Below are 57211 nucleotides of genomic sequence, written 5' to 3'. Positions count from 1 at the left end.
GGTCACCCACGAGGGCTACGAATGGCTCTACGTCCTCGCCGGTCGGCTACGCCTCATCCTCGGGGCGCAAGACTTCACGCTGCGGCCCGGCGAAGTGGCCGAGTTCGACACCACCGAGCCACACTGGTTCGGCCCCGCGGACACGAGCGCCGTGGAGATCCTGCACCTGTTCGGTCCACGAGGAGACCAAGCCATCGTCCGCGCCAGACCGTCCACCACCGATTCCGCCCCGCCGACCGCCCCAGACCCACCGTCAACAACGTCATGACCGGCAACAACTAGGGCGACCGGGCGGCGTCTCAACGAGATCATCGAAAGCGTCTCCTGCGGCTACGCCTGTGACATCTCGTGCGCGAGCTTCGCGTGTCGGCGACGCGGGAATCGTAGGGTTTCGGCCGTCGTCGAGACCGAGTCGCTGAGGAGCGCCCTTGCCCGCCCCAGCGGCTGCAAGACGCCCTTGCGGACATCTACCACTTCGTCCTACCCGCCGGATCACTCAGCATCACGTGCCACGCCTCAGGAGGCGGACGTTGATATCGAACTTCCACAACCGTCACCGGGCGCGTGCTCGCGTATCGGCGCACTGCGCATGTGACCAGTGATTGCGGTGAGAAGCATGCCCGCCGACCGCCCTGATGGCGCGGGCTTCATAGAACGTTTGCCCCACGGGGAATGGCAGGTGGGGGTGGGAGTGTGCGGCGGTGGGAAGACTCGAGACCGGCCGGCGCCCGCGGGTGTCGGTCTTTCGGGGAGCCGGGCGTTGCCCCCATCCCGGGCATCCGGCCCCCTGCCATCGTCGTAGACCCCCTCTTCTCGGGGGTGCTTCGCCTTTGGGCTCATCAACCCCCGGAAGGGGGGCGCGCCCACCATGAACATCACCACCGCAATCGACGGCACCTCCGCACGCATCACACTGCGTGGGGACATCGACTTCGACACCCTGCCCCCGCTGCGCGCCGCCGCCGACGCGCTGCCGGCACACGTGACCGACCTGCTGTGGGACCTGCACCACACGCCTTTCATGGATGTCGTCGGCCTCCTCCTCCTCTTCGACCACACCCCTGTTGACGGCCCGGCCCGCCGGACGACCGTGACAGGCCTGCGCCAGCAGCCGCTGCGACTGCTGCTCCTGGCCGCCGGCCTCAGCCCCGACACCTTCGACCTTGCCCGCCTGCTGCCCGATACACCGCCCACCGACTTCCAACAGGCGGTACCAGAGCGGCCCTGATGAGGACGCCGGACGCCATCACGGCAGTCCCCTTGGGAAACGACACAGCACCGTACTGGTCGCTGCGATCAACGAGTGGCTATGACCTGTGACGTCAGGTCAGGCTACGGCGTGCTACAGCGAGAAACTCCGCCTTGAACGGCTCCAGGCGCTCGGCCAGGCTCCCCTCGTCACGCTCCTGCCAGACCGCTTGATTAAGGGCGCGGGCGTAGGCAGTCACCGGTGAGTGAAGGCCAGGGGCACACAGCAACTCGATGCTCTTCTCGGCTATTCGAAGACCGTCCATCGCCGGCCTGGCCGTCACATACCAGTCATCACCGACTTCCCATTGCGGCGGCCGAGCATGCGCCACGCCCTCAGCCTCCAGCGCGCACCGGATGAACTCCAGCACGGTCCTGATCTGCTCGGCACGTCGCTCATCTGCCCGCGCCGTAGCCCGCCTTTGTTCTTCAGCCCGGTCAGCCGCCCGCTGGGTCGTGCGCTGGGTCAGATACGTCAACGCACCACCTACAGCCACACCGACCATGGAAATCACTGGGGTCAACAGGTCTCCTGCCACGGCCGAGTTCTACCAGCACCTGCCCACCGACCGCTGCCGACCTTGCGAGACGGGCTTGTATGCCCAGATGCTGAACCGCTCCAAGACCCACTTCCGATACACGCCCAGAGGGATGGCCGTCCAGCCGCATCCTCCTCGAGCCTGTCCACTCTTGGCTGTCGGCGAGCATAGGCGGCTGTCTGATCGGTCCATGCCATAGGCGTGGTGTTGTTGCGTCTTGGGCCTGGTGAGGGGCGGTAATGCTCCGGTGGGCGGGGCTGGCATCGCCGGCCTGGAGGGAGGAGGCTGGGGGAGCGAAAAGCCGCACATGCCTGGGAGTGGCCGGCATGACGATCCTCCTGGGCGGGGCTGAATTCCCGCAGCTGCGCCCGTTTGAGTCGGCGGACGAGGCGGGGGGTGCTGGAGTTGCTCGCGGCGGACCGGCGGCCGGGCCAGCCGGCGTGTTCTACGCGGATGCTTGCCGACGCCGTGGCTGGCCGCTCGGCTACTGACCGCGCCGGGCGGGCCGCGTTGGAGGGGCCGGTCGTCACCACGGTGCTGTGTGGGCCCGGCGGCGGTATCGCGGGCGTCGTCTGCTGCGCCGGGCGCCCCAGCGACGGCCCGCCGTTGTTGCTGTGGTTGCACTGTCGTGAGGACTTCTCCACTGCGCAGGCTTTGATCGCCCAGGCGCTTCAGTGCTGTGCTGCCGGGCCGCTGCATGCCTGCACGCTGGCGTGTGCTCTGACCCGGGGCCTGGTCGGTCTGCCGGAGCGCCACCGTTGGGTCACCGGGGAAGCTCTTCGAGCCGCGGGTTTCACGAGCTGTGGCCGGTGCCGCTACCTGCGTGCCGAGCTGCCCGTCGCAGGCCTGCCCCACCTCGCCGGCGTCCAGATGAACGACACCGCCGCACCGCCGGGCAAGCACCTGGAGGTCCGTCGCCGCGGCCGCGTCCTGGCCCAGGCCTCCCTGGAGAGTCCCATCGGCGACGGGGTCGGCTTGATCCGTAGCGTCACCGTCGCCCTGCACGCCCGCGGCCAGGGCCTGGGTCTGGGCCTGCTCGGCAACGCGCTGGACGTTCTCACCGCCCTGGGCGCCCGCGAGGCGATCGTCTACCTGGACGGACTCCCCGCCGACCCGGAACGGGACCCGGTCGCCGCCCTGCGCACGTACGCGGCTTCCGACTTCACCGAGGTCGATCAGCTGTTCACGTTCACCAGGACGCTGGCACCGCGTTAGCGGGCGTGGGCAAGATCCACCCACTGGCGCTCCTCCTGACCGCGGGCCAGGCCGCCGACAGCCCGCAGTTCATCCCCGTGCTGAAAAAGATCCGGGTCCGCAGGCCTGTCGGCCGCCCCCGCACGCGACCGGACGCCGTCGCCGGGGACAAGGCTCACTCGTCCCGCGGCAACCGCGCCCACCTGCGCGGCTGCGCCCGCGTGGCCGTGACAGCGATGGCTGCGCATCACCCGCCGGGCAGCGACTGCGCGCCGCCCACCGTCACCGGGTCCCGGCTGCGGAGTCGTCGACGTGATTGCGCAGAGGCTGCGCAACGCTGTGACCTGCTGTGGTCGGGGCTGCGGTCGGGGCAGCGCGGCTCATGGTTGGGCTCGTGGTCGGGGTGGTGCGCATCGCCGTACGGGCGGTGTAGCGGTGCGTAACCGCTGTGCGGTGGTTGGTGCGCAGCGATTGCGCAGGGTGTCTACGGCTACCGGTTCTGGCTCCAGGGGACGCGCCGGTCGGGGTTGTGGACGGGCCGCCATACGGGTGCGGAGGGGCCGTCGCGGAGCAGGTTGACCAGGGGCACGGCCAGGACGGGGACGTGGCGCAGGAAGCTGGACGGGCGAGGGCGGCGAGCTGGTCGGCCCGGTCGGTCGCTCGGGTCGCTGCCGCAGCCGGCCCGCCGTCGAGGGCGGCGGTGATGCGGTCGGCGAGGTCGTCGTGGTTTGCGGTCCATGGGGCGCCGGTCTCTGTCCTCTGACACGCGTTCTTGACCGAACTGGAAGCGTCAGTTCCTGGAGTGCGGCCGGCCCAGGCCGGCCGCCGGGAAGCCCAGTTCGCGCAGTGCGGATCAGTGCCGTTCGAAAGCCAGATCTCGCGGCCGCATGTGCTCGCGTGGCCCCGCCGCCCGCAGGACCACGTCCAGCACTCGCGCCGGGTCGGCCGCGTAGGCATGTGAGAACCATGCCATGTTGGCCTCCACCACGGCCCAGCGGTGGCCTGGGCGGTACGGGTCTAGCAGTTGCCCGACGTCCACGACGACGGCACTCGGCAGCGTGTGCGCGGCTGCGGTGGCCAGCCGGTCGGCGAACTCCGTGATCTGTGCGGCGGTGGCCCTGTCCGCGCGGTCCGTACCGAGCGGGCGGGGGTCGAGCCGGCCGAACACTGCGTACCGGCTCGCCGTGGCGATCCGGCCGTCCAGCAGGAACAGCCGGTACTCGGCCGCGAAGGTCACCACGTCGGACAGCAGCACCGGCGTTGCGGGGTCCAGGGCGGAGGACAGTTGGGAGCCGTCGCTGTAGACATCGGCCGGGAAGGACTTGTCACGGGGCGGCTTTACGAAGGTCGGCTGGTCGATCGCCCATGCGTCCGCGATGGTCCCCGCCCGTACCTGGCGGCCGGTGAACTCTTCCGGCAGTTCGGCGAGCCAGCCATCTGCCGGCTCCAGCAACGCGAACCCGAGCTGGCCTGCCAGCCGCGCACCCGCGACCGGTCCGCCGTACCAGTACGCAGGGCCTGCCAGGCCGGGCTCCTCCGCCGCCCTGACCGACATCCCCCGGCCCGCCGCCTCGACGGCCAACAGTTCCATCGTCGACGTCCGCCGCCCAGGCATGACCAGCACCGCGAATCCCTCCCGCACTCCGCAAAACCGCCACGCTAGCCCCACCGTGCCCACCACCGCAGCCGAGAATCCCCCGCCGCAGGCCCCCAGACGGGCCAGGGAACGAGAGCCACAGCTCGAGATCAAGTGACAGAAGCCGACCTTGGTCAAGATCACCTGGCAAAAGGTCAAGATCGCCTGTCACACGACAGCCCCGGCCGAAGACGCCGACGCGGAGGACGATGGAGTGATGGGCGAGCATGACCACTACCAGGACGACGTCGCCGAACCGGCGTAACCGCCGCGCCCTGCACGGCATGGGTGGAGGTCACCAATGATGCCCGCCGGGACGTGGATCTGGAGGGGTGGACGCTGTCGGACGAGGACGGCGGGCTTCGTTCACTTCTAGTGACAGCGTTTGTTGGCGAGTTTGGACAGCGGTTGGGCGGCCATCGAGCCCGTGTTGTTCACGAGTTTTGACGGCGTGGAGGGTGTCGTGTGTCTGTGGCCAGAGTATCCGTGCGTTGTCTGACGCAGCTGAGGCGTAGACGGCGAAACCGGGCCATGGAGCTTTCTGGCTCTGGAGTTCGACTCCCTGGCAGGGCAAGATCGGGCACATGTCCAGCCGAGATGAGATCGTTCTGCCGCCAAGCATTCGGTTATCAGGAGACGGGATACTGCTGCGAGAGTGGGCTGAGTCCGACCTGTCCGCGTTGGTTGAGCTTTATGATGATCCCGAGATCGACCGCTGGACTCCGGTGCCCTCTCCGTTTGACTCCAGGGCGGCGCGTGAGTACCTGACCAAGGCTCGCGAAGGCCGCGAGGAAGGGCGCAAGAAGGCGCAATTGGTGATCACTACCGACGGTGAGCAGCCGCGCGGTGAGGTCCTCTTCTTTCGCAGCGAGATCGACGCGCGGGACGTCGAGCTCGCTTATGGCGTCGGCAGCCAACATCGGCGGCAGGGCCTGGCCTCACGAGCTGTCAAGTTGATGGTTGGCTACGCCTGTCGCCAGCTGGACGCAAGGCGCGTGCTGCTGCGCATCGAAACGGGGAACTCCCCGAGCGTGGCTGTCGCTCGCGCAACTGGCTTTCAGCTCACCGACGACGATCCCATCACGCGCGAGGCTAAGGGCCGTCAGGTGACATTGCTTACCTGGTGTTATCAGAACGGCGGAGCAGATTCCCTCTCGACTTGAGCGGCTGGGGCGCCTCGTCTTCAGCCCGCCTCGGCTTGTTCAGCACGTGCCCGGGTGCTGGCAAGTCGGTGGTCACCGCCGCTGGCGCGGCGACGTCGGAGCAACTGGTCATAGGGCGTCACCGAGGGCAGCGGCCTGGTGTCCGGCGGCAGGTGGTGCAGCTTCCACTCGTGCAGGAACGTCGCCGTCGCCGTCGCCTGCCCGGACGGTGCGGACGGCGACGCTGACGTCGGCTGTTCGTCCTCGCTCTGGGCGGCCTTGCGGGCCTCCAAAGCGACCGCATCCGCGGTCAGGGGCCCCGGCCCGCAGAGCGATCGCGAGGCCGGCGACTACGTGCTCGTGCGCGATGTGCCGGCCCAGCAGCAGTACCTCGATCAGGGCACGGGTGCCCTCCGTATCGCCATGAGCTTTGACGGCTGCGGCTCAGCCCCAGCACCTGGGCGACGGCGGCCTTCAAGTTGTCGTAGCGGACCTTGCTGCGAGGGACACCGCCCAGCGTCCGCAGCGCGTGCACGTGACCTTCGAAGAAGGCTTCCTGGCCGCAAGAGGCAAAGACGCGGTGCACGGCCTTGCCCGAGTACGACAGCCGGAAGGAGAACAGGTAACAGGTGACCAGTTCGCCGGCGAGCCGCACGCTCACGTCGCCGAAGTCGACCTCGGCCTCTATGCCGGGTGGGTGGGTCTGCGGGACGAACGCCTCGATGGGGGCCTTGCCCGACTCCACCAGGATCTGTGGCTTCCGGTCCGCGACGTAGCGGCGGACCATCGGGTAGGACACAGCGGCGCCGTGCTCTTCGACCAGGCGGTGGAAGAGCCTAGTGACCGTGTGCCGCTGCTTGCGCGGTGCGTCAAGGTCCACCCGCAGGATCCCGTCGATCACCTCCTTGTACGGATACAAGGCCGAATGCCGCGGCGGTAGCTTCTTCCTGGGCTCCGGCCAGACCGAGTCCACCGCCTTGCGGACCGTCCGCCACGACACGTTGTACTTGCGCTCGATCTCCCTCATCGCCATGCCGTCGCGGTGGTCGCGCCGGATCGCGGCGTACAGCTCGACCTTCGACATCTGCGGCATGACCAGGGCCTTTCACCAGGAGCATCTCGATGCTGCCGTGGCAAGAACCCCACTGACTTCAAAACTCGGGCTCTGGCCCAACTTCTGTGAACCCACGTCACCCCGGTTCCTGTCCAGTTCGGGGTAAGTCGTTGACCTGCCGGTTTACCGGGACCAGCGCCCTCGGACGGCGAGTAGCGATTCAACTTCACAGAAGTTGGGCCAGAGCCAAAACTCGTGAACATCACCCGACCGTGGATCTGGGTGCCTCCCAAACCCGTGCACAACTGACGACGCAACTCGTGAACAAAGCCAGACCGCCTTGCCCGGCACCGTGCACCAGGACCAGCGCCGGCCGATCAACCTCGTCAGCCTCCAGAACATGCGTCCCCATGATCACAAGATCGCAGCCCCATAGGCGCCAGACCAGCCCCGGCCGCAGCCCGGCGAACATATCCGGGGTCAGAGCACTAGATTCAGGTGTCCAGCACCTATGGGGAGGAGGGCAAGGTCATGAAGGTCTTCGGTAAGGCTCGTCTTCGGTGGAACCCGGGCTTCTGGTGCGGATCTTCGATAGTCGCGGGCACGGTGCTCGTACCTACCTGGTTGTGGGGAGCGTTATCCGGTGGCCTTGACGTGGCGGAGACTTGCACTCTCGGGAAGGGACAACGCTTTGACGAGAGCTACCGGCAGGGGATTGGTCCGCAGCCCTCGGGGCCGTTCCCTTTGCATAACATGTGCAACGCCTCGTATGACCTAGTTCCAAGCTGGGTGAATCCGATGCTTGCCTGCCTGGCTGTCATCGTCACAGGGTCTCTGATCGCAACCGTCGTGACGGGCGTCGTTCAGCTCAGGCATGTGATCTCCGAGCGCCGAAGCGGCGAGAGGCCAACTGTCTAGTAGTGCTTGGTCAGGTGGATATCGGCTCTGGCATGTCGCGCTGACAGGTGGGGCAGGCGCCGGTCCAGACCGCGAGGAGTAACTGCAGTTCGCGGGCGACCTTGTAGAGGCTCAGGCCGGCGCCGTCCCTTTTGGGGACCGGGTGATGCGCTGGAGGGTGCAGAAGGCGTGTGCGACGGAGACCAGGGTGACGTGGTGGTGCCAGCCTCTCCAGGTGCGGCCTTCGAAGTGGGCAAGTCCCAGGGTCTGCTTCATCTCGCGGTAGTCGTGCTCGATGCGCCAGCGCAGTTTCGCGGTGCGCACGAGGGTGGCCAGCGGGGTGTCGGCGGGCAGGCTGGAGAGCCAGAACTGGACGGGTTCGGGCTGGTTGGCGGGCCATTCGGCCAGCAGCCAGGGCACCGGCAGTTCCGGGCCGTCGGCTGCTTTGCGGATCTCGCGTCCGGCGGGACGGATCCGCAGGGCCACGAACCGCGAGTACATGCGCTTCACCCCGCTGCGGCCGCTGCCGGGCCGGGATCCTTCCCGCCATTGCACCGGCCGGGCGGCCTGCTTACCGGCCTCGATGACCAGCTTCTTCACCGTCTGGGCCGCCTCGGGGTAGGTGGGCTGGGGCCTGGGGCCGCGGCCGCCGTAGGGCGGGGTGTGCGGCCGTGCCGTTTCCGGGTGGGCGGTGGTCGTGGTGGAGATGCCGACGGCGTAGGTGAGCCCGCGTTCTTCCAGGCCGAGGCGGAAGGCTGCGGTATCGCCGTAGCCGCCGTCGGCGACGACGAGCGGGACGTCGATGCCCCACGACCTGGTCTCGTCGATCATGTCCAGGGCCAGCTGCCACTTCTCGACATGGCCGACGTCGGCGGGGATGCCGCACGTGGTGTGGCGGGCCACCTTGCCCGGATCGATCGGCCTTGGGCGAGGCGGGATCCCAGCTCTCGGGCAGGAACAGACGGCAGTCGACAGCAGCCGACGCATCGTCGGAGGCCAGGTGCAGGGACACCCCGGCCTGGCAGTTGGTGACCTTGCCCGCGGTGCCGGTGTACTGCCTGGCCACGCACGCCGAGGCGTCCCCGTCCTTGAGGAAGCCGGTGTCATCCACGATCAGCCCGGTCGGTTTGATCACGTGCTGTATCCGCCAGGCGAGGCGGGCGCGGACATGCGCCGCGTCCCACGGGCTGGTGGTGATGAAGTTCGCCAGGGCCTGCCGGTTGCCGTCCTCACCCAGGCGGGCGGCCATCGGTTCCACCGGCTTGCGCCGCCCGTCCAGCAGCAGGCCCCGCAGATAGACCGTTCCCCACCGGCGTTGATCCGCCCGCGCGAACGGCTCGAACATCTCCGCCGCGAAGTCCTCCAGATCACACCGGACCGCGGCCAGCTCCCCACCCATCACAACAGGTCAACGGAACAAGCGATCAAACGGACACGCCACCGGCGAGTGGACCTGACCAGGCACTACTAGTGCTGCATTCCTCAAAGGAGGTACACATATCGGCGTCGTAGAGAGCGGGTTGGTGGTGCGGTTCGACCCCAGATCCAGGGACAGGCACGGGAGTTGAGCTGGTCGGTTGCGAGGGTCGTGGCCTGGGCGATGTCGTCGGGGGTGGCGAATGACCGCCCGGCGAGGGCGGCCTTGCGGAAGATGCCACCTGCACCACCTTCTCGGTGCCCCCCTATGTTTTAGAACCAGCCGACAGCAGCACCGTTGCCGGCAAGCGGACCCTGCACAAATGCATGGAATGGGGCCCCGAGAGCGCGGACACCGACCTGCTGGACACGGGTACACGGCCACCTTGCCCGCGACGAGCAAGGCTCGGTCCACTCGGTGAACCGCCGAAAGGCCGTCCCGCCCGACAGGCCGAAGCGCGCGACGCCCGGGGCCCGCCCCGACAGGGCAGGTGATGGAGGGTGCCGGCAGACATGAGCGATGTCGTGGACACGCGCGCCCCCCGTAGAAAGGTCCCAGTCGATGAACGCCGGAACTGTGAGCCGCGAGAGCACGGGATCGATCTGACGGGCCGCCTGGGCATCGCCTCATGCCGGGTACAGGGGCCGCCGCTCCCTGGTGAACCGGCGCAGGGCCCCGGGCAGCGGCTCCACGCCGATGCCGGGGGTGTCCGGGACCGGGAGATGGCCGCCGTCGAGGACGAACGGCTCGGTGATGTCCTCGGCGAAGTAGCGGGAGGAGGCGGAGGTGTCGCCGGGGAGGGTGAATCCGGGCAGGGCGGCCAGAGCGAGGTTGGGGGCGCGGCCGATGCCCGTCTCCAGCATGCCGCCGCACCACACCGGCACCCCGTGCGCCTGCGCCACGTCGTGGACGCGGCGGGCCTCCAGGTAGCCGCCGACCCTGGCCGGCTTAACGTTGACCACCCGGCAGGCGTCCATGGCGATCGCGGCGGCGGTGTCCCGTGCGTGGTGCAGGGACTCGTCCAGACAGACCGGGGTGCGCAGCCGCTTTTGCAGCTGGGCGTGGCCGTGCAGGTTGTTCTCCTCCAGCGGCTCCTCGATCAGCAGCAGCCCGTACTCGTCGAGCCGCCGCAGATGCTCCACGTCCGCGAGGGTGTAGGCCGTGTTCGCGTCGACCTGCAGGGGCAGCGCGGCGTCGAAGCGCTCGCGGACCGCGCGGACGGGCTCGACGTCCCAGCCCGGCTCGATCTTCAGCTTGATGCGGACGTAGCCCTCGGCGAGGTAGCGCTCGACGTCGTCCAGCAGCTCGGCAACGGAGTTCTTGATGCCGACGGAGACCCCGGCGGGCACTCGGTCCCGTACGGCGCCCAAGTAGGTGGCGAGCGGCATGCCGTAGGCCCGCAGCTCGGCGTCGAGTACCGCCGTCTCCAGGGCCGCCTTCGCCAGCTCGTGCCCCTTGACCTTCGCCAGCGCCGGGGCCAGTGCGGCCGTGGTGAGGTGCGGCAGGGCGGCCGCCCGGGGGAGCAGGAAGTCGCGCAGCACGATCTCGGCTCCGGCGACGAACTCCGAGCAGTACAGCGGCTCCGGGTCGGCGGCGAACTCCGACCAGCCCTCCGCCTCGTCGGTGACGACGTGCAGCAGGAAGGTGTCCTTCGTGGTCATCGTGCCGAAGGAGGTGCGGAAGGGGGTCACGAGCGGGATCGCGACGTGCACGATGTCGACGCGTTCGAGCTTCACGCCGCTGCCTCCTCGTGCGAGAGCGTGTACCAGCCGTCGCGGGACATCCCGGTGGCCCGGAACCCCTCCTGGAAGGCATCGAGGAACACCTCGCGCACGGCGTACCGCCAGCGCAGCGCCAGGGCGGGCTCCGCGGCGCGCAGCTTGACGACGTCGTCGGGGACGCGGCACCACAGGTGCCGGCCGTCCGGGTCCCGGCGGGCGAGCGGGCCGCCGTCCGGAGCCATGCGGACGACGGGCCCGTGGCTGTCGACGCCGGACGGCTCGCTCGGCGCGGTCAGATCCCAGGTCACCGTCAGCCGGTCGCTCTCGTCACCGTCGTTCACGCCGTCAGCCATGGGGCCGTAGAAGTCGACCAGGTATTCCGTGCCGACGGCACCCAGCTTGACCAGGTTGAAGCGGGCGTTGCGACCGACCAGCGGGTCGAACGTCCAGCGCATGGTGCGGGCGCCGAGCCCGGCCGCCCAGTCCCGCTGGGCCTGCTTCACCTGCCGTCCGAGCCCCCGGTCGGCAGCGGCGACCAGCGAGTACGTGCTGCGCTCGGGACCGGGCACGGCCACGGACGCCCCGGCGAGGCGCGGGCCGTCGTAGGCCGCGTGCACGGCACCCCCGGCATGCACCAGGCTGTGCAGGACCTCGGGCGGATAGGGCGGGGCGGTGCGGGGGGTCTGCCAGACGTCGCTGAAGTAGTCGGACACGGCCGCGAACCCCGTGACGTTGTGGACGGTACGGATGGTGACTCCTGCTGTCATGGCACGAGTGTCGCCAGGCGACGCACCCGCAGTGTTGTGGGAGCGGCCAACGGATGCGTACTGTCGTTTCACCATCAGCCAATCACCTCCCCAAGGACCCGCCATGGACGCCTGCACCCTCGGCGATCTTCTGGACGTCGTCGGCGGCCCCACCCTGCGCCTGCACACCGCCCGGGCCGGTTGCGGAGCGCCGGTCACCGAGGTCCTGCTCTACGACGGTCACACCCCGCTCCCTCGGCTGCCCGGAGCGCTGCTGTTGGCGGTCGGAACACGGGCGGCGGACGCGGGCCCGTTGCTGCGGGCGGCCGCGCAGGCGGAGCTGACCGGCGTGGTGGTGCGGGGGGCCGACGGCCCGGTCGCGGAGGCCGAGGACCACGGCGTGGCGCTGCTGTCGGTCGCCGAGGACGCCGCCTGGCACCATGTCCACCTGCTGCTGGCCTCCGCCATCGCCGCCCGGCCCGCCGCGGCCACCGCCGATCTGGGGCTCGGCGACCTGTTCGCGCTGGCCGACGCCATCGCCACGGCCACCGGCGGCGCCACCGCCATCGAGGACCCACGCCAGCGGATCCTCGCCTACTCGACCGTCTCCGGGCAGCCGGTGGACGAGGACCGCCGGCAGGGCATCCTCGGCCGCCAGGTGCCGGCCAGCGCGGACAACACCGAACAGTACCGGCGCCTGTTCGCCGCCGACCGGCCGCTGCGGCTGCCCGCGCTGACCGGCTCGGACCTGCCCCGGCTGGCGATGCCGGTACGGGCCGGCGGGGAGACGCTGGGCTCGGTGTGGGTGGTCGACGGCGGCTCGCTCGCGCCGGACGCGGAGGACACCCTTGCCCAGGGCGCCACCACGGCCGCGCTGCTCCTGCTGCGGGCGCGTGCCGCCCGGGAGCTGGCCCGGCACCGGGGTAGCGACCTGCTGCGCCGCCTGCTGGACGGCACGGCACCGGACCCGGCGACGGCCGCCGCCCGCCTGGGCGTCGGCGGGCCGGCCCGGGCGGCCGCGTTCGTCCTGGACTCCGCCGCGAGTGTCCCGGACGCCGAGCGCACCGCGCTGCGCCTGCTGGACGTCGTGCGCCTGCAGTGCGAGGCCCGCTACGGACGGCACGCGTGCGTGCTGCTCGACGGGGTGGTGTACGCCGTACTGCCCGGTCTTGGCGAACGGCACAGGAAGCTGGCCGAGGACATCGTGGCTCGGGCCGGGCAGGCGTTGCGCGTGCCGGTGCGGGCGGCGCTGGGCGAGGTCGTGCCGGGCGCGGCCGGGCTGCCCGGCTCGCGGGCGGACGCCGACCTGGTGCTGCGGGTGCTGGACGCCCGGCTGCCGGTGGCCACCGTGGACGAGGTCCGGCCCCGGGTCACGCTGCTGCGTCTGGCCGAAGTGATGCGCGAACACCGGGAGTTGAACGCGGGGGCGTGGCGGCGGGTGCTGGCGTACGACACCGAGCACGGCACGGAGTACGCCCGCACGCTGGTCTGCTGGTTCGACGCCGGTTGTGACATGGCGGGCGCGGCGCGACTCCTCGCCGTGCACCCCAACACCTGCCGCTACCGCCTCCGGCAGCTGCAGCAGCACGCCGGGGTCGACCTGGACGACCCCGACGAACGACTGCTGCTGTGGCTTCAGTTGAGGGCGCTCGCGGGGCTCAGCTCAGCCACGCCCTGAGCCTGCTCTCGCACCGCTCGAGATGTTCGACGGGGACGTGCTCCCCGGCCGTGTGGGCGAGCGACGGGTCCCCGGGGCCGTAGTTGAGTGCGGGCACGCCGAGCGCGGCGAAGCGGGCCACGTCCGTCCAGCCGAGCTTGGCCCTCGGCTCGGCGCCCAGCGCGCGGGCCAGCCCGCCGATCCGGTCCAGGTGGGGCGGGGCCCCGGGAACGACCTCGGTGACGCGGACCTCGTACTCCGGGAACAGTCCGCGCACGTACGCCTCCGCCTCCTCGACCGAACGGCTCGGTGCGAAGCGGCAGTTGACGGTGACGACGCACTCGTCGGGCACGACGTTCCCGGCGACCCCGGCCCGCACGGCGACCGCGCTCAGCCCCTCCCGGTACTCCAGCCCGTCGATCACCACCCGCTCGGGCGTGTGGTCGTCCAACCGCTGCAGCACCCGGGCTGCCTTGTGCGCGGCGTTCACCCCCTGCCAGGCGCGGGCGGTGTGCGCGCGGGCGCCCTCGACCACGATGTCGGCGGTCAGGGTGCCCTGGCAGCCGGCCTCGACGCCGGCGTCGGACGGTTCCATGAGGATCGCGAGGCCGGCGTCGGCGAGCAGGGCCGGGCGCTCGGCGCCGATGCGGGCGAGCCCGTTCCTGTCGCCCTCGACCTCCTCGCACTCGTAGAAGACGTACGTGACGTCGCGGACCGGCTCCAGGATCCCGGCGGCCAGCCGCAACGCCACGGCGACCCCGCCCTTCATGTCGCAGGCGCCGAGCCCGTGCACGCTGCCGTCGGCGAGCCGGGACGGCAGGTTTCCGGCGGCCGGGACGGTGTCCAAATGCCCGGCGATCAGTGCCCGTTCGGGGCGGCCGAGACCGGTGCGGGCGACGACGGAGTTGCCGACCCGCCCCACAGTGAGGTGGGGCAGCGCCCGCAGGGCCGCCTCCACGGCGTCCGCCAGTTCCGCCTCCCGGCCGCTCTCGGACGGCAGGTCGATCAGGGCGCGGGTGAGGGTGACCACGCCGGCGGTGAGGTCCAGGGAGTGGGTCATGCGAGGTCCTGCTGCCGGTCAAGCCTGGAGTGCCGGATGCCGTAGAGGCCGTAGAGCACGAGCCCGGCCGCCATCCACGCCCCGAACGCCGCCCAGGTGTCGGTGCCGAGGCTGCCCAGCATGTAGACGCAGAAGCCGACCCCGAGGAGCGGGGTGAACGGGGAGAACGGCACCCGGAAGGAGCGCGGGGCATCGGGGCTGCGCCGACGCAGCAGCACGACGGCCAGATTGACCAGCATGAACGCGAAGAGTGTGCCGATGCTGGTGGCATCGGCGAGGCTGCCGAGCGGGACGAGGGCGGCGAGGACGGCGATGAACGAGGAGACGATCACGGTGTTGGCGCGGGGCACACCGGTGCGCGGGTGGACGCGGGAGAACAGCGGGGGCACGAGGCCGTCCCGGGACATGGCGAACAGGATACGGATCTGCCCGTACTGCACGGTCAGCACCACGCTGGTGGTGGCGACCACGGCCCCGATGGACAGCAGGATCGGCCACAGGTTCCCACCGCCGACGGACCGCACCAGCACTTCGCTCAGCGTCGCCTCCGTCCCCGCGAACTGCTTCCAGGGCATCGCGCCGAGCGCGGCGACTGCGACGAGCACGTACAGGGCTGTGACGAGGACGAGGGACAGGATGATGGCGCGGGGCAGGTCCCGCTGCGGGTTTCGGGCCTCCTCGCCGGCCGTGGAGGCCGCGTCGAAGCCGATGTAGGAGAAGAAGAGGGAGGCCGCTCCGGAACTCATCCCGGCGGCGCCGAGAGGAAAGAGGGGATGGAAGTTCCCGGCCCGGAAGGCGGTGAACGCGACCGCGCAGAACAGCACGAGCGCGGCGATCTTGACGGCGACCATGACGGTGTTGGCGACGGCACTCTCCCTCGCGCCGCGCAGCAGCACCACCATCGCGAGGACGACGATGAGGGCGGCCGGAATGTTGAGCACGCCGCCCGTGCCGGGCGGGGCGCTCAGCGAGTCGGGAAGGGTCACGCCGAACACGAGACTCAGCAACTCGTTGACGTACTGCCCCCAGCCCACGGCGACGGCGGCCACCGACACCCCGTACTCCAGGATCAGACACCACCCGCACACCCAGGCGACCAGCTCCCCGAGGGTGGCGTAGGCGTAGCTGTAGGACGATCCGGAGCCGGGGATCATGCCTGCCAGCTCGGCGTACGACAGCGCCGAGAACAGGGCGGTGACTCCGGCGAGGACGAAGGAGACGACGATGGCGGGCCCCGCCTCGGGCACGGCCTGCCCGAGCACCACGAAGATGCCGGTGCCGAGGGTCGCCCCCACGCTGAGCAGGGTCAGCTGGGCGACGCCCATGGTCCGCTTCAGGGGGCTCGCCGCCGCTTCTCCGACCAGCGTCCCCATGGCCTGCCGCCGGGTGAGCCGGCCGGTACGTGTTCTCTCCTGTCCGGCCGATGGCCGGGTCCCCACACTTCCCATCACACCGCTCCTCCGCCTCCGGGTTTTGTCTGGCCCTTGATGATGCGGAGGGGCGAAGACCCACGGTTGTACGGATCGGCCAAAGGTGCGGCGAGCACATTGGGCAGAGGGCCAAAACAGCCCATCCGTCGGGCCCGGCAGCCGGCGCTGGCAAACGGCAGCGGTGCAAGGGCCGGTGCCGAAGACGGGGAGAGGTGCCCGGAGTGGGTCTTGGGCCCACTGGGCCAGGCGGTCTCTGTCCACCCAGCCGATGTGGTGACGCCGGCCCCACTCCTTGGCGTCGCGGGTGACAGGGCCGTTGGTGATCACGACGGCGGCGTGTGCGCCGTGGGCGGGCCCTGCTGTTCCCTTGAGCTGGTACATCACCTGAGAGCCGACGCGGGTGTGTTTGGCCTGGACGACCAGGCGTCCGATGACGTCCGCGCCCTGGTCGCCTGCACGGCCGACCTGCCGGGCCGTCCACCCGTCCCTGATGAGCAGATCACGCAGCGCGTACTCGAACTCCCGGTCACCCAGCGCGTCCAGGTCCGCCAAGGTCAGCCGCAGCCGGGCCAGGCGCTGGGCCTGCTCCCGCCGGCGGCGGCCCGCCTGCACCGCACGCCACAGCCCCCAGACCGCGAACATGGCCGCCGCCGCGGCGAGCAGCGGCCACCACCGCACTACCGCCTGACCGGCCGCTACCGCCGCTCGCGCCACCACCCATCCCACAGCCGCCGCCACCGTGCAGGCAGCCAGCTGCTCGGCCCGGCCGCGTGGGCAGCGCACCCGGAACGTGGTGCGGCCCATCAATGCCCCGCGGGGGCCGGCGTCGCTAGGGTGGCCGACGGCCCGGGCGCGGGTGTGCTGCCGGAAGCCGACGCGCCGAAGCCGAAGACCTGCCCCCATAACCAGACCACGGCGATCAGCCCGGCGATCAGTCAGCCGCTGAGTTTCTTGCCCTGCGGGCGCGGGTTGCGCCGCAGGTGCCGCCGAACGAAGTGGTACTCCTCAGGTGCCTTGTCCACCGCTTCCTCCTCCGGGTCATCGCGGGCCGTCAACCTCAGCTCTCTGACGAGGAATTGCTGTAGCAGCAGGCACCGACAAACCACCTAAAATGATCAATGCCCGGCACGGCGCCACCATCCAAATCCGCCAGCCGTCCGTCACCCGCCCCAGGAGCGATCGCCGATGCCGGTCACACCGGGCGGCCACCCTGCCCACCAGAGGAACACTTCCACGCCGGCCACAGACGCCGCTCGCAGCCAGCCCGCCGGCAAGCCCCGCCCCTCGCCACAGGCTCCTGTTCCCCGGCCGCCTCTCTGCAGCCCGTCAGTAACCCCAACTACCCCAGTTACACCGCTCGATTGACAGACCCATCACGGCCGCGAGGCTGCCCGGCACGATGCCCTGGCTGCTCGCAGAAGGAGAAGACGAACGAGCGGCGTCGGGAGCGGGAGCGCGGTGAGCCGTCCGTCCGCTGCATTCGGCAGGTTGATCGGTCAGCGGGGGCCGAGGGCCATGACGGCTGATCACCCAGGTCTGGCTCGATTGTCGCAAAATGGGGTCAGATCACGGCATGTGACTCTAGTCTGCGTATATGGGTGTTCCCGCGCGGCTGCGCATCACCGCCGACGAGGTGGCGTTCGAGCATGTCGGCGTGATGTCGCGGCACCGCCCAGGCGGGGAACGGGCCGAGATCGACGCGGAGTTGCGGGCGGTGGCGAAGGCGCGGCGCAGGGCAGGCGTCGGCACAGTAGCGACTGACGAGCCGGTCGAGCGATATGTGGCAGCCCTCGACCGGCTCGGCAATCGGCTGGGAGAGTACTTCCTCGCCGGGGACGTCGGCGCCGCTCTCGGTGTGGCGTTGCGAGCGGGGGAAGTGCTGCGACTCGCGGTCGAGGTCGAGGACCCCGTCCTTGCCGACCTGCCGTGGGAGATGACGGTACTGCCAGGGGAGTCGGAGCCGTTCGCGCTCGACCGGCGGGTGCAGGTGTTCCGCGCGTTGTCGGCCCGGTCCCAGATGGCGACGGTGCCGACTGCTGGGCCGTTACGGATCCTCGCCGTCGTCGCCAGCCCTGAGCTCGGCGGCGTGACGCGGTTGGACTACGAGGCCGAGGTCGACCGGCTGCTGTCTGCGACCGATCCCGCGGTGCACGGTGGTCAGGGAGCAGAGTTCGAGAAAGAGGAGTGGGGTTCCCTCGCTGCGATCGAAGCGAGGTTGCGTAGTGGAACGTTCCATGTTCTGCACGTGACGGCTCACGCCGCACCCGGGTTGCTGGTACTGGAGGACGACGAGGGTTACCCCGACTACGTGTCCACCGCCCGCTTCGCCGCATCCTTGCTGTCCTCCGGACACGTACCACCCCTCGTCGTACTTTCGGCGTGCTCTACAGGGTTGGGCATGAAGGCTGGTAGCGAGGACTCAGATGAGTTCCGGGGGATGGCCAGGGAACTGATCCGGCACGGGGTACCGACCGTCCTGGCTATGACCGCTTCGGTAAATGACCTCTATGCGACCCAACTCGCGGGCATGTTCTACCAGTTACTTGCCGCAGACCCCGCCGTCGATCCGCTGACGGCATTCACCCAGGCCCGCCAGGACCTGGAACAGGCGAGAGCGCAGGCCGAGCGGACGGCACCGGGCTGGGCACAGGTGGAGTGGTGGGTGCCGACGCTGTTCGCCGGTGCAGATCCCGGCCCCCTGTACATGCCCGCCGAGCGGCCGGTCACCCAGCGAACGGCCCGTATTCCCTTCGTCGGTCGACGCGCCAACCTCCGTACGTTGAAGCGAGTCCTCGAGTCACAGGAGCCGCACGTAATGCTGCACGGCCTCGGCGGCAGCGGGGTGCGCAGCTTGGCCAATGCGCTCGCCGAACGGATGTCTGGAGCGCCGCAGATTGTCCGTGTCCGCTGCGACAGAGGCGTCGGCGGTGTCCTTGACTGCATCGCAGGTGCGTTGGGTCTGGCTCCGTGGCTAGGCGTCGGCTCTTGGTTCCGTTACCTCGACGCAATTCGGCCGGTGCTGCAAAACGGCCCGGTACTGCTGCTCGCCAATGTGCCCGACGCCGCGCTCCTGCCACCGAGGACACCCGGTGAAGCCGACTGGCTACTCGCCGACGAGCAACTCTCCTGGTTCTTCACCGCCTGGACCCAGCTCACGCCGACGACGCCGCTGGTTCTCACCGCCCGGCGGCGGTTCGCGCTTCCTGGTACCCCGCGAATACACCGGCATCAAGTCGGACCTCTGCACCCTGTCGAGGCGCGCTTGCTCGCCCGACGGTTGGCGACCCTGGATGCTGACGCGCAGAGCCGAATCCTGCGGGCGGTCGGCGGACATCCGGGCATTTACCAGCGGGTCGCAATGCGGGCCAGTCAGGGGCCGCTGGTTGGGAATGGCACGGTGGATCGACTTATTGAGTCTGCCATCGACGAGGCAGCTGATGTGGCTGGTCTGCCCGATCTCCTCATGGACGCTGACTGGCGGCTGCTGCTCGATGTAGCGGTGTTCAGAAAGCCGGTCGGAGCCGATGCGTTCGAGGCACCGGACTCCGGTGTGCCTCTCGGCACCGCGCTGGACCGCCTCTGTGCAGCGGGCCTGGTCGCCCGGGCGGACGACCGCTACCTCGTCGACCGCTGGTTGGCTGGTCTTCTGCTGTGGATGTGGCCGGCTGATGTGGCCGACGCGCACCTGCGTGCCGCGGCCTATTGGCGAGGTGACGATGCGCCTGGAAGCCCGACCGCCGCGCTGCTGCAGGTGCGCCACCACCTGAAGGAGGCGGGCGAACTGCGTGAGGCCCTGCTGGTCAACGACCAGATATGCCGGGCGATGGCGGACCTTGGCTGGTGGTCGGATGCGCACTTCTTCTACAAGGAGGCGCGCGGCTGGGTCCGCACGGGGTCCGCGGACGCGGCCCGCATTGAGCGGGGCATTGGTGACCTTTGGGTCCTCGCGGGCGATGACACGGAGGCACAGCGGTATTTTGACGTGGCCCTGACCGCGTTCCGCCGGGTCGGCGATGAGGCCGAGATCGTCGGGACTTTGCGTCGGCTCGGCGTCCTCGCCATCCGTAACGGTGAGAAGAGTGAAGGTCAGAAACTGCTCACACAGGCACGGGACCGCGGCGAAGCGCTCGGCGCGACACACGGCATAGCTGAACTCTACCGGTACTTCGGTCTTGCCGACCTTCAGCAGGCGAACTACACAGGGGCCGAGACACAACTCCGCCGAGCGCTTGCGTGCTATGAAGCAGAAAAGGACCACCGGTCCTCCTGCTTGGTGTATATCGACATCGGGGACCTCTACCGTGCGCGCAAACTGCAGTACGAGGCCAACGCCGCTTATGGGAAAGCCCTGTCAATCGCGAGCACCCATCCGTCGGCTGCGTTCGCAGCTGCCAGCATTTTTCAGCGCTTCCTGCCGGCCCACCGCCTGGGCGCTCGGGGACCAGTACCGCATCCGACGGCACCCAGGCGCCGGACGTGGACTGAGGCAGCCCATTCCGTCCTCGATGGCTAGAAGACATCGACACCCGTCATCGGTCAGGGACCCCTACACAGACCCGCGCGAGGCTCTTGCGAATGATCACGTCACAGGCTCTGACAGCGTTCGCGGCCTGGCGTTCTTCGCCGAGGGCCGCCAACGGCGGAACCCCGCTCCACGGGGGAGGAGCGGGGTTCCGCCGCGCCCCGCGAAGCCGATCGCGGGGTACCGTTCTGGTGTCGAAGCAGAACAGGAGCCAGTATGCACGCTCTGCCCGAAGACCACATCGGCGTGCGCATGGCGCGGCTGCGCCGTGAACGCCATCTCACTCAAAGGGCCGTCACGGACCTGACGGGAATCCCGTACAGCACGTACACGAAGACAGAGCAGGGTGTCATCGCTGCCACCCCCCACGTGATCGCAGCTTTCGCCCGCGGCCTGCGAATCGAGGTCGCCACGGTGGTGGGCCAGCCTTATGCCGACGATTTGAGGGCCGACGAACTCGACGTTCTGATAAGGCCTATCAGGGAGTCCCTGGACGTCTATGACCTCGGGGTCGACCCGGATGTCCGACCGCGGCGACTGGAGGAACTACGCGACGACGCCGAGGCCCTCTTGGTGGCCGTTCGCGCGGGCGAGATCAAGAAGGCCGCCAGCAACGTCGCTGGTCTGATCACGGAGGGCACTACTGCGGCCCACTCGTTGAAGAGCACGGAGGGGTGGCTGACGCTCGCGTCGTTCTACCGCACGGCTTACGACGTGGCTACCAAGCTTGGGTTCTCAGACCTCGCCCAGCTCGCACTCGCCCGCATGGACTGGGCGGCGCAGCGAGGATCCGATGCTGTCCTCGGCGGCATGAATCAGTACCTGCGCGCGCTCTCTTACCTGCGGGAAGGTAAGTTCGAGATCGGCCAGCGCCTCGTCGCAAGGGGACTGTCCACGCTCGGGCAGGCAGATGAATCCCATGAACGCAAAGTCGTCACCGGACAGCTCCACCTCGGCGGCGCTGTGATGGCCGGCCGCGCACACGACCAGGACAAGGCACTGTCCCACCTGCAAGAGGCCGAGCGGATCGCCGGGATGACCGGGGAAGCAGTCAAGGTCCATTACCTCACCTTTGGCCCCACTAACGTTCAGGTTCACCGCGTCTCTGTTCTCGCCGAACTCGACCAGTACGGCGAAGCGGTCGAGGCCACCACTGACCTCACCATCCCTCAGAATTGGCCCAGGTCCAGGACGAGCCACCACTACGCCGAGGTCGCTCGCGCGCAGATGTGGACCAATGATCTGGAAGGCTCCTTCAAGAGCCTTCTTCAGGCGCGGAAGGCGGCCCCGCAGCAAGCTAAGTACCACCCCACCGTGCGGGAGACGTATGCCGGACTTGAGGCGGCCCACCGCCGACTGCCGGAGAGCTTCCTGTCGTATGGATCGTGGCTGAGCAGCGGAACCGGGCAGGTTGCCTAACCGCCAGTTACACAACGTCAGGCTTTGGCCCCAACTATCAGTAACTCGTGATAGTTGGGGCCTAGTTATGGGCCCACTATGTCGTCACTGGCCTTTTCGACATGGAGCCGACCATGACGACCCCCCTCGCGGACCAGGAGCGCACCCGTCGATGCGCCCCCGGCGCCGCCGATGAACCAAGAGGCTGCGGACGCGCAGGATTAGCCCTCGAGATGTCCATCGAGCGCCACCCTGACCCGGACAACGGCGGCCTGTCCGAGGTAGACAGTGCATGGCCGCGGCGGCTTCGCCGCATCGTCCGCGCTGGCCTCACCCACTGGGGCCGCCCCGACTTTGCAGAGACAGCGGAGCTGCTGCTCACCGAGTTGGCGACCAACGCCCTCCGCCACGCCAGCGGCGTTGACGTCGGCGTCCGCGTCTACCTCCAGGGCGACCACCTCGTGATCGAGGTGAACGACGGCTCCCCCCATCGCCCCGTCCGCCGCTGCGCCGGCCCCGCCGAGGAGAGCGGCCGCGGCCTCCTCCTAGTCCAATCCCTGGCCGACGCCTGGGGCGTCAGCGACGACGGCACAACGACCTGGTGCACCCTCTCCCCGACCGAAGGACCCCCCGACATGGAACCCGCCGCGGTGACCGCTCCGGTCCTGAGCCAGATCCCCGTGCATCTCCCAGCCGATCCCAGCGCCCCGGGGTTAGCCCGCGTCCAGGCTCGCACACTGCTCACCGTGCTGAACTGGCCTGGCAATCACCACCTTGCGATCGACGTCCTGCACGTCCTCACCGACAACGCCGTACAGCATGCCCTCACCCCCGGGAAGGCCGGACAGCACCTCGGCGCTTGCCTCAGCATCACTGAGGCCCACGAGCTACTCATCGACGTCACGGACCCGAACCCCACGTTCCCCGACTTCGACAAGGCCATCGCCGGCGAACTTGGACGCGGCCTGCGGGAGATCACACGCCAGGGCGTGACCCTCACCTGCTTCGCCAGCCCTAAGGGCAAAGGCAAGACCGTGCGTGCCACCATGTATCCGGGACAGGTGGACCTGTGAGCGCCGCGACCGTGCCGACCGGCGCCGACGTGATGCAACATATGATCGAGTCCGCCGGCCCGGCCCACGCGCCGGCCGCCGACATGGCAGATCTCGCCGCGATGATCCGCACCCTCATGGCGGTCGAAGCCAGCCGTGACACCCGGATGCGCCTCGGGGGAAACCTCTTCGATGTCGTTGTCACCAGCGCAGGTCTTCAAGCACGTTCAGCCGTGGCCCTCATGGACCAGGTCCAGGGCGGCTGCGGGCCCATCATCGAAGACCCCGACAACGGATGGTTCTACTGGCTGGTCCCGCCCGGATCCTGCCTCCAGTGGGAGCCGCACGCCCACGCCGTGTGCCTGGGAGCTCCGCACACGATGACTCTGCCGTCCCTGAACCGCAGAGTTCCGCCCGGCCCGTACTGGTTGCGGCCGTCGGCAAGCGACCGGCTCGTCCCCACGAGGCCTCTCCGCGACGTGCTAACGCAGTTCCGGCCCGAGCCGACTCCGCATGCCAGGTTCGCGGCCCGGCTCCGCATCACCGCTTGAGACTGCTCGTCGACGGGAACACCTCCAGGCGTCGACGCGCACGGCCAGATTCCTGCAGTCGGGGCGGATCCCGTCCCGACTGTGTGGAGGACCTCCGCCTGATTGGTGGCCCGGGTCGACAAAGGTCCCAGGCCACCGGACAGGGCAAGACTCCCGGCGCGGGGCGGACTATCCCAAGCATTCCCCACGGCTCGGACACCACCCCGCGCCGGGAGCAAGACACGCCGGTCGGCCACAAGCCTGAAGGACAGGCGGCCGGCGTCGGGCGGGCCCGCGAAGCCTCCCCGGCTCCACCTCTGCAGCGGGCCCGCCCAACCACCTTGCAACTGCGACTCAGAGGAGCATTTGGATGTTCGTCCACTCCGACCGTCTGCCCACGAGCACGGCGGTCCCGCAGGGCACCACGACCCCGGTCCCGTGGGGCATCAGCCGCATGGCGCCGTACCCGACGATGGCCCCTGGCTACGCCCGGGTCGAGCTGAACGCGGACACCCAGACGGCCGTGTTCTTCGACAGCTCCGGCCAGGTGATGGAGATGCCCGGCCACGGCACCAGCACCGGCACCCGCCCGTCGACGGGCACCAGCCCCGACGGCAACGGCAGCACCCAGGACAGCGACACCGGGAGCGACAGCGACCAGTGAGTGATCCGCGTCCGGTGTTGGTCGTCACCAGCCTGTACGACCCCACCGCCGATGTGGTGATCAGCGAGCTGCACGACCGGGGCATTCCGGTCGTGCGGTTCGACTCGGGGGACTTCCCCGCATCACTGTCGGTGGAGGCAGAAATCACTCAGGATGGCATCCAGGGGCGCCTCAGCACCCCGTCCCGCACTGCCGACCTGGCCAACGTGCGCGCGCTCTACTACCGCCGCCCGACCGGCTTCGCCTTCCCCCATCTCGACGAGCAGGACGCACGGTTCGCCATCACCCAGGTCCGCTACGGCCTTGGAGGCGTGATCGCGTCCCTTCCCGACTGCCGGTATGTGAACCACCCGCACTACATCGGTGACGCCGAATTCAAGCCCTCCGGGCTCGCCGCTGCGGCGCATGCGGGCCTTCGGGTACCGGCCACACTCATCACGTCCAGCCCCGACGCCGCCAAGGCCTTCATCAAGCGCAATGGCCCCGTGATCTACAAGCCCCTCCACAACCCCGTGTATCAGGTCGACGACGTTTCCTCCGTCGTCAAGATCGCCGAGGTGGCCACCGAGGACATCGACGACCGCGTCGCCGGCACCGCCCACTTATTCCAGAAGCTCGTGCCGAAGACGGCAGACATCCGCGTAACCCTCATCGGACCCAGCACGTTCTGCGTCCGCATCGACTCCGACCTCCTGGACTGGCGGACCGACTACAGCCGCCTGCACTACACCCCCGTGCCAGCGCCGGCGGAGATCGAGCTGGCCCTCCACGCATACATGGACCACTTCGGGCTCCTCTTCGGCGCTTTCGACTTCGCGCTCGATACCGAAGGGCGATGGTGGTTCCTGGAATGCAACCCGTCCGGTCAGTGGTACTGGCTGGAGCCAGAGACCGGTCTGCCGATGTGCGCAGCCCTGGCCGACCTACTGGAAAGGAAGCCGTGAGCGACCACGAACAGCACCTCCGGCAGCTCATCGACAGCATGACGGCCAGCGGCTCCCTGCGCACAGAACCGTGGAAGCATGCCGCCGCGGCCGTGCCCCGGCACGAGTTCCTCCGCAGCGGATTCTTCCGCGTGGTTCCCGGCTCATCACCCACCGCCTGGGCCCCCGTCCTCGAGGACGGGGACGGCTGGCTGTCCGCCTGCTACGCCGACGAATCCCTTGTGACGCAGATCGCCGGAACGATCAAGCCGACAGACATCCGCGGCGAGATCATGCGGGAGCCGACCAGTTCGAGCACACTCCCCTCGCTCGTGCTGCGTATGCTCGAGGACCTGCAGGTGAAGCCGGACATGAAGGTGCTGGAGATCGGCACCGGCACCGGCTACTCGACCGCAGTGCTCTGCGCACGCATGAGCGGCGGGAACGTCACGTCCATCGAATACGACCAGGACGTGGCCCAGCACGCGCGGGAAGCCCTCGGCCGGATCGGCACGTTGCCTACCCTCCTGACGGGGGACGGCCTCCTCGGCGATGACGAAGGCGCACCGTACGACCGGATCATTGCCACCTGCGCAGTACGCACGGTGCCCGCGGCCTGGATCGAACAGACCCGGCCCGGAGGGCAGATCCTGACCACCATCGGCGGCTGGCTCAACGCCTCCGAGCTGGTTCGTTTGACCGTCCACGAGGACGGCACGGCGTTCGGGCCGGTGCTGGGCGGGCACGTCAGTTTCATGCTCGCCCGCCCACATCTGCCGCCCCCGCTCGGCCTGCTTCCCGACATCAGCGCGGGCAAAGAGCGCGAGGCCATCGTCGGCGCCGATGCCCTGACGGACTGGACGACCCGGTTCGTCGCACAGTTCGCCGTGCCGACCGCGCAGCACCTGAAACTGCAACAAGGCCAGCAGGACGAGGACGTCCTGGTCGACGTCGAGACCGGCTCATGGGCCGTGTTGCAGCAGGAGGACAGCCGCTGGATTGTCCGGCAGGGCGGTCCTGAACCTCTCTGGGATGCCGTTGAGGAGCACCTCGGCCGCTGGCATGCCGCTGGGACACCGGCGGTGGAGGAGGCAACCGTGCGCGTCACTGCTCAGGCCCAGACCCTTCACTGGTAGGCCCCACGCCCGGCCCCGCTCGTCCGCCCCCCCGCGGCGGATGGACGGGGCCTTCCGCTGCACGTGATCTATGTGGGGCGTAACACCTGGGGCAGGCGCAGGTGTGCTGGTCCGCGCCCGGCTCGACGGTGGGGCACCGGCGGACGTCCTTCCGTCCCGGCGTAGCGGGAACCGCTGAAGGCGTGCGTACCGTGTCCGGCACTCTGCGGGATCTTCGGCCACTCGCAGCGTGACGTGCTGACTGTCTCGATCCCGACTGCACCCGGCCCGGCCGTTCGGCTGAGCGGGGAGCCGTACACCCTGCTCGCAATCGTTGACGCGAGTGCGCAGTGGCTGCACAACGCTGTGACCTGCCGTGGTTGGGTCTGTGGTCGAGGTGGCGGGGCTCATGGTCGGTCTGAGTGGTCGGGTGGTGCGCATCGCCCTACGGTCGGTTTGGTGGTACGCAATCGCTGCGCGGTGGTTGGGGCGCAGCGATTGCGCACTACGGGTGCTGGGTCTGGCTCCAGGGGACACGCCGGTCGGGGTCGTGGACCGGGCGCCACACGGGTGCGGAGGGGCCGCCCTGGAGCAGGTCGACCAGGGGCACTGCCAGGACGGGGACGCGGCGCAGGAAGCCGGACAGTGCCGGTTCCGAGGCGGCTGCGTGCAGGGCGCGGATGCGTGTGGGCCTACCAACGGCCTTACACCTCAGATGCCCAACGACAGGCCGCGTTCCCCGACTGGCTGGACTGGTACAACTACCACCGACCCCACACCGGCATCAGCGGCCAAACCCCAGCCAGCCGCGTCACCAACCTGTCCGGTCAGCACACCTAGCGCCTTGTGGTTGGAGTAGTGGATGGGGCCGGCCGTACAGGGCACCTGCAGATGCCGGCGCCTCTCCGGCTGCTGCCCCCTTGCTGGGCGCACCGGTGGGGCACGGTGGCCCGTCGGTGTGCCGGTGCTGGGGATGGCCATGGACGTTTCACTGCAGGATGTCGGCGGTGCGGGCGTCGTTCAGCCAGTCAGGGAATTCGTGCAGTAGCTGTTCGAAGAGTTGGTGGTCGGGGATGGCTTGCGGGGTGCGGCCGGCGTGGAAGAAGCCTGCGTTGTCGACGATGCGGCGGGCCGGGACGGCGAGGGTGTCCAGCTTGCACAGGGATGCGAATTCGTTGTCGTCGGGGTCGCCGAAGCCGATGAACTGCCAGAACAGGGGAAGGCGAGCGGCCTTGCACAGGTAGCGTTCGGCAGCTGATCTGCTGGTGGGGCCGCCATCGGTCTGGAAGATGACCAGGGCGGGGCAGCGGCTGCCGGATTCCATGTAGTGGTCGATGACCTCGTCCATGGCCCAGTGGTAGTTGGTGCGCCCCATGTGACCAAGGTTTTCGTGCAGTTTGTTGATCCGGCCGCGGTGTTTGCCGAGCGTCAGGTCTGTGGATCCGTCGACGTCGGTGAAGAAGAACACCACCGGAACGGTGCCGTCGTCATCGAGGTGAGCGGACAGCGCCAGAACCTGCTCGGCCAGGTGCTGCATGGTGCCGTCGCGGTAGTAGGGCCGCATCGATCCGGAGCGGTCCAGTACGAGATACACCGCAGCCTGCACGTCTTCCAGCCCGTGCCTGCGCACGCTGGTACCCGCCGTCTTGTACAGATTGACCAGATCAGGTGCCCTTTCCTGCATGGCGCCGGGCTGCGCGAGCGTCCCCTTGCGGAACTCAGACCGAGTGCGGGCCTGTGCAAGAGGACGGTCCCGCGTCGGACAAGGACGGCGTTGCTGCCGCCTATGTCCAGGCGTCATCCCGCTGCCGCGCGCTCCTTGGATGGTGCTCGGCGTGCGGTCGGAGCATCCAGGTGGACCACGACGGTGGTGTAGAAGCGGTGCACGGCGTCGTCGACGCTCCGGATGAAGCCTGACTCGGCGTTGCCGCGTCCGCTTCCCATGCTCTTGAGCAGGGACAGGCGGAAACCGGTGATCTTGGTGCCGTTGTCCTTGGGGAGCAGGTCCGCCGGTTCGGGGCGGAGCCGCTCCAGCGTCCCGCGTGGTCCTCCGGTTTCGCTGTCGACGAGAGTTTCGACATGCAGGTCCGCCGGGGCCTCGGCCAGGCGCCGGACGAGCCGCTTGGCCCAGCTCAGGGGGTAGCCCTGCTCGGGGGCTGGAATTTCGATGGAGGTGCGCAGTTTGCCGGTGCGCAGGTCGGCGCTGACGGCCAGGACGCCGGGGGTGCCGTCGATGCGCAGCTCCGCCTGAAGCCGCCCGTCGAGGCAGAGCTGGTCTGCGAGGCGGTTCCGGCGTTCCTTGGGATCCGTTCCGCGCTTGGCGCGCTGAACGGGCAGTACCTTCTGCCCGAGTTCACCGCCCAACCTGAGGCAGACCTGGCGGATGAGCCGCTCCCAGCTCTCCACCACCTCCAGGGCTCGTGCATCGCCCTGGCAGAGAGTTTCGTCGTCGATCCCGTTACGCACGGGGACCCAGGCCGGGCCCATGTTCTGAAAGCCGTGGCAGCCGGAGTTCTCGTGCTGCAGGTAGTGCAGCAGTTCCTGCAGAAGCCAGGCGTGTGCCGCGTTACCCACCCCCTCGTGCCTGATCAGCATCTGCGCCTGGTAAGCGACTTCGGCCCAGGACAGGTGCCAGAGGGCCACCTTGTGCTTGCGCCGCTTGTCGATCTTGACGTCGACGAGCGGAGTGCCCTCCAGCGCAACATCGTTCGTCAGCGTGATCACGGCCTCGTAACCGCGACGCGCGGCAATGTCCATGTACGCCTGCACCTGCTCGGCTTTGAGCGCATTGCCGTTGGTCTTCGTCTCGACCAGCGCGGTCCACAACTTGCCGGCCCGCTCCACGCGGATCACCCCGTCCGGACGCCGCGGACTGTCACCATGCGGCAGAGAGACCTCCGTGAACGTCTCCATGCGACCCGCCGGAGCCCCGAACCCGGCGGTGAGCCTCCTGCTGAACTCCGGAACCTGCGCCATCACCGCAAGCAGCACCGAGGTGGCACGCATCTCACGGTCCCGGTCGCTCTTGAGTACCGAGACCGGGAAAAGCCTGGCCTGCTTCCAGGCATCGTTCTCCGCCAGCGTCTTCTTGACCGTCTTGGGAAGAGTGACCTTCTTCTTCGCGGTGCGAGGGCGAACGGCCGGTTCCTTCGGCTCCGCGATCTCACCCTCAGGCCGACGAGGAGCAGGAATGGCCTCCAGCGTCGCCTGCCGGGCCGGCTCCTCGATCGGCGCCGGACCCGGCGCATCCGTCTGCGCGTCGCCTTCTGCGCCGTCGAGTGTCTCTTCTGCCTCCGAGGGCGCGTCGTCCTCGACATCGACCCCGAAGTCCGCCGCCAGCCCGGCAAGACCGGTTTCGTAGCCCTGCCCGACGGCACGGAACTTCCATTCTTCCCCCCGCCTGTACAGCTCACCGAAGATGACCGCCGCCACGCAGTCGGCATCATCGACGGCGAACCGCAGGAGGCTCTCACCGGCTGCATCGGCCAGCGTGATCCTCACATCCTCCAGCTCACCGAAACGGGCTCCGTCGTACCTACTGGCAGCGATGACGATCCGGTCGATCTCCGACGGTACCGCGGTGAGATCGAAGCTGATCCGGTCCTCACTACCGTCCGCCGTCGGCACCTTGCCCAGCAGCTGCACGCTTCCATCGGCGGCTACCGGATGGTTGTAGAAGTAGAAGTCGCTGTCGCTGCGCACCTTGCCGCTCGCGTCCAGCAGCAGGACCGACACATCCGCGTCGCCCTCCCCGCTAGGGCTGACCCAGCCCAGACTGACGATCACTGAACCGACGCTGTCGCTCAGATCCGACAAGGCCACATTTGAACCCTTGATCATTTCCTGCACAAAGCCCCCCAGGGCACACCTTGGGTATGCGGAGAATCCCGCCCCAACTGTCCGTTGCGCAACACAGAGTGACGAGTCACGCGGAGAAAACTGTAATACGCACAAAGCTCAATGGTGGAGGTTCCGTGCGGCCGGGTGTGCAGCAAAGGGCTCGGCACTGAGTCCCGTCTGGTTCCCGAGCACGTCAGCGGATGAGGCCGGCGAGCAGGCGGTGGGTGTGCGGGGGTCGGGGCGTGGGTGCCGCCGGTGAGCAGGACGCGGTAGATGTCGGAGGCAGGTGAGCTGACCAGGGCGGTGTCGTGGCTTTGATCGGGATGGGCTGTTCAGTGGCCGTTGCCGAGGGGGTGATGGACATCCGGTATTGCGCCAGTTCGGCCAGTGTCAGCCGGTCTGCGCCGCCGGTGTCCACGTTCCGCATCGCCACTGCTGCCCTTCGAGGATTGTGCGGCGTCGATCTTGTCCGGCCGCTGCGCGTACCGTCCAGGCCAGCAGTCGGCCCCGACCAGAGCCCCGACCGTGAAGGGCCGACCAGCGTGACGATGCGATAACCCCGCCCCCGACCACGCCCGCAACCCCACCGGCATCCCCTCCGACAACCCGGCTGACAACTGTCCGCCCTCACCGGGCGCCTGACGATGTATCCGCAGGTCACCACGGCTTTCAGCCGTGGTCGGGTAGGCCGACATCCATACCTTTCCTGTCGTGGGGCTGAATTGGTCATTCGTAGGATCGGTGGCCCCAGGGCTCCTGGGTATGGCTGCCTGACATGTGCCGTGGTTGTGGCTCAGGGGGATTGGCCGCCCGGGGGCCCGCGACGACTCGGCTGCTGATTGGGATGCGCGAAACGAATCGCTCGTATGGACGTGACAGCGAGGTCGTCTGCTGGGACAGCACAGAACAGCGATGAAGGAGGGGCCGGTGCCGGAATTGTGGGTGGGGACGGATGCGGGCAAGGCTGAGCACCACTGCACGGTGATCGACGCCGATGGCACGAAGGCGCTTTCGCGCCGGGTGCCGAACAACGAGGACGAACTGTTGCAACTCCTCGGTGATGTGCTGGATTTGGACGACGGCGGTCTCGTTACCTGGGCGGTAGACCTGAACGCCGGCGGCGCCGCGTTGTGGATCGCGCTGCTGGTCAATCACGGGCAGCGGCTGTTCTACATCCCGGGCCGGACGGTGCATCACGCCTCCGGCGCTTACAAGGGTGACGGCAAGAGCGACGCCAAGGACGCCTTCGTCATCGCTGACCAGGCCCGCATGCGCCGTGATCTCAAGCCGCTTCAGGAGACCAGCGAGATCGCGGTCGATCTGAAGATTCTTACCTCCCGCCGCATGGATCTGTCCGCTGACCGGACCCGGGCGATCAACCGGCTTCGCGCGCAGATTCTCGAGTACTTCCCGGCCCTGGAGAGGGCTTTCGACTACAGCGCCTGCAAGGCGGCGCTCATCCTGCTGAGTGGGTATCAGACCCCGGCTGCCCTGCGCCGGACCGGCCGGGCCCGGTTGACGACCTGGCTCAAGAACCACGGCGTTCGCACCCTGAACATCGCCAAGAGCACCGCAGACGCCGCGGTTTCTGCCGCGGAGGCCCAGTTCACCAGCGTCCCCGGGGAGAAAACCGCTGCCAGGATGGCCCACACCCTGGCCAGGGAAGTGATGGCTCTTGATGAAGAGATTTCCGAGCTCAACGCTTTCATCGAGGGCCGGTTCCGCGAGCATCCCGATGCTGAAGTGATCACCAGCATGCCGGGCATCGGTGACATGCTCGGTGCCGAGTTCATCGCCGCGACCGGGGGCGATATGGCTGCCTTCGGCAGCCCGGACCGGCTCGCCGGCGTCGCCGGACTTGCTCCGGTCCCCCGGGACTCGGGCAAGGTCAGCGGCAACCTGCGCAGGCCCAGACGCTACAGTCGCCGACTCCTGCGAGTGTTTTACCTCTCCGCTCAGGTCGCATCTGTCCGCTGCCCCCGGTCCAAGGCCTTCTACCAGCGCAAACGCGCCGAGGGGAAGTCCCACAAGCAAGCCGTCCTCGCACTGGCCCGACGCCGGCTGAACGTGCTCTGGGCTCTGATCCGCGACCACCGAACCTTTGAAGCCAACGCGTCCCGCCTCGCTGCCGCAGTGGCATGACTCCGTCACAAGGCGTCACCACCCCGGCTTGACACCATCATTGGGAATCCCCCTCTGCACCCCCACAACGGCCCCCACCCAGGAAGAAAGAGGAAAAGGGGAGGGCGAGCGTGGTGTCGTGTGGTGGAGCGGCCGGGGGATCGGGCGGCCCTCAGGGGTGTTGCGCGTCGGCGGGGCCTCCGCGCTCAGCGCGTGACGAGTCGGCGCGCCATGGGAACCTGGCGTCGGCCGCTTCGGCCCTGCGGCGACGGTCGGCCACTGGACGCCCACCCAAGCTGGACGACGCCCAGGTCGAGACGGTCCGGGCCGCGTTGGAGCAGGGGGCCCAGGCTCATGGTTTCGAGGCTGACCTGTGGACCCTGGAACGAGTCGGTGCGGTTGTCACCCGGACAACGGGGGTGACGTTGTCGAGGGCGTCGGTGTGGCGGTTGCTTACCGACCGGCTTGGATGGAGTTTGCAACGGCCCGAGCGGCGGGCGGCCGAGCGGGACGAGTCGGAGATCGCCCGTTGGGTCGCGCATGAGTGGCCGCGCATCAAAAAGGGGCCGTGAACACACGTGCCTGGATCGTCTTCCTCGACGAATCAGGCGTGTCCCTGCTTCCTCAGATCCGCCGCACCTACGCGCCCCGAGGGCGGACTCCTCTCCTGCGGCACCGCCTGAACTGGAAGCGCGCGTCGATGGTCGGGGCTTTGGGTTATCACTCCACCGACCCCGATCGCGGGGCCCGCTTGTGCTTCCACCTCAAGCCCGGCAGTTACGACACCGCCGGGCTCATCGAGGTCCTGCAACAGGTGAAAGTGTTCTACCGCGGCGAGCGAGTGGTCTTGGTCTGGGACGGACTGTCCGCCCACTGGAGCCGGGCGATGCGGGCCTGGGTCGCCGAACAGGACTGGCTCACTCTGGAGCGATTACCTGCCTACGCTCCCGAGCTGAACCCGGTGGAACTACTGTGGTCCTCCCTCAAGAAGCGTGAACTCGCCAACCTTGCCGGCGATCACCTCGCCGATGTCGCCGACGCCACTGGGCAAGGCATCCACCGCATCAACACCAACCCCCAACTCCCATGGTCATTCCTCGCCCATACCGGCCTGACCATCCACCCACCACACCCACCGAACTTACGAAAAGATCAGTAACGGTAGTTCGTTAAATCCGGCGGTAGAGGTCAATGCCGTGTCCGTTGGTGACCGCGTCGATCAGGGCCTGGAGCTCGGGGGGTGGGTCCGTGTCCGTCCAGGCTCGCCACCATCGGGTGAGGGTGACGGCGGGGGTGAGCCAGGAGCGGATGGCCCGTAAGGCCTTGGGCCAGCAGGGCTGTTGGGGCTGGTGGGGTAGGGCTGGGCCCCCTCTCTGGCTCCTCGTGGGGGCAGGGGTCCGGCGCGGTGGCATCGATGGGTCCGGGTGGGGCGAACCATTGGTCCCAGCAGAACGAGAAGGCGCAGTTGACCAGGGTCTGGTGGCGGCGGATGGCGCGGTCGGAGCGGACTTGGAAGTCGGCCCAGCCGAGTTCGTCCTTGATCTGTTTGTAGCTCTGCTCGATCCACGGCCGCAGTCCGTAGAGGCGGACGATCTCGGCGAGGTCGGCCGGCGAGTGCGGGCTGGTGGTGGCGTGGGGTGCGTCGGGGTGGGGCAGGTTGGTGGCCAGGTACCAGGTGGCCTTCTCCGGCAGGCCGGCCGGGTCGGTTGTGGCCACGACCAGCCGGCAGGATGAGTCAGGTCCGTAGCCGCCCAGGCGGGCATCGGCGGCCCACCAGGTCTCGGTGTGCCCATCGCGGAAGTGACGCTTCACGGGTGTCCAGTCGCCGGGACGCCTGGCATCCTTCCAGGCCAGGGCATGGGCGGCTTCGATGGGTGTGTGCGGCTGGTCGGCCCGAGCCCAGGTGCCGCGGTGCGGCTTGAGCGCGACCACGTAGGCCAGGTCGGCCTCGCGCAGTGCGAGATACCAGTCGTCGCTCACGGAGTAGGCGCAGTCGGCGACCACCGCCCGGCAGCCGAAGCCCGCCTCCTTCCCGCGGGCCGCGAGGGCAGCAGCCAGCTGCGGTTTCGTACGGAAGGACGGATCCGAGCGACCACGGGCGAAGTGGTGGGCAGGGGTGTAGGGAGTCGCGTGCAGCGGGTAGTACACGCGGCCGTCGGTCCACACCGTGGTCACCGTGACGATGCCGTTGTCCGTCTTGCCCAACCGGCCCAGCCACTGCCGGCCCACGTGCGCGGTCGCCGTGCCGTCCTTGCGGTCCCCGGAATCGTCGATCACGATCACCCCGCCGTCGTGCGGAGCCGTCGCCGACTGCTCGCGCAGCAGCTCAAGCCGCCGGTGGTTGACCAGCTCGGCCTCCCAGGGCGACTCGGACAGGAAGAACTGCAGCCGCTGCACCCCCGGCATCCCCGCACCCGCCACCGGTTCGGCCCCTGCCAGGCAGGTGATGGTCTTGTTCCGCTCCCGCGGCGCCAGCAGCCCGGTCAGGTACTCGCGAAAACCCCGACGCTGGGCGAGACTGAAGAAAAGGTCGTCGAACCGTGCCGCATACTCCTCCAACGGCCCCGGCGCAGGCGGACACGGACGGCGAGCGGTCATCTTCAGCCTCCAGCAAGGCAGTTGACTCCTACCACCGGCCTACGACCAACCCGACCTGCCGTCAACCCACACCACCACCGGATTTAACGAACTACCGGTAAGTGGTCGGCTCCGGAAGTCCTTCGGGGGTTGACTCGAGCACTCGTCTTGTGGAGTCCAGGTAGCGGAGCGGACGTGCCATCTCGTTGCGCATGACGCCAGCGTGGCCCATCTGTACCCAGCTGGGAGATCCGGATGCGGAACCGGTCTGTGGCAGCGGATGCGCCCAGTTTCCGTCCACGGTTTCCGGGCTGGTTGGCCACCGCGGGTCAGCTGCGCACCGCAGCCAGGCACTCGTCATATAGGTCCATGATTTCGCCCTTGCCGCCGTTGGCGACCCACGTCATCGACGCGGCATCCAGGCATGCGAACGCCGTCGCGATCACCGCGCGGGCCCTCGCACCCTTGTTGCCGGTAGCTGCGTCCATACGGGTCTCGATGAGCGGCAGCAGGTTCTCCTGGAACCGCAGTCGCTTTTCGAGCCAACCGGCACGCAGCGAGGCGGTGTTGTGCAGGAGGCGGAACCGTTCCAGGGCGTGTTCTCGGCTGTCGTGCAAGGCCAGTACGGCAGCAACCCCTGCGCGCAGGGCCTCCCAGATACCGGCATCGGCGGGCTGTGCGCTGATCGCGTCCATCAGGACCTGCCCGAACCGGTCCTGGGCGCCGCCGAGAAGGTCCTCCTTGGTGCCGAAGTAGCGGAAGAGGGTGCGCTGGGAGACGCCGGCCTCCCGGGCGATCTGGGCGATGGTCGTCTCGTCGTAGCCCTGCTCGGTGAACAGGCGCAGCGCCGTCTCGAGGATCTCCTGGGAAGCCAGCTGCCGTGTCCGGTCCCACAGCGTGGTCGGTGCGGCCGTCGCTGACTTGGCTTCCTGCTTCATGTCACCAGACTAGCCCAGCACTGCCAGTCCGACAGTCACATGGCGCTTGGCAGTCGCTGTCAGATTGTCATACACTGCCAGGGCGGTGCAGCAGCACCGCCCACTGCCCCACGGACAGAGCCGCCCCCCCCGCCCAGAGGTACGCAAAGGAGCGCATCATGCCTGCACCCACAGCTTTGATCACCGGTGGAACCAGCGGCATCGGCAAGGCGACCGCCGAACTACTCCACTCCCGCGGCTACCGCGTCATGGTCACTGGCCTCGGCAATGTCGCCGACGCCGGACTTCCCGAAGACGTCACGGCCGTCCGGGCCGACGTACGGTCCCTGCCGGACATCGACCAGGCGATGGACCAGGCACGCCGACAACTCGGCTCCCTCGACCTGCTCTTCCTAAACGCGGGCATCTCCCGCCCCGGCCCGATCGAATCAACCGACGAAGACGCCTTCGACGCCCTGTTCGACATCAACGTCAAGGGAAACTTCTTCACCCTGCAAAAGGCGCTGCCGCTCCTCAACGAGGGCGCCTCGGTCGTGTTCACCGTGGGCGCCGCCGAAGGGCTCGGGGCCGCGATGACAGCGGCCAAGGGCGCTCTGCTGCCCCTCATGCGGTCCCTCGCGCTCGAACTCGCCCCCCGTCGCATCCGCGTCAACGCGGTCAGCCCGGGAATGATCAACACCCCTGCCTACAGCAAGATGGGTGTCTCCCAGGAAATGATCGACTCCTGGGCCCGGGACGTCCCGCTCGGCCGCGTCGGCGCTCCCGCCGACATCGCCGAAGCCGTGGCCTTCCTCGCCTCGGACGCCGCCGGCTACATCACCGGTGACAACCTCACCGTCTCCGGCGGCATCGGTGTTCACTCCAACGCCTGACGAGTGCTGTGGCCCTGGCGAGCCAACGGCCCGTGCGGGAAGCCCGGCCCCGTCCCACTTCGTTCTCCACCACGGATAGATGGGCCGCCCTCCTTCCACGCCCGTGTGCTCCGCCGTGCCCTTGGAACTGACCGCTGCCGAGCGCCACCGGCTCAAGAAGATGGCCTACGGCCACGAGACCCCGCACCAGGCACACCAGCGGGCGACGATCGTGCTCCTGGCAGCACGAGGCCGCAGCAACACCCAGATCGCCGCCGAAACCCACCTGCACGTGGACACCGTGCGCCGCTGGCGCGGCCGATTCGCGGCCGTGAACTTCGACGGGGGGTGCATGGCCGCGGCGCAGTGGGCGCGGGCGCCTGCGTACGGCTCGGCGTCGGCGAGAGCACAGCCATGACGCCGTGCTGCGCGCCCCGCCCCGCCCGGCCCCCGCATGCGCGCCTGCTGGCTCTCCCCCACACGCAGGAGGCCCTGCGAACCGGTGGCTGGGCGGGCCCGCCGGGGCCGGGTCGAGCGGGCGATCACCCACGGGCAGCAGCTACGGCTGCGGCGATCTGGGCTGGACCGACGGGATCCGCTGGGTGAAGAACAGGGCGATGAGCGCGGCCAGGGCCAGGATGGCGAGCGCCGCGCGCAGGCCGTCGAGTCTGGCCTCGGCGTTCGCGTTCAGCGCCGCCTGGGACAGCTCCGGGTTCACGCCAGCTTCGTCGAGGGCGGTCTCCAGTTGGGCATCGGACAGGAACGGTGCGCCGCTCTGTAGCTGGACGGTCGCCTGGCTCGTGATGCTGTCGGGGACCGCCGGGTTCGCCTCGATGGTGGTCAGGAAGGACGTCGTGAGTGCGGCGATCATGATCGATCCGGCGAGTGCCGTACCGATCGAGGCACCGAGGTTGGTGACGGCGTTCTGGACGCCGCCGACTTCCGCGCTCTGCGCCTGCGGCACCGCGGAGACGGTGACCGACCCGAGCTGGGAGGCCAGCGCCCCCATGCCGAGCCCGATCAGCAACAGCGGGACGGTGACGACCTCTGCGCCGGCGGCCAGGTCGAGCGCGGCCATCAGGACCACCGCTCCCGCCAGCAGCGCGAAGATCCCCAGCCGCACCACCCGCCGCGGTGAGACGTCGGGGAGGAATCGGGGGATCAGGACGGCTGCCGCCAGCAGGCTCACCGAGAGCGGCAGGAGACGGGCACCAGTCTCCAGCGCCGACAGGCCCAGGGCGACGGACAGGTAGAGAGGGACGATGAAGAACACGCCCATCTGCACGAGGTACTGGAAGAAGAACATCGTCAGGCCGCCGGTGAGCTGCTGGTTGCGCAGCATGCCGGGGTCGACGAGGGGATCCCGGCCCCGCTCGACGACCTTGGCTTCCCAGCGCAGGAAGATCCAGAGCAACGCCAGACCCGCCAGCATCAGCCACGTCGTTAGCGACACCCCGAGCCACGCGGGCGTGTCGGGTTTCGGCTTGAACCAGCCCCACTCGTCGGACCGCAGCACCCCATAGACGAAGATCCCGAGTCCCAGCGCGGAGAGGACCGCGCCCACGAAGTCGATGCTCCGGCGTTCGCCGGGCGGGGCGTCCGCGATGCGGCGCGCGAGTACGAGAATGCCGAGCACCACCACGACCTCCCCGGCGAAGACCCACCGCCAGGAGAAGTACGTCGTCGCGATGCCGCCGATGAGCGGCCCGACGGCGATGGCGATCGCCCCGGCCGCAACGACCAGTCCGTAGGCGGCGGGGCGGCGTTCGACAGAGAAGTTGCCAGCGACGAGTGCGACGATCGCGGGCAGGATCAGCGACGCCCCGACCCCCTCCAGTAACGACCAGCCCAGCAGCAGCACGGTCAGGTTCGGCGCGAGCGCCGTGGTGAGAGAGCCGGCCCCATAGATGCAGCAGCCGATCATGAACGCGCGCCTGCGTCCGATCAGCGCCCCGACCTTGCCGCCGGGGATCATGAACATCGCCATCACCAGGGTGTAGGCGGTGACCGCGCCCTGGATGCCCGTCACCGTAGTGCCCACGTCCTCAGCCACCGTGGCGATGGAGACGTTCATGACGGAGCTGTCGAGCGCCATTAGGAACTGCCCGGACGCGAGCGTCACCAGTACGACTCGCGACTTCGCCGACGCCGAACTCTCGGCCGTGCCTGCCGGGGATGCCATGGAAGCATGCTCCCAGCCGCTCACCGGACCGGAGGGACGACCCGCCGCGCCGTCAGCCGGACAGGGGCGGCGCCGCGGCGGCCACCGCGACCGGGGCGGCGCCCGCCGCCCTGCCCGTCCTCAGGCGCAGATGGAACCGCTCCTGCAGCGTCGGCGTTCGCAAATCTCCGCTGCTAGCCAGAAGTCCCAGTCGGCGAAGTTCAGCAGCCGCCGGACCCGTCCGGGCAACGCTGGGCGGTGCCTCCCGAGCCATCCGTCTAACCAGGACAAAACCCCCGGCCGCAAACGCGGTCGGGGGCTTTCGTGCGTCAGGCGCGGGACGCATCGAGCGGCGCCGGTGTCGGCGTGAGCCAGGCATGCCGCAGTTCGTCCTGCGGGTAGATAAGCCTCGAAATGCCGGAACCGGGGGGAACATGGCAGACTTCTGGACGATCATCACGGCTCTATCGGCAGTTGCCGGCAACATCGTGGCCGTATGGGTGGCCATCGCGAGCCTCAAACGAGCAGACGCTGCCCTCACTCAAGCCCAAGAGATCGCAGAGCGACAACTGGAAGCCCAAGACGACTTCGACGGCGCCGCCGCATGCATCGCTTGGCGAGAACAGCTCATAGCCTTGCATGACCGCGGCCTCAGCCCCGAACAGATCCGCCGCATCATGCTCCTGGAGCCCGGCGGCGAAGGCTACGAACCCGGAATGGGCCGCATCGACGCCATCCTCCGCGACATACCCCGCCAACGACCTACGTGAGCCCACAAAGCCTCCGACCGCAGCTTGCGGCCGGAGGCTTGTATCCTCCCCGCCGACGCGGGGGTGTTCCGATGTGCGGGGTGTCGTCGGCTGCTGTGGTCGTGTCGTCTCCGCCGACGCGGGGATGGTCCCATGGGACGTCGGCCGAACGGGCCGCCCCAATACTGCTCCCCGCGCCCGCGGGGATGGTACGCAGGCGGTTGACCGCGCGGGTGCGGTCCTCCACCAGGTCGGCCCGGCGTCCGGTCAGCAGCTTCAGCTCGATGGCGGCCTCGTCGCCGGGGCGGATGGGCCGCAGGTCGCGGCGCATCCTGGCCTGGTCGGCGATCACGTAGGCGTCGCGGGCGTCGGTCTTGCCCTCGCCGCGGTAGCCGTCGGAGGCTGGGTTCACCAGGCGGCCGGGCATGTAGAGGACCTCCTGGCCGTGGTTGATCAGCAGGGCCAGCAGCAGCGCGGGCTCGCCGCCGGTCATATCGACGGCCCAGGTGACCTCGCGGCCGTCGGCAAGGTCCAGGACGTCGCCCATCAGTTTCAGCAACTCGGGCTCGTCGTTGGCGACCCGCCGCGACAGCAGCGTCTTGCCGTCCACGTCCAGCGCGAGGCCGTGATGGTGGCCCTTCCCGCTGTCGATCCCCGCCCATATCCGGCTCATCGTGCTCCAGACGTACGTGTTCGTTCTGTGCGTGCCACGGACGACCTCGCCGGCATTGCTCTACACAGCGACTTGTTCGCACTTCCTAATCGGCGGCCGAGTCGTCGTGAGGTGCCGGGCGGCGAAGCCTCAAGAGCCACGAGACGGCAGCCGACTGATAGCCACACCCAGCACCCCTGGGCGACCCAACCCTACGAATGGCTCGATCAACCCGATCAAGAAGGTAGAGCTTCCTAATGAAGCTTCTATGTCCCGTCAACCCCCAATTCAGCCGCGGCGGCGTTGTTGAGGTGTCGGTAGAAGCGTCGGGCGAGGTATCGCTTGAGGCAGCGGCGGATCTCACGGTCTGTCTTGCCCTCTGTGCGCCGTCGGTCGGAGTAGGCGCGGGTCTGGGGGTGATGAACCATGCGGACCATGGCGATGACGTTCAGGGCCCGGTTGAGACGCCTGTCGCCACCGCGGTTGAGTCGGTGGCGGGTGGTATTCCCCGAGGATGCGGGTATGGGGTTCACGCCCGCGAGGGCGGCGAAAGCGGCTTCGTCACGGACCCGGCCCGGGTGGGACCAGGCGACCAGGACGGTGGCGGCGGTGACGGGACCGATGCCGGTTTCCTGGAGAAGGCCGGCGGCGGGGCTGGCGTCGAGGAGCTCGCTCGTCCGGTTCATGTTGTCCGAGAGCTCGGCGTCAAGGGTGAGGATCCTCTTGGCGAGCCGGACGGCTTCGGTGCGGGCGATGGTGGTTGCAAGGTCTTCCTCGCGGGGGCGCCAGCGGGCGATCTCGCTGATCTTCTTCACGCCGAGGGGACGCCGGGCATCGATACCGAGGTCGGCGACACGCACGAGGGCGGTCAGGGCGTTCACGGCCCGGGTCCGCTCACCGGTGAGTTCGTCGCGGGCGGTGAGGAGGATTGGCCGTGGCCTGGATCTACGGGGACGTGGTGCATCACGACACTGAACGACGGCAGGAAGGCGACGCGTTCGGATTGTTCGAGCGGTTCCGTGGCGCCGTGCCACTCGTCGCCTGGGCCATAGTCGGGACGATCGAGCTTCTGAACTACATCCGTGCACTCCACGAGGACGGCGTCCTGCAGCTACGGCAGGAGGTTTTCGAAGAGCGGGTCGCGCTGAAGTCGACGACGTTGGAATACAGCGGCGAGATGTATTTCGCTCCTGTCGGAACGGAACCCCCGACCAACGCGAGTACCTCGCCGCCCAAGGAGTGGGTCCGGCTGGGTAATGAAGCCGACCTCGCGCCCTTCCAAAACAAATTCGGGGGACAACTGATGCACGCTGTTCGTTCACCTCACATGCCTGTGCTGCCCTCGCCTGAAGAGATCGAAGCCGCCCGTACGCCCGCCGGCGGCTGGAAGCGTGACCAGCTCGCCGCCTGGGGTGTCCCGTGGCCCCCGCCCAAGGGATGGAAGAACGAGCTGACCGAGCGCTGGAAGACCGCACGCCAGGACGACGCACCGCCGCCCCTGCCCAACTCGGCTCCGGCCGACTTCGCACAGGAGGCGCTCGACTTCGGCTGACCCGACGACAGCGGAGGTCTTGCCCTCCATGACGGCACTGCCGCTCTCCAGGCCGTGCGCTGGGCACGGCTTGCGCAGCCGCCACGTGCCGTAAGCCACCACGGCACGTGGCGGCTGCTTGCGGCTCCCCGGATCAGGTAGAGGCCGCCTTTCGTGCGTACTCGAGCTGCAGAGCAGCTGTCTTGAGGACAGCGTCGGCGGTCATGCCAGGCTGTGGCCAAGTGATGCTGACGGTGGCTCCCACGCGGATGCCTTGTCCGCGGTATTGCATGGGTTGTGTGATCTCATTGCGCAGTCGTACTGTCATATCGTGCGCACCGGCCTCGTCGATTCCGTTGGCGAGTACGCCGAACTCGTCGTCAACGAGCCGAGCCACCACGGCTTTCTCGGGGACCACTTTGGCCAGTCGCCTGGCCACTTCCGCCAGGACGGCATCACCGGCTTCTCGTCCGAAGCGGCTATTAACTGAGCGTGTCCCGTCGACGTCGACACAAAGAAGAGCCAGACTTGGTGATGCGTTTTGAGAATCGCGGCCGGTGGTGACGGCGTGGCCGCGCTGCTCCGGAGCCTGTGCCAGCGTCTGTGCCACAGTGCTGGCCACGGATTCACCGAGGCGGGCGTCCATGTGGGCGATGAAGCCATTCCGGTTGGGTAACCCGGTGAGAGCGTCGTGGTTGAGCTGATGCACTAGTGTGATGCGCCAGAAATCCTGAGGGTTAGTTACTACCCTGTTGTCATGTCGCATTCGGGGCCTTCTGCTGTGGCGATCACGCTGTCCGAGGCGGAGCGTGCTGAATTGGTACGCTGGACGGAAATGCCGCACCGGCGCTCGGCCGAGAAGGCCCGTATCATCCTGGCGTGTGCTGACGGCATGTCGAACGCGGGTGTCGCACGGCTCGTCGGTGTCCAGGCCAAGACGGTCGGCAAGTGGCGTCGAGCTTTCGCCGCAGAGCGGATGGCCGGACTTGAGGACGCCGGCTGGATCGGCCGGCCGAAGGCCGACCTGATCCTCGACGATGCTGAGCGCAGACAGCTGCAGCAGTGGGCGCGGCAGGCCAAGACCGCCCAGTTCCTCGCGTTACGGGCCAAGATCGTGCTGCGCTGCGCGGAGGGCGGGACGAACCAGCGGGCCGCGGCCGACCTCGGTATCGACAGGTCGACCGTGGACCGCTGGCGGGCCCGGTTCATCACAAAACGCTTGGATGGTCTGCAGGACGAGCCGCGCTCGGGCCGGCCGCCTTCGATCCTCCTCGACCAGGTCGAGGAGGTCGTCGTGGCCACCCTGGAGTTGCTCCCGGACCAGGACACGCACTGGTCACGGGCCTCGATGGCCCAGCGCACCGGCCTGTCGAAGTCGACGATCGGGCGGATCTGGAAGCGGTTCGACCTCAAGCCACACCTGCAGGACTCCTTCAAGCTGTCCACCGATCCGCAGTTCGTCGCCAAGGTCGTCGACGTTGTCGGCCTGTACCACCACCCGCCCGAGAAGGCGGTCGTGCTCTGCGTGGACGAGAAGTCCCAGATCCAGGCGCTGGACCGGTCCCAGCCGGTGCTGCCGATGATGCCGGGCATGCCCGAACGCCGCACCCACGACTATCTGAGGCACGGCATCACCAGCCTGTTCGCCGCCTTCAACATCGCCGACGGCAGCGTCATATCGGCACTGCACCGCCGTCACCGGGCGATCGAGTTCAAGAAGTTCCTGATCCGGATCGACAAGGCGGTGCCCGCCGGGCTCGACGTGCACCTCGTCTGTGACAACTACGCCACCCACAACACCGCCGAGATCCGGACGTGGCTCGGCAAACACCCCCGCTTCCACGTCCATTTCACTCCCACCGGCTCCTCCTGGATGAACCAGGTGGAGCGGTGGTTCGGCCTGCTGACCGACAAGCTCATCCGCCGCGGCGTCCACACCTCCGTGAAGGCACTGGAAGACGACATCACTGCCTGGATCGACACCTGGAACGAGAACCCGCGGCCCTTCACCTGGACCAAAACAGCCGACGAGATCCTCAACTCCCTCGCCGACTACCTCACCAAGGTCGGAACCACCGGGCAGAAAACAGAGCAGAACTAACCCTCAGGATTTCTGGCGCATCACACTAGTGCCGCCTCAAGCAACGTTTGCCCTGTTCACTACCTCGCGGAGACGGTCGTCGGCGGCATGCTTGTTCCGCCAGATGATGTAGCGACGGATCATGCTTCCCTGCTCCTTGTGGCTGGTGTGGTCGGTGCCATCCAGCGCGAAGTAGCGCAGGGCGGTGAACTGGGCCTCGATCCGGTTGAGCCAGGAACTGTTGGTCGGGGTGTAGGCGATCTCCACGTTGTTCGCCGCCGCCCACGTCCCGACTCGCTGGCACCGCTTCGTCGTCAGGTGCGGTGAGTAGTTGTCGCAGACGATCGCGATGCGGACGTCCGTCGGGTGCAGCGAGCGCAGGTAGCGGCAGAACTCCAGGAACTTCGACCTGTTCTTGGTCTTCTTGATGTGCCCGTAGAGCTGGTCTTTGGCCAGGTCGTAGGCGGCGAACAAGTGCCGGACCCCGTGTGGGCGGGTGTAGGTCGCCCGGCGGCGGGGCCGGGGATCTCGGTTGGGGTCCTTGTGTCTGCCGCCGCGTTCGGCCCAGTGCCGGCCGGGGTGCGGCTGGAGGTTGAGCGGCCCGAACTCATCGACGCAGAAGATGACTTCGGGCTCGTCTTCCTCGGGTATGACTTCACCGTCGGCGATCGCGTAGAGGTGTTCGACACGGGCTTTCTTGGCCTCGTAGTCGGGGTCGCGTGAGGTCTTCCAGGTCTTCACGCGTTGAAATGAGACGCCCTCCTCGCGGAGCAGGACCCGAAGGCCCTCGTGGCTGATGTCGTCGACCACCCCCTCGGCGACCAGGAAGTCGGCCAGCTTGGCCAGGCTCCAGGTCGAGAACGGCAGGCCGTGCTCGGCCGGCTTCGACTTGGCGATCTTCTTGATCTCCCGGCGTTCCGGGAGAGTGAAGGTCTTTGGCCGGCCGCCCTTGTACTTGGGATAAAGCGAGTCGAAGCCGTCCGCGTTGAAGTTGTGGAGCACGTCGCGGACACGGTCCGCGCTGGTGAACGTCACCTCGGAGATCTTCGCCACCGGCATGGCCTGCGCGGATAACAGCACCATCTGAGCCCGCCGCCAGGTCACCACCGAACCAGTGCCTCTGCGGATGATCCGCAGCAACCGTCTGCCCTCGTCGTCATCAATTTCCCGGACCCGCACGCGTTCAGCCACGTGATCATTCTGGCCGTCTGGTGCTTCCCGGCGCAGCAACTGGGCGACACATCACGACAGGGCGAACATAGCTTGATGCGGCACTAGTTGCAGCTCTCGACGCTTGCGCTCCTCAATGTCCTCGATGCTGATGAGCAGGAAGCGGGGACCGTCTGCGGCATCGGCCACGACGCTCGTGCGGAGGCTGACCCAGACATAGGTGCTGTCGCGGCGGCCCAGGCGCAGTTCGGCGCGTCCACCCTCGCCGGTGCCACTGAAGAAAGCCTCCATGTCCTCAGGGTGGACGAAGTCGGCGAAGGAGTGCCTGCGGATCGCGGAGGCCGGGCGGACGTGGTGCGAGCAGCAGGCGGAACTGCTGCTCGCACCGCGGTCTCGGCCACCTGCGGCAGGCAGGACCGGTGGAGGCGGACGAGCTGGCCGGGTTCGCCAGGACCGTGACGACTGGCCGGTGCGCTGCCGTCGTGCCTCCCCAGCCGGCCGGGCGCTGAGCTACGGCCGCAGGACGAGCTTCCCGGCGGCGTGACCGCTCGCGCTCAGCTCCTGCGCCTTCGCGGCGTCCTCCAGCAGAAGGTTCTGCGCGATGCGCACCGTGAGCTTGCCGTCGGCTGCGAGGCGGGCGTACTCGCCGAGGCGGGAACCGAACGGGGCGCCGGGGCCGGAGAAGGTGACGCCCAGCTCGGCGGCCTTCAGATCGGCGATGGTGATGATCCGGTCGGTGCCGCCGCGCAGGTCGATCGACACCTCCAGGTCGCCTGCCCCCGCGGCGTCGTACACGGCGTCGATGCCCTGCGGTGCGGCCTCGCGGACCCGGTCGGCGAGGCCGGCGCCGTAGGCGACCGGGATCGCGCCCAGCGAGCGCAGGTAGTCGTGGTTGCCGGGGGAGGCGGTGCCAATGACCGTGGCGCCGCGGGTGACCGCGAGCTGAACACCGACGGCGCCGGCCACACCCGCGGCTCCGTGCAGCAGGAGTGTGTCGCCTTCCCCGACGCCGAGGGCGTCGAGTACGCGGACCGAGGTCTCGACGGCGACGGGCAGTGCTGCGGCGAGGTTCCAGTCGAGGTCCGCGGGCTTCGGGCCGAAGTCGACGGCCAGTGCGTGCTCGGCGTATGCGCCGGTGACGGTCCAGCCCAGGACCTCGTCACCCACCGCGACGCCGGTCACGCCTTCGCCGACCTCGTCGATGACGCCGGCCGCCTCCACGCCGGGGATCACCGGGAACGGCGGGGCTATTTGCGGCCTCCACCCGTTGCGGATCTTGGAGTCGAGCGGGTTGACCCCTGCCGCCACGACCTTCAGCCGCACCTGCCCGGGTCCGGCGTGCGGCTCGTCGACCTCTTCGAGGCGGAGGACTTCCGGGCCGCCAAACTCGGTGTAGGTGATCGCCTTCATGTCCTGCTCCAGTGCTCGTCGCTCTAGGTGAAAGATCAACTTGGCCGGGACCGGTGGCGGCCGCACCGGCACTTCGACTGGTTCCGGCTCGGAGGCTCAGGAACCAGCCACGTTTGTGGGCGCGGTCCAGCCGGTGGATCGGATCCACTCGGCCAGGTCGAGGGTGGCCGGCTCGATCGCCCGCACCACCGCAAGATCCGACGGGTGTTCCGCCGCCTTCGCGAACTGGCGGAACATCGCCCTGTCGAGGTCGCTGGGAAGCACGCTCAACGGGAGGGCCTCGTACCGTGCCGGGAGCCCGGCGCGCGCGCCGAACGCCGCGGCGACCTGAGGGCCCGTCAGCTCGTCGCCGACGAGTTCGACGGCTCCGCCGGGTGCCTCCGCGGTGTCGAGCAGGAGCGCGGCGGCGACCCGGCCGACGTCCCTGACCGAGATCATCTTCAGGGCGACGTCCTCCGGCAGCGGCAGCCTCAGCACGATCTCTCCGTGCTCCAGGCTCGGTGCCATCTCCTCCATGAAGGGGGCCGGGCGAACCATCGCGGCCCTGAGGCCGGACTTCCTCAGGTGCTCCTCGATCGAGTGCTTCGAGTCATGGTGCGGCACACCCCGCTCCCGGTCCGCGCCGAAGACCGAGTTGAACACGACGTGCGGGACGCGTGCCGCGACCGCCGCGTCGACGAGCGCGGTGCCGATGCGGATCTCCGTCTCGACCTCTTCGAGGTTGTTCGCCTCCGGGGTCATGAAGTAGAACGCCTCGACCCCCGTCAGCGCGGCGGCCAACGACGCCGGGTCGTCGGTCCGGATGGCCGCCAGCTCGACGCCGCGGGCGGCCAGCGCCTGAGCCCGGTCGGATTGCGGGTTGCGGACCAGGGCCCGCACCGGGGCCTTGCGGGCCAGCAGCGCGTCGACCACCGCCCCGCCCTGTCGCCCCGTCGCGCCGAAGACTGCGATCGTGCCGGTCGTCTGTGTGCTCATCGCTGCCACCCTTCACTCAGGGCGTGAGCGAGGTGAGCACGACTCCGGTGTTGACCTCGGCGGTGGGGGGAGGACGACGCGGGCGCGACATCCTCGAGCTTGATCTGTTGTGACATGTCTCCACGATGTGTCTGCGGCGCCAGGCGCACCACCGGTATCGCGCCAGGTTCTCCCGATAACCCGCCAGCTGCGGGTAGCCTCGATCGCGTGTCCGACCCCAGCGGCGAGCCAAGCTTCTGCACCGACGATGCGCCGTTGTCGGCGCCGCTGGCCCATGGCGCCCACGTGGCCGCGCACTTCCACGACTACGGCCAGCTCCGCTACGCCGCGCGTGGGGCCCTGGTCACAGCCACCCAGGTGGGCACCTGGGTGGCGCCGGCCAGTCGGATCATGTGGGTGCCGCCCTTCGCGGTGCACAGCAGCAAGGCGTACGGCGAGACGGACATCCGGGTGCTGTCGCTGCCCGTGACGCTGACCGGACAGCTGCCGGCCGAGCCGTCGGTCTTCGTGGCGAGCGCGTTGCTGCGCGAGGCCTATCTGGCGCTGATGAGCGAGGGCGAGCCGCTGGAGAGCCCCCGTGCGCGGCTGCTGATCGACGTCGTATTCGCCGAGCTCGCCCGCGCCGCACAGGAGCCGCTGCGCCTCCCGGAGCCGAGCGACCGGCGTCTCAAGGCGGTCACCGACCTGCTTCACATGGACCCAGCAAGCCCGGCGACCCTGGCCGAGCTGGGCCACCGCACCGGCGCCAGCGAACGCACCCTGAGCCGACTGTTCGGCAGCGAGCTGTCGATGAGCTTCCACCAGTGGCGCACCCTGCTGCGCACCCAACGGGCGCTGATCGAGCTCAGCGACGGCGCCTCGGTCACCGACACGGCGATCCGGCTGGGCTGGTCGAACCCCAGCAGCTTCATCGACGCCTTCACCGAGCTGGTCGGTCAGACACCCGGCCGCTATCGCTCGTCGGCTCGGTCCTCCCGCAGCTCCCATGGGTGAGAGCGCCGCCCATCACGGCCACCGCATCCCGATCGCGGACAGCTGCTCCACCCGCTCCGGGGACAGCGTCGCGGCCCGGCTGCGCTGGTTCCCGATCCACGCCCCGAGCCGGGGCTCCCGCTCCTCCTGGTCCTCGCCGACGATCCGTTTGACGTGCTTCCTCGGCACCCGCAGGTGCCCCTCGCGCTCGAAGAACTGCTTGGCGGCCTCGTAGTTCAGCGCCCACTTGTCGGCCTGCGTACGGCGCGGCGGCGGCTTCTCGTCCTCGGCCGCGCGCTTGATCCCGAGGACCTGTTCGCACATCCACTGCTGCACGGTCATCAGGTTGTCCCACCCGAGCCGGACCGAGCGCACCCACCGCCCGAGGTCCTCGCCTTGGTGGACGACGTTGCCGGGCTCGGTCGGCAGCGGGTGGCCGGCCTTCAGGTGGATCCGGGTGAGGTGGAAGGCGCGCTGCCATTCCACGGGCCAGGCTGGGCACCACGACGGGGCGATGTCCTCCAGTTGCTCGCGCCGCTCGTCCGACAGCGCGCCGGCCACCGACTCCACCGGCAGGCCGTCGGCACGCCGCTGTTCGATCTCGGCAGCCTTCCGGGCCGCGGCCCTGGCGTTCTTCAGCCAGATGCCCACCCGGTAGCCCTGGTAGGTGGCGTCGAGTGGGGCCAGGAGGTGGCCTGCCTCGGCCGCCCACCCGCGCGCCGCTGCGAGACCTTCCTCCCACGCGACGTCGAAGTGTGACCACACCATGCCTAGCTTCGCTAACTGCTCGATGCGATCCTCGTCCATGTCGCCGCGGGCGTAGAACCGCCGGTTGTCGGCGGTCCACTGCCCGAGCGGGAAGTTCGCGAGTGAGGCCGGCCACCCCTCGGCCTCTACCGTCTGGTCTTCACCGCCGGGCACTCGGTACGTGAACGGCACTGCGCGCTGGCGCCCACGATGGTTTTACGATCTGGCCTTCTTCACTCGAGTGACGCTTGGTGGGCATGCCGTTACGGGTGAGGATCTGCAGGGCGTCGTGAGGGCTGACAGCGCCGTGGTGGATGGAACCGACCATATGCAGATGTCGTCTCAGTGTGCGGTGATCTGCGCGTCCTTGATGTGTCGCCGTGTTGCTTCCTGGAGCGGGCCGTAGTCAGCGGACTTCTTGACGCGCCACGCGAGGTCCTCGTGTGGTGTGCGGGTCGGCGAGGAGTCGGCGTGTCTCATCTCGCTCGACGGGGTGGCATCGCTTGCCGCCCTGCAGGAGGCACTCTGACGGGCCTGCGCGGGCGGCTGTCCGGCGCTGATGTGGGGCAGCGGCGGGCAGGGCCCGCTGCACAATATTCTCTGTTGCGCCGTAACGTCTGGGCCTTTGGGTGAACTGCATGGTGTCGACGCCGTTTGTGGGAGCTGCCATGAGTTCGATCGCCATCGCCGATTATGCACTGATTTCCGATCGTCATTCCGCCGCGTTGATCAGCCGGGACGGCTCGGTCGACTGGTTGTGTTTTCCCCGTTTCGACAGTCCCTCGGTGTTCGGGCGGCTGTTGGACGAGGAGGCCGGTCACTGGTCGATCCGGCCGTCAGCGCCGTGCGAGGTATCACGGCGCTATGTGGAGCGGACGATGGTGCTGGAGACGACTTTCCGGACCGCTTCGGGGACGGCGGTGCTGACCGATGCCCTGCTGGTGGGGGCGGACAATGGCGGCCATCGGCTGGGGATCGGGGTGCCGCGGTTGCTGGCGCGCAGGCTCTCCGGCGTGGACGGGGAGGTACCGGTGGAGGTGGTCTACCGTCCCCGCCCGGAATACGGGCTGATCGCGCCCATCCTCTCCCCGACGCAGGGAGGAGTGACCTCCCGGGGAGGAGCCGAGTGGCTGGTGCTGACCACACCGACCCCGATGAGCTTCACGGACGCCTCCGCCCACGCCGCGTTCACCGTCCAGGCGGGCGAGTCGCTGTACTACGGGATGCACCGCTCCACGCTGGAGGAGACCCCGGCTCATGTGTGGCCCCAGGAGGAGCTCGCCGACCGGTTGGAGGCGACGATCGCCGCGTGGCGGTCCTGGTCCGACCTGCACCAGGCCTACGACGGACCCTGGCGGGAGCTGGTGCATCACAGCGGCCGAGTCCTTCAGGCGCTCTCCTTCCAGCCCAGCGGCGCCATCGTCGCAGCCGCCACCACCTCCCTCCCCGAGGGCGTGGGCGGAGAGCGGAACTGGGACTACCGCTTCACCTGGGTACGTGACGCCTCGCTGACCATGGAAGCGCTCTGGGTCGCGGCCTGCCCGGACGAGGCGCAGGAGTTCTTCTCCTTCCTGGCGACCGCCGCGCCCTCGCTGACCAAGGACCGGTCTTTGCAGATCATGTTCGGGGTCGGTGGCGAACACGACCTGTCCGAGCGTACCCTGCCGCATCTGAAGGGCTGGAGGGACAGCCGTCCGGTCCGGGTCGGCAACGGAGCCTGGAGCCAGCAGCAGATCGACGTCTACGGGGAACTGCTGGACGCCGCTCACCGCCTGGCGGACCAGTTGCAGCGCATCGACGACGACACACGTCGGTTCCTCATCGCCTGCGCCGACACCGCCGCCGACCGTTGGACGGAGAAGGACCAGGGCATCTGGGAGGTGCGGGGCGACCCCCGCCACTTCCTGTACTCCAAGGTGATGTGCTGGACGGCACTGGACCGGGCCATCAGCCTCGCACCCCGCCTCGGCGCGCCGCAGGACAAGGTGGCGGCGTGGCGGCGCACCCGCCAGGAGATCCACGACACCGTGCTGCGAGAGGGCTTCAGCGAGGAGGCAGGCGCCTTCACCCAGTACTTCGGCTCCACGGCTCTTGACGCATCGAACCTGATGATGCCGATCGTCGGGTTCCTGCCCGCCGACGACCCCCGGATGCGCGCCACCATCGACGCCACCGCCGAGAGGCTGACCGACGACGCGGGACTGGTCTACCGCTACCGCACCGAGGGCGGAGTGGACGGACTCGCCGGAGAAGAGGGCACGTTCCTGCTGTGCACCTTCTGGCTGGCCCAGGCCATGGCCCTGTCCGGGCAGACCGAGCGGGCAAGTGGCGTGTTCGAGCAGGCGGCTTCCTACATCAACGACGTCGGTCTGCTCGCCGAGGAGGTCGACCCGGCCACCGGTGAGCTGCTGGGGAACTTCCCCCAGGCCTTCAGCCACATCGGCCTGGTCAACGCCGCCTGGGCGATCAGCCAGGCGCGCCGGCCCATCGCGGCCTGAGTGGACAACCGGGCCTTGAAGGAGGCCGCACCGTGACGGGATGGCGTGAGATGGCGGCCGAGTTCGCCGGCACCGCTCTGCTGCTGTTGCTGGGCCTCAGTGCGGTCGTCGTCGGCTTCGCTTCCCACTCGCCCGTGGTCGCCGCCGTTCCCAGTGCGGACCTGCGCCGGCTGCTGACCGGGGTGCTGTTCGCGGGCTCGGCGACCTTGATCGTCTACTCCCCGCTCGGCCGTATCAGCGGAGGGCACATCAACCCGGCCGTCACCCTCGCCTTCTACCGGCTGGGCAAGATGACCGGGCGCAGCGCCGCCGGCTACGCCGCGGCGCAGGTCGCGGGAGCGGTCCTGGGGACGGTGCTGGTCCTGCTGCTGTGGGGCAGGTGGGCCACCGACGTGCAGCTTGGTGCGACCGTGCCCGGGACCGGGGGTGTCTGGGCCTCCCTCGCGGCCGAGGTCGCTGCCACGTTCTTGCTGGTGGCGTTGATCCTGAACCTGGTCGACCGGCCCCGTCTGATGCCGTACACGGCTGCGGCAGCCGGGCTGCTGGTCGCGACGCTGGTGTTCGTCGAGGCGCCGGTGTCGGGCACCAGCCTCAATCCCGCGCGCAGCCTGGGACCGGCTCTGGTGGGCGGCACCTGGACGGGGTTGTGGGTGTACCTGATCGCCCCGCTGGCGGGCGCGCTGGCCGCGGCGGTGCTGTACTGGCGGCGCCGCCGGACGGTGGCGTGCGGAAAGCTCATCCACGACGACGCCTACACCTGCCCTTTCCTGGACTGCCGCTACACCCCGCCGGAGCGGCGTGTGCGCAGAGTGCGGTCCTTGCGGCCGCCCGCTGACAGAAGCCCGGACAGACCGTCGGCCGCCGGCGAGGCGGTCCGGCACAAGCCTGCCGTCGCCTGGCTCACACCCACGGACGCCGTCCCGACACCCGTCCGTGACCCGAGCCGCTCACCACAACCGCAACCTGGCCGCAGACGGGCAGGCCGTTCAGCAGCGGCGCCCGGTGCGGCCGGTACCGCCTGTGAGAGGAACACCAACACCATGAAGGCCATCGGCGTCTCTCCCGGAAAAGCCGGCAGCGCACACCTCATCGACGTCCCCAGGCCCGCAGTGGACGACATCCCGCACGGCCGGGGAGTCATGGTCCGGATCCTGCGCCTGGGACTGGACGGCACCGACAAGGAAATCAACGCCGGAGAGTACGGCACCGCCCCCGCCGGTCAGGACTACCTGATCACGGGCCACGAAAGCCTCGGCCGCGTGGAGGAAGTCGGCCCCGCTGTCACCGAGTTCGCCCCGGGCGACTACGTGGTCGCCCGGGTCCGCCGGGCCGGGGACAGTCTCTACGACCTGATCGACACACCCGACATGACCACGGACGACGCCTACTACGAGCACGGCATCAGCCGGGTAAACGGCTTCCTGACCGAGTACTACGTCGAAGATCCCCGCTACCTCATCAAAATTCCCCAAGGCCTCCAACACGTGGCCGTGCTGCTGGAGCCCACCAGTGTGGCGGAGAAGGGCATCATCGAGGCCTACGAGATCCAGCGCCGGCTGAAGGTGTGGCAGCCGCGCCGTGCGGCCGTCCTCGGCGCGGGCACCATCGGACTGCTCGCCACCATGATCCTGCGCAACCGAGGCCTCGAGGTCACCACCTTCGGCCTGGACGAGCCGCCCTACCTCAACTCCGACCTCGCCGAGGCCATCGGCGCCACCTACATCAGCACCAAGCAGCAGTCCCTCGCCCAGAACGCCGCCGAGACGGGCGGCTACGACCTGGTGTTCGAGGCAACCGGATACTCGCCCATCGTCTTCGACGCCATGTGCCATCTCGTCGCCAAGAACGGCATCCTCGTGTTGTCCAGCGTCACCGGCGGCATGCGCCGCAGCGAAGTCCCCTCGGACGCGATCAACCTGGACTTCGTCCTCGGCAACAAGGTCATGTTCGGCACCGTCAACGCCAACCGCGAACATTTCGAGGCAGGCGTCCGGGATCTCGCCGTCGCCGAAGCCCAGTACCCGGGCTGGCTCTCGCGCCTGCTCACCCACCCCGTCCACGGACTCGACCACTACGACGAGGCTCTCGCTGCGCTCGGTGCGCCAGGTGCCATCAAAGTCTTCGTGGAGATCGCCGAAGCCTGAACGATGTGCCGGGGGTGACGGCCACAGCCACGCCACCCTCACCGGCTCGGCCCGCAGGTTTGTCAGCAGGCCCGCTCACATGGCTTCGCCCATCCTCGAGTGATCCATCCGGGCACGGGTCTCGGGCTTGGCCCGCTTTCGCAGCAGGGCCAGCGCGGAGACCGGGAACAGCAGCACCGACAGCAGACCCGCACACACCAGAGCCGCCGCCGTGACGGGTGTCATCAACCCGGAGGCCACACCCACCTGGGTGGCGGTGACCAGGAACGGCAGGGACGTGGCCTGGAGCAGCGCCACCGCCAGCGACGAGCGGTTCCCCAGCGAACGGCGGTACAGCAGGGCCGGCACGCCGCGCACGACCAGCAGGGCCAGCAGGAACACAGGAACCCTCAGCAGCGCCGAGGGACTCGCAAGAAGCCCGCGAAGATCAAGCCGCAGGCCGCTGGCGACGAAGAACACCGGGATCACGAAGCCGTACCCGATGGCTTCCAGCTTGATCCTGAAGTGCGGGTGGGAGGCGGAGTCACGGTCCACCAGGCCCACGACCCCGCCCGCGAGGAAGGCCCCGAGGATGCTTTCCAGGCCGAACTTCTCCGCCAGAGCCACAAACGCCACCAGCAGCACAACGGCCGCCCGGACCCGGATCTGCGCCGTGGTGTCCTGCAGACGCAACAGCACATCACCCACCCGCATCGAGCGCCCCGCCAGCCCGACAGCAACTGCGGCCACGGCCACCAAGGCAGCGAAAGCGACCAGCAGCACCACGCGGCTTCCGGTGCTTCCGCCGGAACCGGAGAAGAACAGCGACAGCAAGAGCACCGCTGCGAAGTCCGCCACGGACGAAGCCGCGATGGTGATCTGTCCCAGATCGGTGTTCACCCGTCCCGCGTCCTGAAGTACGGGCACCACCAGCCCCAGCGACGTGGCGGACAGTGTCACCGCGATCAGGACAGGGCTGTGCACCCAGCCCACCGCGCCGAAAGCCACCCCGGCCGCAACACCGAGCACCACGGTGATCACGTAGCCGAGCAGCGCGGAGCCCAGCAGGCGTCCGCGTAGCCGGTGCACGTCGATCTCCAGGCCCGCCAGGAACAGCAGGAAGGCCAGACCGAGCAGGGCCACGATCTGCACCGGCAGGTCGGCCTTGATCCAACCCAGGCCGGACGGTCCCAGGACGATGCCCGCCACGATCTCCAGCACCACCGCCGGGATCCGCACCTTGGGAGCGAGCCCGAGCAGGAAGGGAGCCAGCAGTGCCACGAGAGTGACCGCGAAAAGATTCACGAACGACACGTCAGGCATGCCGGAACCCCCTTACACCCCGCACTGCTCCAGCAGGTGCAGCCACACCTCGCTCACCGTCGGGAAGGAGGGCACCGCGTGCCCCAGCACCTCCAGCGGCACCCGGCCCACCACCGCGATGGTGGCAGAATGCAGCAGTTCCTGAACGTCCTGGCCCGTGAAGGTGGCGCCGACCACGATCCGCCGCTCGGTGTCCACCACCAGCTTGCTGGTGCCACCCAGCCCGTTGCCCCGCACATACGAGCCGGGCACGTCGCCGGTGCCGTAGCTGACGGTGCGCACCGGCAGTCCCTGGTCGCCTGCCTGCTCCTCGGTCAGCCCCACGGCGGCGACCTGCGGGTCAGTGAAGGTAACCCTGGGAACCACGTCAGTGGCAGTGGGCTCGCCCTTGCCGATGATGACGTCGGCCGCGATCCGGGCCTGGTACTTGCCCATGTGGGTCAGCAGCGCGCGGCCGTTGCAGTCCCCGATGGCGTACAGCCAGCCACCGGACACGCCGGTCGCCCGCATGTGGTCGTCGACGTCCACGAAACGGCCCGGCTGCAGGCCGACGCTGTCCAGCCCCAGATCGGCCGTCGCCGGACGGCGTCCCACCGCGACCAGGATCTCGTCGGCGACCAGTTCCCGGCCGTCGGCGAGCGTCGCCTCCACCGGCGCGTCCGCGGCCTCCCGCCACACTTTTTGCAGCAGGACACCGGTGATGACGGTGATGCCCTCGGCTTCGAAAGCTGCCCGCAACTCCTCGCCGGCGAACGGCTCCTCCCGCGGAACCAGGCGATCGGTCCCCTCCACCAAGGTGACGTCCCGACAGCCCAGCCGATGAAACCCCTGCGCCATCTCCGCACCGATCGCCCCGCCACCCAGCACCAGCAGACGCGGTGGGATCTCCTTGGCCGCTGTGGCGCCCCGGTTGTCCCACACCCGGATGTCCCGCAATCCGTCGACAGGCGGGATGGCCGCCGCAGTACCCGTGGCCAGCACCACAGCCCTGCTCGCCGCCAGCCGTGTCGTATCACCGTCCTCGGTGGTCACGTTCACCACGCGCTCCTCGGCCAGCCGCCCAGTCCCGCGCACCAACGTGATGTTCCGGTCGGCGAGCCACTTCGCCTGCCCGGTGTCCTGCCAGTGACTCGTCATGTAGTCGCGCTGGGCGAAAGCGGACTGCGCGTCCACCCGTCCGGTCACAGCCTCAGCGGCCCCCGGCACCCGGCGGGCGGCCGCCACTGCGTCCCCCGGGCGGAGCAGCGTCTTGCTGGGAATGCAGCCCCAATACGAACATTCCCCGCCCACCAGTTGCCGCTCCACGACCGCAACCGACAAGCGGGCATCGGCGCACCGACCCGCTGCGTTCTCACCCGCCGGTCCCGCCCCGACCACCACGACATCCACCTGCAGCTCGCGCATGTTCGGCCTCCTTTACACGAACGACCCGTCCGGTTGTGTCCCCCCACCCCAGCCAGGCGTTACAGTCGTCCCTCAGCCGGCTGCACCGGATGCGGCACATCGCCAGGCCACACGTACACGCGTGGCCTGGCTCTTGGCCGTTTCACCGGCGACACCAAACGCCTGGTGATCGCTGACGGCCTCGCGGTAGCAGCGCTGGCCGGATACGCGCTGGTCTGCTTCCAGTCCCAGAGGCTGTGCCCCAACCCGACGGTCAACGAACCGCTCCCCATCGCGACAACCACCAGCACCGCACACCAGGCCCCCACTGACGCACTGCGGTCTTGACCATCGGAAGACTGGTCACTGGCCGCCCAGGCTCCCGGAAGTGTTCGGGTTTCCTGCGTCCTGAGGCTGGAGCGCCTCCCCGCGGAAACCGGTCCCGACCTGGGGGTTCCGCCTGACCACTGCCGACTCTCACGCACCCAACATTGACTTCGGTCACGACTCCTGGCTCACTATCGAGCCCTAGTGATCCGGCGGTGCTGTCGCTTCACCTACGCCCGCAACGGTATGCAGCCTTTTTACTCGGCATACGTCTCATAACGCGGTGGCGTTCCAGTCGCGGAAAGCAGTGAGCAACCGTCTCTGGGCCTCCTCGGAGAGCGTCTGGCGCGGAATGCGGCCCAGCATGCTCAACGTCTCGCGCATCTGCTCCAGATAGGTCTCACAGCCCTCGCACTCAGCCAGATGTTCCTCGAACCGCAGGCGCGACCGTGTATCGAGCGCCCTCTCGAGGTAGTCCGTCACAAGTTCCACGAACTCGGCGCAACTGAGACCCTCCGCCTCAGCCATCGCGTCACCCCACCACTGCGGATCGAAAGTACTCCTCGATGCTGTCACGCATCCGCGCACGCGCCCGGTGCAGCAGGACTCGCTGATTCACCGCGGAGAGATCCAGCATCCAGCACGTCTCATCCGCCGAGTACCCGTAGACATCCCGGAGCTCGATCACCTCTCGCTGCCTACGCGGCAAGCTCTCCAGAACCCGTCCCATCCGCTGACGAAGCTCGCCGGACAGCACCTCGTCCTCCGGCATCACAGGCCACCGCTCGGGAAAGACCCGCCAATGCCCGGGCCACCGGTCCTCCGGTCCACGGAATCG

General features: G+C 68.7%; 50 protein-coding genes and 5 pseudogenes (2 of these 55 only partly in view). 27 read left to right on the top strand and 28 right to left on the bottom strand.

Translation table 11 applies throughout. The features are described from left to right. Together ACFY01_RS39055 and ACFY01_RS39050 are read left to right on the top strand one after the other, a co-directional pair. Nucleotides 1-268, top strand: partial view of a cupin domain-containing protein gene (locus tag ACFY01_RS39055; protein ID WP_390740530.1) — the 3' portion only. Its footprint begins 71 nt before the window's first position; the window shows 268 of its 339 coding nt (coding positions 72-339); its start codon lies off the left edge, out of view; the stop codon is at nucleotides 266-268. Nucleotides 269-868: 600 nt separating this feature from the next. Then, nucleotides 869-1228, top strand: a complete 360-nt coding sequence (locus ACFY01_RS39050; protein WP_390740529.1) for a lipid asymmetry maintenance protein MlaB — start codon at nucleotides 869-871, stop codon at nucleotides 1226-1228. 94 nt (nucleotides 1229-1322) lie between these two features. Here the strand turns inward: ACFY01_RS39050 and ACFY01_RS39045 are convergent, their stop codons facing one another. Next, complete coding sequence (locus ACFY01_RS39045; RefSeq protein ID WP_390740528.1) at nucleotides 1323-1787, bottom strand: hypothetical protein; 465 nt, start codon at nucleotides 1785-1787, stop codon at nucleotides 1323-1325. A 453-nt stretch (nucleotides 1788-2240) separates the two neighbouring features. Between ACFY01_RS39045 and ACFY01_RS39040 the strand changes: the two genes are divergently transcribed. Continuing rightward, nucleotides 2241-3002, top strand: a complete 762-nt coding sequence (locus ACFY01_RS39040; protein WP_390740527.1) for a GNAT family N-acetyltransferase — start codon at nucleotides 2241-2243, stop codon at nucleotides 3000-3002. Between the two features lie 17 nt (nucleotides 3003-3019). Beyond that, a pseudogene (locus ACFY01_RS39035) lies at nucleotides 3020-3190 on the top strand (IS5/IS1182 family transposase); the annotation flags it as partial. A gap of 644 nt (nucleotides 3191-3834) precedes the next feature. Here the strand turns inward: ACFY01_RS39035 and ACFY01_RS39030 are convergent. Beyond that, a complete protein-coding gene (locus ACFY01_RS39030; protein ID WP_390740549.1) occupies nucleotides 3835-4572 on the bottom strand; it encodes an ATP-grasp domain-containing protein in 738 nt (245 codons plus the stop codon). Between the two features lie 175 nt (nucleotides 4573-4747). Between ACFY01_RS39030 and ACFY01_RS39025 the strand changes: the two genes are divergently transcribed. Beyond that, nucleotides 4748-4882: a hypothetical protein gene (locus ACFY01_RS39025; protein ID WP_390740526.1), complete on the top strand. Its 135-nt coding sequence runs from the start codon at nucleotides 4748-4750 to the stop codon at nucleotides 4880-4882. A gap of 319 nt (nucleotides 4883-5201) precedes the next feature. Further along, on the top strand, nucleotides 5202-5780 hold the full coding sequence (locus ACFY01_RS39020; RefSeq protein ID WP_390740525.1) for a GNAT family N-acetyltransferase: 579 nt from the start codon (nucleotides 5202-5204) through the stop codon (nucleotides 5778-5780). A 20-nt stretch (nucleotides 5781-5800) separates the two neighbouring features. Here the strand turns inward: ACFY01_RS39020 and ACFY01_RS39015 are convergent, their stop codons facing one another. The 5 genes and pseudogenes from ACFY01_RS39015 to ACFY01_RS38995 form a co-directional block, all read right to left on the bottom strand. Next, nucleotides 5801-6052 carry a hypothetical protein gene (locus tag ACFY01_RS39015; protein WP_390740524.1) on the bottom strand — a complete coding sequence of 84 codons (252 nt, stop codon included), beginning with the start codon at nucleotides 6050-6052 and terminating at the stop codon, nucleotides 5801-5803. Nucleotides 6053-6069: 17 nt separating this feature from the next. Next, on the bottom strand, nucleotides 6070-6843 hold the full coding sequence (locus ACFY01_RS39010) for a hypothetical protein (RefSeq protein WP_390740523.1): 774 nt from the start codon (nucleotides 6841-6843) through the stop codon (nucleotides 6070-6072). A 999-nt stretch (nucleotides 6844-7842) separates the two neighbouring features. Then, nucleotides 7843-9109, bottom strand: a pseudogene (locus ACFY01_RS39005) (IS701 family transposase). Between the two features lie 644 nt (nucleotides 9110-9753). Further along, nucleotides 9754-10863: an o-succinylbenzoate synthase gene (gene menC, locus ACFY01_RS39000; protein WP_390740522.1), complete on the bottom strand. Its 1110-nt coding sequence runs from the start codon at nucleotides 10861-10863 to the stop codon at nucleotides 9754-9756. Then, nucleotides 10860-11615, bottom strand: coding sequence for a chorismate synthase (locus tag ACFY01_RS38995; protein ID WP_390740521.1), 756 nt, complete (start codon nucleotides 11613-11615; stop codon nucleotides 10860-10862). The genes menC and ACFY01_RS38995 overlap by 4 nt, the downstream gene beginning before the upstream one ends. A 103-nt stretch (nucleotides 11616-11718) precedes the next feature. On the opposite strand from ACFY01_RS38995, the gene ACFY01_RS38990 reads away from it, so the two are divergent. Next, the gene (locus tag ACFY01_RS38990) at nucleotides 11719-13272 is read left to right on the top strand and encodes a PucR family transcriptional regulator (RefSeq protein ID WP_390740520.1); all 1554 of its coding nucleotides are present in this window, start codon (nucleotides 11719-11721) and stop codon (nucleotides 13270-13272) included. Here ACFY01_RS38990 and dapE read toward each other — a convergent pair. The 3 genes and pseudogenes from dapE to ACFY01_RS38975 all read right to left on the bottom strand — a co-directional run. Further along, nucleotides 13253-14311, bottom strand: coding sequence for a succinyl-diaminopimelate desuccinylase (dapE, locus tag ACFY01_RS38985; RefSeq protein ID WP_390740519.1), 1059 nt, complete (start codon nucleotides 14309-14311; stop codon nucleotides 13253-13255). The genes ACFY01_RS38990 and dapE overlap by 20 nt on opposite strands. Continuing rightward, complete coding sequence (locus tag ACFY01_RS38980) at nucleotides 14308-15759, bottom strand: amino acid permease (protein ID WP_390740548.1); 1452 nt, start codon at nucleotides 15757-15759, stop codon at nucleotides 14308-14310. The genes dapE and ACFY01_RS38980 overlap by 4 nt, the downstream gene beginning before the upstream one ends. Before the next feature lie 276 nt (nucleotides 15760-16035). Continuing rightward, nucleotides 16036-16293, bottom strand: a pseudogene (locus ACFY01_RS38975) (restriction endonuclease); the annotation flags it as partial. On the opposite strand from ACFY01_RS38975, the gene ACFY01_RS38970 reads away from it, so the two are divergent. The 9 genes and pseudogenes from ACFY01_RS38970 to ACFY01_RS38930 all read left to right on the top strand — a co-directional run. After that, nucleotides 16232-16429: a hypothetical protein gene (locus tag ACFY01_RS38970; protein ID WP_390740551.1), complete on the top strand. Its 198-nt coding sequence runs from the start codon at nucleotides 16232-16234 to the stop codon at nucleotides 16427-16429. The pseudogene ACFY01_RS38975 and the gene ACFY01_RS38970 sit on opposite strands and share 62 nt — an antisense overlap. 906 nt (nucleotides 16430-17335) lie before the next feature. After that, nucleotides 17336-20254 (top strand): CHAT domain-containing protein, encoded by a 2919-nt coding sequence (locus ACFY01_RS38965; RefSeq protein ID WP_390740518.1) that lies wholly within the window; start codon nucleotides 17336-17338, stop codon nucleotides 20252-20254. Nucleotides 20255-20479: 225 nt separating this feature from the next. Further along, nucleotides 20480-21682 (top strand): helix-turn-helix domain-containing protein, encoded by a 1203-nt coding sequence (locus ACFY01_RS38960; RefSeq protein WP_390740517.1) that lies wholly within the window; start codon nucleotides 20480-20482, stop codon nucleotides 21680-21682. A gap of 113 nt (nucleotides 21683-21795) precedes the next feature. Beyond that, a complete protein-coding gene (locus ACFY01_RS38955) occupies nucleotides 21796-22734 on the top strand; it encodes an ATP-binding protein (protein WP_390740516.1) in 939 nt (312 codons plus the stop codon). Next, entirely contained in the window at nucleotides 22731-23264 is a 534-nt protein-coding gene (locus tag ACFY01_RS38950) for a hypothetical protein (RefSeq protein WP_390740515.1), read from the top strand. Before ACFY01_RS38955 ends, ACFY01_RS38950 begins: the two co-directional genes overlap by 4 nt. Nucleotides 23265-23613: 349 nt before the next feature. Further along, the gene (gene tgmA / locus ACFY01_RS38945; RefSeq protein ID WP_390740514.1) at nucleotides 23614-23907 is read left to right on the top strand and encodes a putative ATP-grasp-modified RiPP; all 294 of its coding nucleotides are present in this window, start codon (nucleotides 23614-23616) and stop codon (nucleotides 23905-23907) included. Beyond that, the gene (gene tgmB, locus ACFY01_RS38940; RefSeq protein ID WP_390740513.1) at nucleotides 23904-24851 is read left to right on the top strand and encodes an ATP-grasp ribosomal peptide maturase; all 948 of its coding nucleotides are present in this window, start codon (nucleotides 23904-23906) and stop codon (nucleotides 24849-24851) included. Before tgmA ends, tgmB begins: the two co-directional genes overlap by 4 nt. Beyond that, on the top strand, nucleotides 24848-25966 hold the full coding sequence (tgmC, locus tag ACFY01_RS38935) for an ATP-grasp peptide maturase system methyltransferase (protein WP_390740512.1): 1119 nt from the start codon (nucleotides 24848-24850) through the stop codon (nucleotides 25964-25966). The genes tgmB and tgmC overlap by 4 nt, the downstream gene beginning before the upstream one ends. Before the next feature lie 666 nt (nucleotides 25967-26632). After that, nucleotides 26633-26785, top strand: a pseudogene (locus tag ACFY01_RS38930) (integrase core domain-containing protein); the annotation flags it as partial. A gap of 148 nt (nucleotides 26786-26933) precedes the next feature. On the opposite strand, the gene ACFY01_RS38925 reads toward ACFY01_RS38930, so the two are convergent. Next, a complete protein-coding gene (locus ACFY01_RS38925) occupies nucleotides 26934-27629 on the bottom strand; it encodes a VWA domain-containing protein (protein ID WP_390740511.1) in 696 nt (231 codons plus the stop codon). 113 nt (nucleotides 27630-27742) lie between these two features. Continuing rightward, complete coding sequence (locus tag ACFY01_RS38920; RefSeq protein ID WP_390740547.1) at nucleotides 27743-29785, bottom strand: TerD family protein; 2043 nt, start codon at nucleotides 29783-29785, stop codon at nucleotides 27743-27745. A 912-nt stretch (nucleotides 29786-30697) separates the two neighbouring features. Between ACFY01_RS38920 and ACFY01_RS38915 the strand changes: the two genes are divergently transcribed. The 3 genes from ACFY01_RS38915 (at nucleotide 30698) to ACFY01_RS38905 (ending at nucleotide 33065) form a co-directional block, all read left to right on the top strand. Further along, nucleotides 30698-31927 carry an IS110 family transposase gene (locus ACFY01_RS38915; RefSeq protein ID WP_390740510.1) on the top strand — a complete coding sequence of 410 codons (1230 nt, stop codon included), beginning with the start codon at nucleotides 30698-30700 and terminating at the stop codon, nucleotides 31925-31927. A gap of 110 nt (nucleotides 31928-32037) precedes the next feature. Then, nucleotides 32038-32478, top strand: coding sequence for a winged helix-turn-helix domain-containing protein (locus ACFY01_RS38910; RefSeq protein ID WP_390740509.1), 441 nt, complete (start codon nucleotides 32038-32040; stop codon nucleotides 32476-32478). After that, a complete protein-coding gene (locus ACFY01_RS38905; RefSeq protein ID WP_390740508.1) occupies nucleotides 32475-33065 on the top strand; it encodes an IS630 family transposase in 591 nt (196 codons plus the stop codon). Before ACFY01_RS38910 ends, ACFY01_RS38905 begins: the two co-directional genes overlap by 4 nt. Nucleotides 33066-33094: 29 nt before the next feature. Here ACFY01_RS38905 and ACFY01_RS38900 read toward each other — a convergent pair whose 3' ends face one another. After that, entirely contained in the window at nucleotides 33095-34504 is a 1410-nt protein-coding gene (locus tag ACFY01_RS38900) for an IS701 family transposase (protein ID WP_390740507.1), read from the bottom strand. 308 nt (nucleotides 34505-34812) lie between these two features. Beyond that, a complete protein-coding gene (locus ACFY01_RS38895) occupies nucleotides 34813-35421 on the bottom strand; it encodes a TetR/AcrR family transcriptional regulator (protein WP_390740506.1) in 609 nt (202 codons plus the stop codon). 158 nt (nucleotides 35422-35579) lie between these two features. On the opposite strand from ACFY01_RS38895, the gene ACFY01_RS38890 reads away from it, so the two are divergent. Together ACFY01_RS38890 and ACFY01_RS38885 are read left to right on the top strand one after the other, a co-directional pair. Beyond that, nucleotides 35580-36293: an SDR family NAD(P)-dependent oxidoreductase gene (locus ACFY01_RS38890; RefSeq protein ID WP_390740505.1), complete on the top strand. Its 714-nt coding sequence runs from the start codon at nucleotides 35580-35582 to the stop codon at nucleotides 36291-36293. A gap of 79 nt (nucleotides 36294-36372) precedes the next feature. After that, nucleotides 36373-36690 (top strand): helix-turn-helix domain-containing protein, encoded by a 318-nt coding sequence (locus ACFY01_RS38885; RefSeq protein WP_390740504.1) that lies wholly within the window; start codon nucleotides 36373-36375, stop codon nucleotides 36688-36690. A gap of 141 nt (nucleotides 36691-36831) precedes the next feature. Here ACFY01_RS38885 and ACFY01_RS38880 read toward each other — a convergent pair whose 3' ends face one another. Then, nucleotides 36832-38454 (bottom strand): MFS transporter, encoded by a 1623-nt coding sequence (locus ACFY01_RS38880; RefSeq protein ID WP_390740503.1) that lies wholly within the window; start codon nucleotides 38452-38454, stop codon nucleotides 36832-36834. A 356-nt stretch (nucleotides 38455-38810) separates the two neighbouring features. Between ACFY01_RS38880 and ACFY01_RS38875 the strand changes: the two genes are divergently transcribed. Further along, nucleotides 38811-39203 carry a hypothetical protein gene (locus tag ACFY01_RS38875; protein WP_390740502.1) on the top strand — a complete coding sequence of 131 codons (393 nt, stop codon included), beginning with the start codon at nucleotides 38811-38813 and terminating at the stop codon, nucleotides 39201-39203. 190 nt (nucleotides 39204-39393) lie between these two features. Here ACFY01_RS38875 and ACFY01_RS38870 read toward each other — a convergent pair. After that, a pseudogene (locus ACFY01_RS38870) lies at nucleotides 39394-39855 on the bottom strand (IS110 family transposase); the annotation flags it as partial. Between the two features lie 245 nt (nucleotides 39856-40100). Beyond that, nucleotides 40101-40715, bottom strand: coding sequence for a transposase (locus ACFY01_RS38865; RefSeq protein ID WP_390740501.1), 615 nt, complete (start codon nucleotides 40713-40715; stop codon nucleotides 40101-40103). A gap of 53 nt (nucleotides 40716-40768) precedes the next feature. Here ACFY01_RS38865 and ACFY01_RS38860 point away from each other — a divergent pair, with 53 nt between their 5' ends. After that, entirely contained in the window at nucleotides 40769-41386 is a 618-nt protein-coding gene (locus ACFY01_RS38860) for a hypothetical protein (RefSeq protein ID WP_390740500.1), read from the top strand. Nucleotides 41387-41519: 133 nt separating this feature from the next. Here ACFY01_RS38860 and ACFY01_RS38855 read toward each other — a convergent pair whose 3' ends face one another. Next, a complete protein-coding gene (locus ACFY01_RS38855) occupies nucleotides 41520-42131 on the bottom strand; it encodes a GGDEF domain-containing protein (protein WP_390740499.1) in 612 nt (203 codons plus the stop codon). Between the two features lie 15 nt (nucleotides 42132-42146). Between ACFY01_RS38855 and ACFY01_RS38850 the strand changes: the two genes are divergently transcribed. Beyond that, nucleotides 42147-43466 (top strand): IS630 family transposase, encoded by a 1320-nt coding sequence (locus ACFY01_RS38850; protein WP_390740546.1) that lies wholly within the window; start codon nucleotides 42147-42149, stop codon nucleotides 43464-43466. A gap of 36 nt (nucleotides 43467-43502) precedes the next feature. On the opposite strand, the gene ACFY01_RS38845 is transcribed toward ACFY01_RS38850, so the two are convergent. The 4 genes from ACFY01_RS38845 to ACFY01_RS38830 form a co-directional block, all read right to left on the bottom strand. Next, complete coding sequence (locus tag ACFY01_RS38845) at nucleotides 43503-44636, bottom strand: IS630 family transposase (protein ID WP_390740498.1); 1134 nt, start codon at nucleotides 44634-44636, stop codon at nucleotides 43503-43505. Nucleotides 44637-44687: 51 nt separating this feature from the next. After that, a complete protein-coding gene (locus tag ACFY01_RS38840) occupies nucleotides 44688-44906 on the bottom strand; it encodes a PAS domain S-box protein (RefSeq protein ID WP_390740497.1) in 219 nt (72 codons plus the stop codon). Nucleotides 44907-45125: 219 nt separating this feature from the next. Then, nucleotides 45126-46025 carry an NADP-dependent oxidoreductase gene (locus ACFY01_RS38835; protein WP_390740496.1) on the bottom strand — a complete coding sequence of 300 codons (900 nt, stop codon included), beginning with the start codon at nucleotides 46023-46025 and terminating at the stop codon, nucleotides 45126-45128. Nucleotides 46026-46121: 96 nt separating this feature from the next. Then, nucleotides 46122-47000, bottom strand: coding sequence for an NmrA/HSCARG family protein (locus tag ACFY01_RS38830; protein WP_390740495.1), 879 nt, complete (start codon nucleotides 46998-47000; stop codon nucleotides 46122-46124). Between the two features lie 207 nt (nucleotides 47001-47207). Between ACFY01_RS38830 and ACFY01_RS38825 the strand changes: the two genes are divergently transcribed. Then, the gene (locus ACFY01_RS38825) at nucleotides 47208-47993 is read left to right on the top strand and encodes an AraC family transcriptional regulator (protein ID WP_390740494.1); all 786 of its coding nucleotides are present in this window, start codon (nucleotides 47208-47210) and stop codon (nucleotides 47991-47993) included. Between the two features lie 12 nt (nucleotides 47994-48005). Here ACFY01_RS38825 and ACFY01_RS38820 read toward each other — a convergent pair whose 3' ends face one another. Next, a complete protein-coding gene (locus tag ACFY01_RS38820) occupies nucleotides 48006-48893 on the bottom strand; it encodes a helicase associated domain-containing protein (protein WP_390740493.1) in 888 nt (295 codons plus the stop codon). A 168-nt stretch (nucleotides 48894-49061) separates the two neighbouring features. Further along, nucleotides 49062-49199 (bottom strand): hypothetical protein, encoded by a 138-nt coding sequence (locus ACFY01_RS38815; RefSeq protein WP_390740492.1) that lies wholly within the window; start codon nucleotides 49197-49199, stop codon nucleotides 49062-49064. 188 nt (nucleotides 49200-49387) lie between these two features. Between ACFY01_RS38815 and ACFY01_RS38810 the strand changes: the two genes are divergently transcribed. Together ACFY01_RS38810 and ACFY01_RS38805 are read left to right on the top strand one after the other, a co-directional pair. After that, a complete protein-coding gene (locus ACFY01_RS38810) occupies nucleotides 49388-51217 on the top strand; it encodes a glycoside hydrolase family 15 protein (protein WP_390740491.1) in 1830 nt (609 codons plus the stop codon). A 32-nt stretch (nucleotides 51218-51249) separates the two neighbouring features. Then, nucleotides 51250-53361 carry an aquaporin gene (locus tag ACFY01_RS38805; RefSeq protein WP_390740490.1) on the top strand — a complete coding sequence of 704 codons (2112 nt, stop codon included), beginning with the start codon at nucleotides 51250-51252 and terminating at the stop codon, nucleotides 53359-53361. A gap of 75 nt (nucleotides 53362-53436) precedes the next feature. Here the strand turns inward: ACFY01_RS38805 and ACFY01_RS38800 are convergent, their stop codons facing one another. The 4 genes from ACFY01_RS38800 to ACFY01_RS38785 all read right to left on the bottom strand — a co-directional run. Further along, complete coding sequence (locus ACFY01_RS38800; RefSeq protein WP_390740489.1) at nucleotides 53437-54663, bottom strand: cation:proton antiporter; 1227 nt, start codon at nucleotides 54661-54663, stop codon at nucleotides 53437-53439. 12 nt (nucleotides 54664-54675) lie between these two features. Further along, the gene (locus ACFY01_RS38795; RefSeq protein ID WP_390740488.1) at nucleotides 54676-56067 is read right to left on the bottom strand and encodes a dihydrolipoyl dehydrogenase family protein; all 1392 of its coding nucleotides are present in this window, start codon (nucleotides 56065-56067) and stop codon (nucleotides 54676-54678) included. Nucleotides 56068-56646: 579 nt separating this feature from the next. Continuing rightward, a complete protein-coding gene (locus ACFY01_RS38790; RefSeq protein ID WP_359263425.1) occupies nucleotides 56647-56901 on the bottom strand; it encodes a zf-HC2 domain-containing protein in 255 nt (84 codons plus the stop codon). A 4-nt stretch (nucleotides 56902-56905) separates the two neighbouring features. Further along, nucleotides 56906-57211: the 3' portion of an RNA polymerase sigma factor gene (locus ACFY01_RS38785; RefSeq protein WP_390740487.1), read on the bottom strand. 333 nt of this gene lie beyond the right edge of the window; the window shows 306 of its 639 coding nt (coding positions 334-639); the start codon falls outside the window, past its right edge; its stop codon occupies nucleotides 56906-56908.

Origin of the sequence: Streptomyces sp. NPDC001480, from assembly GCF_042894725.1 — a bacterium.
Classification (GTDB): domain Bacteria; phylum Actinomycetota; class Actinomycetes; order Streptomycetales; family Streptomycetaceae; genus Streptomyces.
This window is presented reverse-complemented; position numbering and strand designations above follow the sequence as displayed.

Bases quoted from the DNA above. Each gene is read 5' to 3' on its own strand.
- ACFY01_RS39050 (WP_390740529.1), top strand. From the start codon at position 869: ATGAACATCACCACCGCAATCGACGGCACCTCCGCACGCATCACACTG.
- ACFY01_RS39040 (WP_390740527.1), top strand. From the start codon at position 2,241: ATGCTTGCCGACGCCGTGGCTGGCCGCTCGGCTACTGACCGCGCCGGG.
- ACFY01_RS39030 (WP_390740549.1), bottom strand. From the start codon at position 4,572: ATGGAACTGTTGGCCGTCGAGGCGGCGGGCCGGGGGATGTCGGTCAGG.
- ACFY01_RS39020 (WP_390740525.1), top strand. From the start codon at position 5,202: ATGTCCAGCCGAGATGAGATCGTTCTGCCGCCAAGCATTCGGTTATCA.
- ACFY01_RS39010 (WP_390740523.1), bottom strand. From the start codon at position 6,843: ATGTCGAAGGTCGAGCTGTACGCCGCGATCCGGCGCGACCACCGCGAC.
- ACFY01_RS38995 (WP_390740521.1), bottom strand. From the start codon at position 11,615: ATGACAGCAGGAGTCACCATCCGTACCGTCCACAACGTCACGGGGTTC.
- ACFY01_RS38990 (WP_390740520.1), top strand. From the start codon at position 11,719: ATGGACGCCTGCACCCTCGGCGATCTTCTGGACGTCGTCGGCGGCCCC.
- dapE (WP_390740519.1), bottom strand. From the start codon at position 14,311: ATGACCCACTCCCTGGACCTCACCGCCGGCGTGGTCACCCTCACCCGC.
- ACFY01_RS38980 (WP_390740548.1), bottom strand. From the start codon at position 15,759: ATGGGAAGTGTGGGGACCCGGCCATCGGCCGGACAGGAGAGAACACGT.
- ACFY01_RS38970 (WP_390740551.1), top strand. From the start codon at position 16,232: ATGAGCAGATCACGCAGCGCGTACTCGAACTCCCGGTCACCCAGCGCG.
- ACFY01_RS38965 (WP_390740518.1), top strand. From the start codon at position 17,336: ATGGGTGTTCCCGCGCGGCTGCGCATCACCGCCGACGAGGTGGCGTTC.
- ACFY01_RS38960 (WP_390740517.1), top strand. From the start codon at position 20,480: ATGCACGCTCTGCCCGAAGACCACATCGGCGTGCGCATGGCGCGGCTG.
- ACFY01_RS38955 (WP_390740516.1), top strand. From the start codon at position 21,796: ATGACGACCCCCCTCGCGGACCAGGAGCGCACCCGTCGATGCGCCCCC.
- tgmA (WP_390740514.1), top strand. From the start codon at position 23,614: ATGTTCGTCCACTCCGACCGTCTGCCCACGAGCACGGCGGTCCCGCAG.
- ACFY01_RS38925 (WP_390740511.1), bottom strand. From the start codon at position 27,629: ATGCAGGAAAGGGCACCTGATCTGGTCAATCTGTACAAGACGGCGGGT.
- ACFY01_RS38920 (WP_390740547.1), bottom strand. From the start codon at position 29,785: ATGATCAAGGGTTCAAATGTGGCCTTGTCGGATCTGAGCGACAGCGTC.
- ACFY01_RS38915 (WP_390740510.1), top strand. From the start codon at position 30,698: ATGAAGGAGGGGCCGGTGCCGGAATTGTGGGTGGGGACGGATGCGGGC.
- ACFY01_RS38900 (WP_390740507.1), bottom strand. From the start codon at position 34,504: ATGACCGCTCGCCGTCCGTGTCCGCCTGCGCCGGGGCCGTTGGAGGAG.
- ACFY01_RS38895 (WP_390740506.1), bottom strand. From the start codon at position 35,421: ATGAAGCAGGAAGCCAAGTCAGCGACGGCCGCACCGACCACGCTGTGG.
- ACFY01_RS38890 (WP_390740505.1), top strand. From the start codon at position 35,580: ATGCCTGCACCCACAGCTTTGATCACCGGTGGAACCAGCGGCATCGGC.
- ACFY01_RS38885 (WP_390740504.1), top strand. From the start codon at position 36,373: ATGGGCCGCCCTCCTTCCACGCCCGTGTGCTCCGCCGTGCCCTTGGAA.
- ACFY01_RS38880 (WP_390740503.1), bottom strand. From the start codon at position 38,454: ATGGCATCCCCGGCAGGCACGGCCGAGAGTTCGGCGTCGGCGAAGTCG.
- ACFY01_RS38875 (WP_390740502.1), top strand. From the start codon at position 38,811: ATGCCGCAGTTCGTCCTGCGGGTAGATAAGCCTCGAAATGCCGGAACC.
- ACFY01_RS38855 (WP_390740499.1), bottom strand. From the start codon at position 42,131: ATGCGACATGACAACAGGGTAGTAACTAACCCTCAGGATTTCTGGCGC.
- ACFY01_RS38840 (WP_390740497.1), bottom strand. From the start codon at position 44,906: ATGGAGGCTTTCTTCAGTGGCACCGGCGAGGGTGGACGCGCCGAACTG.
- ACFY01_RS38835 (WP_390740496.1), bottom strand. From the start codon at position 46,025: ATGAAGGCGATCACCTACACCGAGTTTGGCGGCCCGGAAGTCCTCCGC.
- ACFY01_RS38830 (WP_390740495.1), bottom strand. From the start codon at position 47,000: ATGAGCACACAGACGACCGGCACGATCGCAGTCTTCGGCGCGACGGGG.
- ACFY01_RS38815 (WP_390740492.1), bottom strand. From the start codon at position 49,199: ATGAGACACGCCGACTCCTCGCCGACCCGCACACCACACGAGGACCTC.
- ACFY01_RS38810 (WP_390740491.1), top strand. From the start codon at position 49,388: ATGAGTTCGATCGCCATCGCCGATTATGCACTGATTTCCGATCGTCAT.
- ACFY01_RS38800 (WP_390740489.1), bottom strand. From the start codon at position 54,663: ATGCCTGACGTGTCGTTCGTGAATCTTTTCGCGGTCACTCTCGTGGCA.
- ACFY01_RS38795 (WP_390740488.1), bottom strand. From the start codon at position 56,067: ATGCGCGAGCTGCAGGTGGATGTCGTGGTGGTCGGGGCGGGACCGGCG.
- ACFY01_RS38790 (WP_359263425.1), bottom strand. From the start codon at position 56,901: ATGGCTGAGGCGGAGGGTCTCAGTTGCGCCGAGTTCGTGGAACTTGTG.